This window comes from Kribbella sp. VKM Ac-2566 (assembly GCF_004366005.1).
Taxonomy (GTDB): Bacteria; Actinomycetota; Actinomycetes; order Propionibacteriales; family Kribbellaceae; genus Kribbella; species Kribbella pratensis.
This window is the reverse complement of the sequence record NZ_SODT01000016.1, coordinates 1-57,671: the sequence shown is the minus strand read 5'-3', so window position 1 is coordinate 57,671 and position 57,671 is coordinate 1. Positions and strand designations below refer to the sequence as shown.

49 protein-coding genes and 1 rRNA gene (1 of these 50 running past the window's edge) are annotated in these 57,671 nt (G+C 68.3%); 22 read left to right on the top strand and 28 right to left on the bottom strand.

What is annotated here, in order from left to right; translation table 11 throughout:
* Both EV647_RS40045 and EV647_RS42380 read left to right on the top strand, forming a co-directional pair.
* On the top strand, positions 1-920 hold the 3' portion of the coding sequence (locus EV647_RS40045; RefSeq protein ID WP_134012659.1) for an aldo/keto reductase. 76 nt of this gene lie to the left of the window's left edge; 920 of the gene's 996 nt are visible here — the last part of the coding sequence; its start codon lies beyond the left edge, outside the window; the stop codon is at positions 918-920.
* Positions 921-1,003: 83 nt separating this feature from the next.
* Complete coding sequence (locus EV647_RS42380) at positions 1,004-1,324, top strand: nuclear transport factor 2 family protein (RefSeq protein WP_166680549.1); 321 nt, start codon at positions 1,004-1,006, stop codon at positions 1,322-1,324.
* On the opposite strand, the gene EV647_RS40035 is transcribed toward EV647_RS42380, so the two are convergent.
* Positions 1,321-2,208: a LysR family transcriptional regulator gene (locus EV647_RS40035; RefSeq protein WP_134012655.1), complete on the bottom strand. Its 888-nt coding sequence runs from the start codon at positions 2,206-2,208 to the stop codon at positions 1,321-1,323. The two genes, EV647_RS42380 and EV647_RS40035, sit on opposite strands and share 4 nt — an antisense overlap.
* Before the next feature lie 471 nt (positions 2,209-2,679).
* On the opposite strand from EV647_RS40035, the gene EV647_RS40030 reads away from it, so the two are divergent.
* The 5 genes from EV647_RS40030 to EV647_RS40010 all read left to right on the top strand — a co-directional run bounded on the left by EV647_RS40030 (position 2,680) and on the right by EV647_RS40010 (position 6,460).
* Complete coding sequence (locus EV647_RS40030) at positions 2,680-3,096, top strand: hypothetical protein (RefSeq protein WP_134012653.1); 417 nt, start codon at positions 2,680-2,682, stop codon at positions 3,094-3,096.
* 505 nt (positions 3,097-3,601) lie between these two features.
* The gene (locus EV647_RS40025) at positions 3,602-4,174 is read left to right on the top strand and encodes a GNAT family N-acetyltransferase (protein WP_134012651.1); all 573 of its coding nucleotides are present in this window, start codon (positions 3,602-3,604) and stop codon (positions 4,172-4,174) included.
* A gap of 71 nt (positions 4,175-4,245) precedes the next feature.
* A complete protein-coding gene (locus EV647_RS40020) occupies positions 4,246-5,022 on the top strand; it encodes a L,D-transpeptidase (protein ID WP_238175793.1) in 777 nt (258 codons plus the stop codon).
* Positions 5,023-5,101: 79 nt separating this feature from the next.
* Entirely contained in the window at positions 5,102-5,968 is an 867-nt protein-coding gene (locus tag EV647_RS40015) for an NmrA/HSCARG family protein (RefSeq protein ID WP_134012649.1), read from the top strand.
* A gap of 90 nt (positions 5,969-6,058) precedes the next feature.
* Positions 6,059-6,460, top strand: a complete 402-nt coding sequence (locus EV647_RS40010; RefSeq protein WP_134012647.1) for a VOC family protein — start codon at positions 6,059-6,061, stop codon at positions 6,458-6,460.
* 237 nt (positions 6,461-6,697) lie between these two features.
* On the opposite strand, the gene EV647_RS40005 is transcribed toward EV647_RS40010, so the two are convergent.
* From EV647_RS40005 to EV647_RS39990, 4 genes are read right to left on the bottom strand one after another with little or no spacing between them, the layout of a single operon-like run.
* Positions 6,698-7,618 (bottom strand): carbohydrate ABC transporter permease, encoded by a 921-nt coding sequence (locus tag EV647_RS40005; protein ID WP_134012645.1) that lies wholly within the window; start codon positions 7,616-7,618, stop codon positions 6,698-6,700.
* Complete coding sequence (locus EV647_RS40000) at positions 7,615-8,544, bottom strand: carbohydrate ABC transporter permease (RefSeq protein WP_134012643.1); 930 nt, start codon at positions 8,542-8,544, stop codon at positions 7,615-7,617. Before EV647_RS40000 ends, EV647_RS40005 begins: the two co-directional genes overlap by 4 nt.
* Positions 8,541-9,878, bottom strand: a complete 1,338-nt coding sequence (locus tag EV647_RS39995; protein ID WP_134012641.1) for an ABC transporter substrate-binding protein — start codon at positions 9,876-9,878, stop codon at positions 8,541-8,543. Before EV647_RS39995 ends, EV647_RS40000 begins: the two co-directional genes overlap by 4 nt.
* 18 nt (positions 9,879-9,896) lie before the next feature.
* On the bottom strand, positions 9,897-11,396 hold the full coding sequence (locus tag EV647_RS39990; protein WP_134013253.1) for an alpha-N-arabinofuranosidase: 1,500 nt from the start codon (positions 11,394-11,396) through the stop codon (positions 9,897-9,899).
* A 133-nt stretch (positions 11,397-11,529) separates the two neighbouring features.
* Here EV647_RS39990 and EV647_RS39985 point away from each other — a divergent pair, with 133 nt between their 5' ends.
* On the top strand, positions 11,530-12,528 hold the full coding sequence (locus EV647_RS39985; RefSeq protein ID WP_134012639.1) for a LacI family DNA-binding transcriptional regulator: 999 nt from the start codon (positions 11,530-11,532) through the stop codon (positions 12,526-12,528).
* Positions 12,529-12,584: 56 nt separating this feature from the next.
* On the opposite strand, the gene EV647_RS39980 is transcribed toward EV647_RS39985, so the two are convergent.
* The 5 genes from EV647_RS39980 to EV647_RS39960 are packed head-to-tail and all read right to left on the bottom strand — an operon-like array spanning position 12,585 to position 19,422.
* A complete protein-coding gene (locus EV647_RS39980) occupies positions 12,585-15,251 on the bottom strand; it encodes a family 78 glycoside hydrolase catalytic domain (RefSeq protein ID WP_134012637.1) in 2,667 nt (888 codons plus the stop codon).
* Positions 15,248-16,312 (bottom strand): LacI family DNA-binding transcriptional regulator, encoded by a 1,065-nt coding sequence (locus EV647_RS39975; protein ID WP_134012635.1) that lies wholly within the window; start codon positions 16,310-16,312, stop codon positions 15,248-15,250. Before EV647_RS39975 ends, EV647_RS39980 begins: the two co-directional genes overlap by 4 nt.
* A gap of 31 nt (positions 16,313-16,343) precedes the next feature.
* Positions 16,344-17,165, bottom strand: a complete 822-nt coding sequence (locus EV647_RS39970) for a carbohydrate ABC transporter permease (RefSeq protein WP_134012633.1) — start codon at positions 17,163-17,165, stop codon at positions 16,344-16,346.
* A complete protein-coding gene (locus EV647_RS39965; protein ID WP_134012631.1) occupies positions 17,162-18,097 on the bottom strand; it encodes a carbohydrate ABC transporter permease in 936 nt (311 codons plus the stop codon). The genes EV647_RS39970 and EV647_RS39965 overlap by 4 nt, the downstream gene beginning before the upstream one ends.
* Positions 18,094-19,422 (bottom strand): extracellular solute-binding protein, encoded by a 1,329-nt coding sequence (locus tag EV647_RS39960; RefSeq protein ID WP_134012629.1) that lies wholly within the window; start codon positions 19,420-19,422, stop codon positions 18,094-18,096. The genes EV647_RS39965 and EV647_RS39960 overlap by 4 nt, the downstream gene beginning before the upstream one ends.
* Before the next feature lie 503 nt (positions 19,423-19,925).
* On the opposite strand from EV647_RS39960, the gene EV647_RS39955 reads away from it, so the two are divergent.
* Complete coding sequence (locus EV647_RS39955; protein WP_166680548.1) at positions 19,926-20,273, top strand: hypothetical protein; 348 nt, start codon at positions 19,926-19,928, stop codon at positions 20,271-20,273.
* Here EV647_RS39955 and EV647_RS39950 read toward each other — a convergent pair.
* From EV647_RS39950 to EV647_RS39910, 9 genes are all read right to left on the bottom strand, one after another.
* Complete coding sequence (locus EV647_RS39950) at positions 20,270-21,136, bottom strand: nuclear transport factor 2 family protein (protein WP_134012625.1); 867 nt, start codon at positions 21,134-21,136, stop codon at positions 20,270-20,272. The two genes, EV647_RS39955 and EV647_RS39950, sit on opposite strands and share 4 nt — an antisense overlap.
* Before the next feature lie 12 nt (positions 21,137-21,148).
* The gene (locus EV647_RS39945; RefSeq protein ID WP_134012623.1) at positions 21,149-22,519 is read right to left on the bottom strand and encodes an amidase; all 1,371 of its coding nucleotides are present in this window, start codon (positions 22,517-22,519) and stop codon (positions 21,149-21,151) included.
* A gap of 21 nt (positions 22,520-22,540) precedes the next feature.
* The gene (locus EV647_RS39940; protein ID WP_134012621.1) at positions 22,541-23,302 is read right to left on the bottom strand and encodes an SDR family NAD(P)-dependent oxidoreductase; all 762 of its coding nucleotides are present in this window, start codon (positions 23,300-23,302) and stop codon (positions 22,541-22,543) included.
* 118 nt (positions 23,303-23,420) lie between these two features.
* The gene (locus tag EV647_RS39935; RefSeq protein WP_238177630.1) at positions 23,421-24,884 is read right to left on the bottom strand and encodes an aldehyde dehydrogenase family protein; all 1,464 of its coding nucleotides are present in this window, start codon (positions 24,882-24,884) and stop codon (positions 23,421-23,423) included.
* Entirely contained in the window at positions 24,881-25,738 is an 858-nt protein-coding gene (locus tag EV647_RS39930) for an ATP-binding cassette domain-containing protein (protein ID WP_134012619.1), read from the bottom strand. The genes EV647_RS39935 and EV647_RS39930 overlap by 4 nt, the downstream gene beginning before the upstream one ends.
* Complete coding sequence (locus tag EV647_RS39925) at positions 25,731-26,684, bottom strand: ABC transporter ATP-binding protein (protein WP_134012617.1); 954 nt, start codon at positions 26,682-26,684, stop codon at positions 25,731-25,733. Before EV647_RS39925 ends, EV647_RS39930 begins: the two co-directional genes overlap by 8 nt.
* On the bottom strand, positions 26,681-27,499 hold the full coding sequence (locus EV647_RS39920; protein WP_134012615.1) for an ABC transporter permease: 819 nt from the start codon (positions 27,497-27,499) through the stop codon (positions 26,681-26,683). Before EV647_RS39920 ends, EV647_RS39925 begins: the two co-directional genes overlap by 4 nt.
* Positions 27,496-28,443 (bottom strand): ABC transporter permease, encoded by a 948-nt coding sequence (locus EV647_RS39915; protein ID WP_134012613.1) that lies wholly within the window; start codon positions 28,441-28,443, stop codon positions 27,496-27,498. Before EV647_RS39915 ends, EV647_RS39920 begins: the two co-directional genes overlap by 4 nt.
* Entirely contained in the window at positions 28,440-29,951 is a 1,512-nt protein-coding gene (locus EV647_RS39910) for an ABC transporter substrate-binding protein (protein WP_134012612.1), read from the bottom strand. Before EV647_RS39910 ends, EV647_RS39915 begins: the two co-directional genes overlap by 4 nt.
* A 108-nt stretch (positions 29,952-30,059) precedes the next feature.
* Between EV647_RS39910 and EV647_RS39905 the strand changes: the two genes are divergently transcribed.
* From EV647_RS39905 to EV647_RS39895, 3 genes are read left to right on the top strand one after another with little or no spacing between them, the layout of a single operon-like run.
* On the top strand, positions 30,060-30,818 hold the full coding sequence (locus EV647_RS39905; RefSeq protein ID WP_134012610.1) for a FadR/GntR family transcriptional regulator: 759 nt from the start codon (positions 30,060-30,062) through the stop codon (positions 30,816-30,818).
* Positions 30,819-30,870: 52 nt separating this feature from the next.
* A complete protein-coding gene (locus tag EV647_RS39900; RefSeq protein ID WP_134012608.1) occupies positions 30,871-32,520 on the top strand; it encodes an FAD-dependent oxidoreductase in 1,650 nt (549 codons plus the stop codon).
* On the top strand, positions 32,520-33,905 hold the full coding sequence (locus EV647_RS39895) for a sensor histidine kinase (RefSeq protein ID WP_134012606.1): 1,386 nt from the start codon (positions 32,520-32,522) through the stop codon (positions 33,903-33,905). Before EV647_RS39900 ends, EV647_RS39895 begins: the two co-directional genes overlap by 1 nt.
* Here the strand turns inward: EV647_RS39895 and EV647_RS39890 are convergent, their stop codons facing one another.
* Positions 33,906-34,514, bottom strand: coding sequence for a hypothetical protein (locus tag EV647_RS39890; protein ID WP_134012604.1), 609 nt, complete (start codon positions 34,512-34,514; stop codon positions 33,906-33,908).
* A gap of 126 nt (positions 34,515-34,640) precedes the next feature.
* Entirely contained in the window at positions 34,641-37,223 is a 2,583-nt protein-coding gene (locus EV647_RS39885) for an MXAN_6230/SCO0854 family RING domain-containing protein (protein ID WP_134012602.1), read from the bottom strand.
* 826 nt (positions 37,224-38,049) lie between these two features.
* Between EV647_RS39885 and EV647_RS39880 the strand changes: the two genes are divergently transcribed.
* Positions 38,050-39,288: a diguanylate cyclase gene (locus tag EV647_RS39880; protein ID WP_238175795.1), complete on the top strand. Its 1,239-nt coding sequence runs from the start codon at positions 38,050-38,052 to the stop codon at positions 39,286-39,288.
* Here EV647_RS39880 and EV647_RS39875 read toward each other — a convergent pair.
* Positions 39,278-40,252 carry a zinc-binding dehydrogenase gene (locus EV647_RS39875; protein ID WP_134012598.1) on the bottom strand — a complete coding sequence of 325 codons (975 nt, stop codon included), beginning with the start codon at positions 40,250-40,252 and terminating at the stop codon, positions 39,278-39,280. The two genes, EV647_RS39880 and EV647_RS39875, sit on opposite strands and share 11 nt — an antisense overlap.
* A 103-nt stretch (positions 40,253-40,355) precedes the next feature.
* On the opposite strand from EV647_RS39875, the gene EV647_RS39870 reads away from it, so the two are divergent.
* Both EV647_RS39870 and EV647_RS39865 read left to right on the top strand, forming a co-directional pair.
* Complete coding sequence (locus EV647_RS39870; RefSeq protein ID WP_134012596.1) at positions 40,356-43,163, top strand: DEAD/DEAH box helicase; 2,808 nt, start codon at positions 40,356-40,358, stop codon at positions 43,161-43,163.
* Positions 43,156-44,436, top strand: coding sequence for an SWIM zinc finger family protein (locus EV647_RS39865; RefSeq protein ID WP_134012594.1), 1,281 nt, complete (start codon positions 43,156-43,158; stop codon positions 44,434-44,436). The genes EV647_RS39870 and EV647_RS39865 overlap by 8 nt, the downstream gene beginning before the upstream one ends.
* Positions 44,437-44,439: 3 nt before the next feature.
* Here EV647_RS39865 and EV647_RS39860 read toward each other — a convergent pair whose 3' ends face one another.
* From EV647_RS39860 to EV647_RS39850, 3 genes are all read right to left on the bottom strand, one after another.
* Positions 44,440-44,784 carry an iron chaperone gene (locus tag EV647_RS39860; protein ID WP_134012592.1) on the bottom strand — a complete coding sequence of 115 codons (345 nt, stop codon included), beginning with the start codon at positions 44,782-44,784 and terminating at the stop codon, positions 44,440-44,442.
* Positions 44,785-45,273: 489 nt separating this feature from the next.
* Entirely contained in the window at positions 45,274-46,254 is a 981-nt protein-coding gene (locus tag EV647_RS39855; RefSeq protein ID WP_238177629.1) for a GDSL-type esterase/lipase family protein, read from the bottom strand.
* Between the two features lie 54 nt (positions 46,255-46,308).
* Positions 46,309-47,103 (bottom strand): RNA methyltransferase, encoded by a 795-nt coding sequence (locus EV647_RS39850; protein WP_134012590.1) that lies wholly within the window; start codon positions 47,101-47,103, stop codon positions 46,309-46,311.
* A 286-nt stretch (positions 47,104-47,389) separates the two neighbouring features.
* Between EV647_RS39850 and EV647_RS39845 the strand changes: the two genes are divergently transcribed.
* From EV647_RS39845 to EV647_RS39815, 6 genes are all read left to right on the top strand, one after another.
* Positions 47,390-48,580, top strand: a complete 1,191-nt coding sequence (locus tag EV647_RS39845; RefSeq protein ID WP_134012588.1) for a hypothetical protein — start codon at positions 47,390-47,392, stop codon at positions 48,578-48,580.
* Positions 48,577-49,281 carry a hypothetical protein gene (locus tag EV647_RS42375; RefSeq protein ID WP_166680547.1) on the top strand — a complete coding sequence of 235 codons (705 nt, stop codon included), beginning with the start codon at positions 48,577-48,579 and terminating at the stop codon, positions 49,279-49,281. The genes EV647_RS39845 and EV647_RS42375 overlap by 4 nt, the downstream gene beginning before the upstream one ends.
* A complete protein-coding gene (locus EV647_RS39835) occupies positions 49,274-49,942 on the top strand; it encodes a hypothetical protein (protein ID WP_134013248.1) in 669 nt (222 codons plus the stop codon). Before EV647_RS42375 ends, EV647_RS39835 begins: the two co-directional genes overlap by 8 nt.
* Positions 49,939-53,064 (top strand): chromosome segregation ATPase, encoded by a 3,126-nt coding sequence (locus EV647_RS39830; protein ID WP_134012584.1) that lies wholly within the window; start codon positions 49,939-49,941, stop codon positions 53,062-53,064. The genes EV647_RS39835 and EV647_RS39830 overlap by 4 nt, the downstream gene beginning before the upstream one ends.
* A 550-nt stretch (positions 53,065-53,614) precedes the next feature.
* Complete coding sequence (locus EV647_RS42370) at positions 53,615-54,463, top strand: glycoside hydrolase family 76 protein (RefSeq protein WP_238177628.1); 849 nt, start codon at positions 53,615-53,617, stop codon at positions 54,461-54,463.
* Between the two features lie 242 nt (positions 54,464-54,705).
* Positions 54,706-55,356 (top strand): hypothetical protein, encoded by a 651-nt coding sequence (locus EV647_RS39815; RefSeq protein WP_134012578.1) that lies wholly within the window; start codon positions 54,706-54,708, stop codon positions 55,354-55,356.
* Between the two features lie 3 nt (positions 55,357-55,359).
* Here the strand turns inward: EV647_RS39815 and EV647_RS39810 are convergent, their stop codons facing one another.
* Complete coding sequence (locus EV647_RS39810) at positions 55,360-55,839, bottom strand: ATP-binding protein (RefSeq protein WP_134012575.1); 480 nt, start codon at positions 55,837-55,839, stop codon at positions 55,360-55,362.
* Between the two features lie 9 nt (positions 55,840-55,848).
* A complete protein-coding gene (gene bioB, locus EV647_RS39805) occupies positions 55,849-56,904 on the bottom strand; it encodes a biotin synthase BioB (RefSeq protein WP_134012573.1) in 1,056 nt (351 codons plus the stop codon).
* 152 nt (positions 56,905-57,056) lie between these two features.
* On the opposite strand from bioB, the gene EV647_RS39800 reads away from it, so the two are divergent.
* The gene (locus EV647_RS39800) at positions 57,057-57,311 is read left to right on the top strand and encodes a helix-hairpin-helix domain-containing protein (RefSeq protein ID WP_134012571.1); all 255 of its coding nucleotides are present in this window, start codon (positions 57,057-57,059) and stop codon (positions 57,309-57,311) included.
* Positions 57,312-57,389: 78 nt separating this feature from the next.
* Here the strand turns inward: EV647_RS39800 and rrf are convergent.
* Positions 57,390-57,507 (bottom strand): 5S ribosomal RNA (gene rrf / locus EV647_RS39795).
* Between the last annotated feature and the right edge of the window lie 164 nt (positions 57,508-57,671).

Here is a 57,671-nt window from a genome sequence, read left to right as displayed (position 1 = left end):
TGTACGGCGACATCGACGACGACCGTGCGGTCGCGGCACTCGACGCGGCGATCGGGGCCGGTGGGACGTTCATCGACACCAGTGACGCGTACGGCGACGACGGGCACAACGAGAAGGTGGTCGGACGGGCGATCCGCGGGCGGCGCGACGAGGTGACCGTGGCGACCAAGTTCGGTCTCAGGGTGCCCGACGGCGCGCAGCCGCATCCGTTGGCGGTGGGTTTCGCGTTCGAACAGTTGCTGGTGAACGCGGAGCCGAAGTACATCCGCGGGTACGCCGACAGCAGTCTGACCAACCTCGGCATCGATGTGATCGACCTGTACTACCTGCATTTCCCGGATCCGCAGGTGCCGATCGAGGATTCGGTCGGCGCGATGGGCGAGCTGGTTGCCGACGGCAAGGTGCGGTATCTGGGAGTGTCCAATGTGACGCCGGACGAGCTCCGCCGGGCGTACGCCGTACATCCGATCGCCGCCGTACAGACCGAGTGGTCGATGTGGCGGCCGATCGATCCGGAGTTGCTCGACGTGGCGCGGGAGCTCGGTGTTGGCGTCGTACCGTGGAGTCCGCTCGGCGCCGGGTTCCTGACGGGCACGGTGGAGAAGTTGGACGATGGTGACTTCCGGAACAATGCGCCACGGTTCGATGCGGAGAGCCTGAAGGCCAACAACGCGTCGTACGCCGCGCTCCAGGCGCTGGCCGCGGACCTCGGGATCAGCCGGAGCCAGCTCGCGCTCGCGTGGTTGCTGCACCAGGATCCAGCCGTGGTGCCGATCCCGGGCAGTCGTACGCCGGCGCACATCGTCGAGAATCTGGCGGCGGCCGACATCACCCTGCACCCGGACACGCTCGAGCGGATCGACGCCGTCCTCACCCGATTGATGCCGGTCGGCGGCACCTTGCTCCAGGACGAGCGGTGAAGGTACTCGCCGTCGCTGCAGTCACGGTGGCACTCGTCGGCTGCGGGGGCTCCAATCCAGGTGCGTCAACTACGCCAGCGCCGGTGGACGTTCTTCCCGCGGCGCAGGCGTACGTGGACGCGGTCAACCGGCGCGACCTGGACGGGCTCGCGAACGCGTTCCACACGGACGGACGGATCGTCGATGTGTCGCGGACGATCACCGGCCAGGACGCGATCCGCACCTGGGCGCGCAACGAGGTGATCGGCGGATCGCTGCAAGTCCTGGAAGTAGTCGAACGACGGCCGACCGGGCAGAAGTTGCTGGTGCGCTGGGCGCCGGCCGGGTCGGACGGATGGCTGGCGCACTACGACTTCACCAGTGACGGCGGCCGCATCCGGGTCGCCAACCTGCAGTACGCCTAGGCGTGGACGGCGGTCGTGGGGAGCATGCCGATGAGTGCGTCGGCGGCCAGGGAGGCGGCGGGGCCGGTGGGGACGGCGACCGAAACCTGCCAGTCGGAGGCGGTGCCGGGGGCCAGGGAGACGGTGACGTGATCTCCGCGTTTGGCGGCGATGCGTTCAGGGACGAGCGCTACGCCTAGGTCGTGGGCGACGAGGGCCAGGAGGGTGTGTACGTCGTTGACCTCGATGGTCACCGGGTGCGCGACACCGGCCGTGGCGAAGGCGCGGTCGGAGATGGCGCGGGCGCCCCAGGTCGGGTCGAAATCGACGAACGACTCCCCCGCGAGGTCGTCGAGAGTCACGCCGGACGCCTTCGCGAGCCGGTGGTCGGGAGCGCAGACGAGGACCATCGACTCGCGCGACAGCGGCCGCAGGTCGAGCCCGTCGACCGGGTCGCCGGCGGTCGCGACGAACGCGACGTCGAGCCGGCCGGACGCAAGTTCGTCGAGCATCGGCGTGGAGCCGCCTTGGCGGACCTCGATCTCCACGCCCGGGTACGCGGACCGGAACTTCGCGAGCAGCGCCGGTACGTCGACCACCCCGAGGCACTGCTCGAGCCCGACCGTGAGGTGACCGCGCAGCAACCCCTGGACCGCGGCGACGGCGTCCTTCGCGGCCTCGGCGGCGGCGAGGGTACGTCGTCCCTCGCACAGGAGCGCCCGGCCCGCCTCGGTGAGCTCCACGCTGCGGGTGTTGCGGACGAACAGACTCGCGCGGAGCTCACGCTCGAGCGCGCGGATCGAGGCGGACAACCCCGACTGCGAGATCGACATCGCCTCGGCAGCCCGCGTGAAGTGCTTCTGCTCGGCCACCGCCACGAAGTGTTCCAAGTGCCTCAGCTCCATGACTAAGAACTGTAGTCGATCGAACCACGACAATTCTGCGGCGCCGCATGTTGGCGGGGGCACCCGTCTCGCCGTAGCGGATCGCCAGGCCATCACAAATGCGCCCATCCGGCTCCCTTCAGGCGGCGAACCGCGCCTGGAGCGCGATTGTGATGGCCTGGCGGTCCGCAACCAACCGACAGAGCGGACGTGAGCCACTCACCAAGCCGGCCAGGGCCGCGAGCCGCGCGCGGCTGTCACGCTCAGGAGGCCGGGGTTGCACCGCGACGATGGGGGTTGGTGAGTGCGGCAGGTCCGCTCGCAGCGGGTGGGAAACGGGCGCGCGCGACGTGGAGGGGCCTGCGAGGTCTGCGCGGCGTGGAAGGACCCGCGGGTCTGCGCGCCGAGGCGGAGCTGGCGGCTCTGCGCGCGAGGGCGGAGCTGGCGGGTCTGCGCGTCGGGGCGGAGCTGGCCCTCGGTAGGGTGTGATTCATGGCGGATGAGGAGTTTCGGGTTGAGGTTGTGCTTGGGAGTGACGAGCACGGGTTGACGGTCTGGGAGCGGTTGCGGGCGTTGGATCTGGATGACGACGCGCGGAAGCGGCTCGGGAGTCAGGTGACGGTGACCCGGGACGGGAACCGGATGCTGATGTACACGCACACGCTCGACGACGCGCAGGAAGCGGAGCGGACCGCCAAGGATCTGGTGGCCGACGAGCACCTCGATGCGACGTACACCGTCACGCGCTGGAATCCGGCCGAGCAGGACTGGACGGACCCGAGCTTGCCGGTCGGCCCGCACGACGCCGCCGGCGACGCCGCGAAGAACGCGGACATGGAGGTCCCGGACCCGCGGTACGTCGTGATGCAAGCCTACAAGCCCGAGTTCCTCCGCGACCTCGGCCTGTAAGACCCGGTCGCCCCACCCCGCAACACCGGTCGCCCACCCGCTCCAGCCCGCAAGGCCGGTCGCTGCTCAGCGGGGGTGTAGCACGTCTGGTTCCGACTCCGCGAGGGCCTGGGGGTCGGCTGGGTGTAAGCGAGGTCGACCTCGCCGTCAAGGAAGTTGCACTGGGCAAGGTCGGCGTGGAGTTCGGCGAGGATGGTGCCGTAGCCCGATTTGGTGGCGAACGCCTGGCTTCCTCGAAGTACGTGCACGCGGTGGCCACATCACCGGCGAACAGGTGGGACTCGGCGAGTGCCTGCAGCGCGATCCGCCGCCGCCGGCCCCAGTTCGCCAAGTTCCTTGTAAGCCCCAGCGCGGTTGACCAAAGCAACCAGTTGGCCGTTCGACCTGGTGTACTGCAGCGACTCGGTAATGCACGCGACGGCCTCGCGGAACTCCCCGAGATGGATGTGGTTCATCGCCTGCACGTTCAGCCCGCGTGGCATCCATGCCCTTTAGTCTGGCAGGCATGGATGTCTTGCTGCGGCCTGTTCAGGAAGAGGATGTGCCGTTGTTCCAGCGGTTCGCGGTCGAGCCGGGGCTGATCGGGCTGGACTGGAACGGGTTCCGGGACGCACAGGCGCCGGTACGGCGGTATGCCGAGGACGGGTTCCTCGGCAAGGACGACGGGCGGTTGATGGTCCGCACCGGCTCCGAGACGGCGGGGCTCGTGAGTTGGCGGACGGGGTCGTTCGACGGGCGTACGCCGTACTGGGAGATCGGGATCGCGCTGCTGCCGGAGTACCGCGGGCGTGGGATCGGGTGGCGGGCGCAGGCGCTGCTGACGGCGTACCTGTTCGAGCACACCGCCGTACACCGGATCCAGGCCGCGACGCATCCGGAGAACGTGGCCGAGCAGAAGTCCTTGGAAAAGGCGGGTTTCCGGCTCGAAGGGGTGATCCGCGGGTGCGAGTTCCGGGCCGGGCGGATGCGGGACGGGTACCTGTACAGCCGCTTGCGGGACGATCCGGCACCGGACCTCGGCAACGGTTCGGTGACGGGATCCGGCACGGCACCTGTTGAGGAACCTCTCGGAGATTAGTCTCGGCGGGTCGCTGCACGCTTACGTGGCGTGGTTCTGCGACGCTGAAAATCTGAGGGAGAGGGGAATTCGTGTCTCGTCGACGTGGTCTCGTTGCCGGTGCGGTCGTTCTGTCGTTCGTACTCGCCGGCTGTTCCGATGTGGCCGCGAGCGAGTCGACGCCTTCTCCCACTCAGACTTCGAGCAGTACGCCGAGTGCGACACCGAGCACCACGCCGACGGCCAAGCCCACCGTGAAGCCGACGGTCAAGCCGAAGCCCAAGGTGAAGCAGAAGCCGGAGTACTACGCGCTGCGCGTGGAACGGCAACTGGACAAGCTCGGATACCCGGTCGGTGACATCGACGGCGACATCACGGCCCGCGCCAAGCAAGCGCTGTGCGCGTGGCGCGAGACCCACGGCCTGCCGGTCAGCCGCAAGGGACTCAGCCTGAACGACGCGTACTCGGTGCTCAACGCAACCAGTCGCCCGGCGCCGACCCGCTCCCCCGGCATCTACGTCAACAAGACCTGCCAGATCCTGTACCAAATCGTCGGAAAGACGTACAAGCGGATCGTCTGGATCTCCACCGGCGGCCCCGGCTACGAGACCCCGAACCGCACCGGCGCGGTCTGGCGCAAGTGGGCCGGCGCGCACGAGAGCAGCCTGTACGACGACGCGTACATGTACGACTCCCTCTACTTCCTCAAGGACCGCCCCGGCATCGCCCTGCACGGCTCCCGGGTCAACTCCCTCGTCAAGCCCTACCCGGACAGCCACCGCTGCGTTCGCGTAGTACGCCCCGAAATCCACCAGATCTTCACCGACACCCCCATCGGCACCAAGGTCCAAATCTACGGCGAGTACTAGAGCCCCTACCGCCTTCGCCGGCGCCAGATGCTAGGCGTGCAACTCTCGCGGGCCTAGCCTGACAAGAGGGGGTGGTGGCATGGAGCACGAGCAGGTCATCGCGGTATTGGGTGCCACGGGACGCCAGGGTGGTGCGGTCGCGCGGCATCTGCTGGCTGACGGCCGACGGGTGCTCGCCCTCACGCGAACCCCGGAGTCACAGGCGAGCGGAGCCTTGCGATCCGCAGGTGCGGAGGTCGTTCGGTGCGATATGGACGACGTGAACTCGCTGCTCCGGGCATTCACCGGAGCGTACGGCGTGTACAGCGTGCAGAACCCGATGATCGCCGGGCACGACGGCGAGATCCGGCAAGGCAGGAACGTCGCGGACGCGGCCAAGGCGGCCGGCGTGAAGCACGTGGTGTACGGCTCGGCCGGACCGGGTCTGCGCGGGACCGGTGTCGATTCCTGGGACTCGAAGCTGATCATCACCGAGCACCTGCGCGCGTCCGGCATACCACTGACCGTGCTCCGGCCGACGGCGTTCATGGAGCTCATGACCGACAAGGATTTCTATCCCCCCGTCTCGGTCTGGCATGTCATGCCCAAGCTGGCCGGCGATCAGACACCCATTCCCTGGCTTGCGGTCGACGACCTCGGGGCGATCGCGGCCCGGGCATTCGCCGAACCACGTCAGTTCGTCGGTGCGGAACTGCCACTGGCAGCCGAGTTCCGTTCGATCGCCGAGTGCCGCAAAGCGGCCGCGCTGACGGGCCGGTCTACCCGAGGCTTCCCGATGCCTGTCCGGCTCTTCGAACGCTTTGTCGGCAAGGACCTGACGACCATGTGGCGCTGGCTCGCGGACAACCCAGTACCCGCGGACCCAGCCGCCACGGCGAGGCTCCTCGACCACGTCACCACAGTCGAAGAATTCCTCGCGAAACCCTCACGCGCCACCAGCACCTGAAGCCTTCGAAGCAGTCGGCAACAGTACAGTGGCGCTGTAGTGCCATCCTCGACACTCGACCGGCGCAGCCATTCAGGTGAGGAGCTGTCCATGGGCACTGTCTCAGTGCGTTACATCGTCGATGACGTCGACGCCGCGATCGACTTCTACACCAGGCATTTCGGCTTCGGTGTGGACATGCATCCGGCGCCGACCTTTGCCGCTGTCTCCCGTGGGGATCTGCGGCTCCTGCTCTCCGTGCCCACCGGGCCGGGCGGAGGCGCGGCGCCCGCCCTTGACGGCCGCAGGCCCGAACCAGGCGGTTGGAACCGCATCCAGATCGAGGTCGACGATCTGTCCGCCACCGTGGACGCTCTTCGCGCTGAGGGTCTCACCTTCCGCACCGACATCGTGATCGGCCGCGGCGGCAACCAGATCGTCCTCGACGACCCCGCCGGCAATGCACTCGAACTCTTCGAACCGGCGCCGGCAGACGGAAGAACTCAAGGCTGAGCTCGCCTCCACATCAGTCGAACGCCTGGCCCTCATGATGGCCACGCGCTGTCCCGTGGCGACGCCTCGCCGACGTGCTCCGGGGTGGGCAGGGTGTGCTCCGAGGAGACCTTTCAGTACGACAGGAATGGCTGCTCGACGCCACGGAGGACTGATGCGGCGCCGCCCTGCCCCGACCTGCAGGACGTTGCCGCGGTCCCAAGTTTCCTTCGGCAACTTGGGACCGCGCCGGGCCGGCTAGCCCTTGAGGCCGCTGTTTGCGACGCCTTCGATGACGTACCGCTGCACCACGACGTACAGGATCAGCACTGGGATCGTGGCGAGGGTCGCACCGGCCATGACGACGGGGTAGTCGGTCGTGTAGGCGCCGTACAGCGTGGCCAGGCCGGGTGCCAGCGTCATCCTGTCGGGGCTGAAGAGGACGAACACCGGCCAGACGAAATCGTTCCACGCGCCGAGGAAGCTCAGTACCGCGAGCGTCACCAGCGCCGGCTTCGACAGCGGGAGCATGATGCGGGTGAAGATCGTCCAGGAGTTCGCCCCGTCGATCAGCGCGCTCTCCTCCAGTTCGCGCGGGATCGCGAGGAAGAACTGGCGGAGGAAGAACACGCCGAACGCGCCCGCCGCGCCCGGCACCACCAGCGCCCAGTAGCTGTCCAGCCAGCCGAGCTTGCTCATCGTGAGGTAGTTCGGCATGAAGAAGATGAAGCCCGGCATGAACAGCGTCGCGATCAGCGTGCCGAACAGCAGGTTCCGGCCCCTGAAGGTCATCCGCGACAGCGCGTACGCCGCCATCGCCGCCACCACCACGTTGAGCACCATGTGCAGGACCGACACCACGAGTGAGTTGATCAGCCACGTGTAGACGGGGTTGGCGGCGTCGTCGAAGATCAGCCGGTACGCGCGCAGCGTCCATTCGCTGGGCATCACCCGGATCGGGATCGAGCGCGCGTCGGACTCGGTCTTGAACGTGGTCAGCAGCATCCACAGCAACGGCAGGATGAAGATCAGCGAGATGACCGTCATCGCGACGTACGTCAGCGGCCCCACTCTGGTCCGGGAGTAGGCCCGCCGGCGCCGCGCCGGTCCGCCGGGTTCGGTGGAGGCGGGGTCGGAGGCGCCGGGACCGGCGCCGGTGATCGGACTGGTCGTCGTCATGATGGTTTGCGCTCCCTCATGATCAGGAAGTTCGCGACGGAGATGATCGCCAGGGCCAGCGCGAGCACGTAGCTCATCGCCGCCGCGCTGCCCATCCGGAAGCCGCGCAGGCCTTCGTTGGTCATCGCCATGATCGCCGTCGTCGTACTGTCACCGGGCCCGCCCTTGGTGAGGATGTACGGCTGTCCGAAGAGGTTCGCGCTGGCGAGGATGGTGGTCGTCACCACGAACAGGAAGACGTTGCGAAGGCCCGGCACCGTGACGTGCCGGAACTGGGACCACCGGCCGGCACCGTCGAGTTCCGCCGCCTCGTACAGCTGTTCGGGCAGACCCTGCAGGCCGGCGAGGAAGATCACCGCATTGAACCCGATGGTCCACCAGATCGTCATGACCGTGATCGTGATCCACGCCTGCGGCTGGGTGGACAGCCAGGAGACCTTGGGCAACCCCACCCCGTCGAGGATCCCGTTGACCAGTCCGACCTCCGGGTCGAAGAGGTAGCCGAAGACCAGGCCGACCACCGCGACCCCGAGCACGAACGGCGTGAACACCACGGCGCGGAAGAAGGTCCGCCCGCGGAACTTCCGGTTCAGCAGCAGCGCCAGCCCGAGCGGGATGGCCACCAGGAACGGCACGCTCATCAGGACGAACAGGAAGGTGTTCTTCATGCCGTTCCAGAACGGATGGAAGAGCACCGAGCTGGAGTCGAACAGGTCGCGGTAGTTCTGCAGTCCGACCCAGGGCTTGCCCGGCAGCATGAAGTCCCAGTTGTGCAGGCTCATCCAGACACCGAAGACGGCGGGCCCCACGAGGAACGTCAGCAGGAGTACGACGTACGGCGCGACGAACAGGTACGGCGTGACCGGATGGTGGTGCCGCAACGGGCTGCGGACCGGCCCGGCCAGGCCGGTGATCCGCCCGCTCATCCGCCGTACTTCTTCTGGTTCGCGGCCAGGATCTGATCACCCTTCTGTGCCGCGTCCTTCAGCGCCTGGTCGATCGGCTTCTTCCCGGTCACGGCGAGGCTGATCGCCTTCGTCCACTCGGGGTCGGTGTCGCCGGCGCCCGGCACGTTCGGCGGGAAGTGCGCCCAGTCGATCATCTTCTCGAACTGCTTGACCTCGGTGTACTGCGCGAACTCCGCGGACTCGCGGACCGACTTGCGCGCCGGAACCATGCCGGCCTCGGCCCAGCCGACCGAGTTCTGGCTCATCCAGTTGACGAAGACACGGGCCGCCGTCGCCTTGTTCTTGTCCTGGTTGGTCTGCCGCGGCAGCGTGAAGCAGTGCGAACCCGCCCATGTCTGTTCCTTGGATCCGAGCACCGGAATCGGCGCGCAGCCCCAGTCCAGGCCCTTGGCCTGCTTGCACGGGGTGACCATCCACGGGCCGTTGATCATGAAGGCGGCCTTGCTGTTGCTGAAGGAGACCCAGTCGCCGTCACCGGCCGCGTTCTTCGGTGAGTAGTCCTTGTCGATCAGGCTCTTGAAGAAGGTGATCGAGTCGATCGCGGGCTGATCGCCGAAGCCGGTCTTGGCGCCGTCGTCGCTGATCATGTAGCCGCCGTTCTGGAAGATCATCGACTGCGCGACCAGACCTCCGACGCTCAGCGCGCTGACCCAGTAGCCCTTGACGCCCTTGGACTTGCACTTGTCCAGGACGGCCAGGAACTCGTCCTTGGTCGTCGGCGGCTTCGTCGGGTCCGCGCCCACCTGGGTCAGGACCTTCTTGTTGTAGTAGAGCCCGGCCGGGTGGATGTCGAGCGGGATGGCGTACTGCTTGTCCTGGTAGAAGGTGGCCTTCCACACCAGCTCGGCGTAGTCGTCGGCGCTGAGCTTGGCGCCCGCGACCACGTCGTCGATCGGCTGCACGACCCGGCGCGCGGCGTTCGTGGCGATGTCGGCCGTGTGCATCAGGCAGACGTCCGGCGCGCGCCCGCTCTGCACCGCGGCGGGCAGCTTCTGGAACAGGTCCGCCCAGGCGATCGACGTGGTGGTGACCTTGATCTTCGGGTGGGCGTCCATGAACTTCTGCGCCAGCTTCTTCATGACCGGGCCGTCGCCGCCGGTCAGACCGTTCCAGTACTGCAGTTCGACGTTGGGCCCGTCGTACCCCTCGGCGCCCCCCTTGCCGGTCGCGGGCCCCGCCTGGGGCGGGCCGCTGGTGCCGCCACACGCGGTGAGGGCGAGTCCGGCGCCCGCACCGGCGACGGCGCCGAGGAGGGTACGGCGGCCGAGACGCACCAGATCAGGAGTAGTCATTGTTCGTCCTTTCGAAGATCACCGGCTGGCGAGCCGGATGCAGTGCCACGAGGCCGGCGGCAGCGTGACGGTCAAGCGGTCGCCGGAGAGGGCGGAAACCCCTGGCTGGGGAACGACTCGGTCCGGGGCGTCCTGGGAGTTGACTGCGTTGCGGTCCTCATCACCGACCGCGAGGTGCTCGAGCAGGCGGAGCTCACCGAGTGCGCCGAGCCGGACTGTCCAGGAGGCGGGTTCGGTCAGCGACCGGTTGGCGGCGAAGAGCGCCAGGTCACCGGACTCTTCGTCGTACGTCGCGACGGCCCACACCTGCTCCACGGATCCGTACGCCGGCGTGTCGACCTCACCGTGCTCGCCTGCAAGCATCAGTACCGTGCCGCGGGCGTACTTCGCGGTCAGCGCGAACGGGTGGAAGATCGTCTGCCGCCAGGCTGCACCGCCTTCGACGGTCAGGATCGGCGCGATCGCGTTCACCAACTGGGCCTGGCAGGCCACGCCGACCCGATCGGTGTTGCGCAGCAGGGTGATCAGCAGCGATCCGACCACCACCGCGTCCAGGGCGGTGTAGACGTCCTGGATCAGCGCGGGCGCCTCGGACGCCTCGGCACGCTGCTCCTCGTGCTGCGCATGCCGGGCGGCGAACCACACGTTCCACTCGTCGAACGAGATGTTGATCCGCTTCGTCGAGTGGCGTCTCGCGGCCACATGGTCCGCGGTCGCCACGACGTCCCGGATGTAGCGGTCCATGTGCGCCGAGGACGCGAGGAACGACACCTCGTCGCCGTCGACCGGCTCGTAATAGACGTGCGCGGAGATCAGGTCGACGTTGTCGTAGCAGTGCTCGAGGACGATGCGTTCCCACTCGCCGAAGGTCGGCATCGACGTGTTCGACGAGCCACACGCGACCAGGAGGAGGTTCGGGTCGAAGGTCTTGTACGCGTGGGCGACCTCCTGCGCGATGCGGGCGTACTCGAGCGGCGTCTTGTGGCCGATCTGCCACGGGCCGTCCATCTCGTTGCCCAGGCACCACAGCCGGACGCCCCAGGGTTTCGGGTTCCCGTTGCTCACCCGCTGATCGGCGTACCGGGTGCCGGGGGCGCCGTTGACGTACTCGAGGTAGTCCACCGCCTCGGCCAGTCCGCGGTTGCCGAGGTTGACCGCGAGCATGGGCTCCAGGCCGACGCGCGAGCACCAGGCGAGGAAGTCGTCGGTGCCGACCTGGTTGGTCTCGATCGAATGCCAGGCCAGGTCGAGCACGCGAGGTCGCGACGCGCGCGGCCCGACGCCGTCCTCCCAGCGATAGTTGGACACGAAGTTGCCGCCGGGGTACCGCACCACGGTCGCACCGAGCTCACGGACCAGCGCGGCGACGTCTCCGCGGAAGCCGTCCTCGTCCGCCGAGGGATGCGTGGGCTCGTAGATACCGGTGTAGACACACCTGCCGAGATGCTCGACGAACGTGCCGAACAGCCAGCGATTGACCGGGCCGACGGTGAAGGCAGGGTCGATCGTGGAGGTCATGGTCACGGAGACTCCAGACTGGAATGCAACGATGTAATCTGCAGTGCCAGGGAGTTTGCACCGTTGTAATCGGCGCTGTCAACGGCTCGGCCGCAGCAAAATTCAGGGGCCGGAGCGACCTAGGATTGTGCGTATGCGAGCCACCGTGCGGGATGTCGCGAGTTGGGCAGGGGTGTCACCGAAGACGGTCTCCAACGTGCTCAACGGGACCGTGAACGTGCGTCCCGCCACCCGTGCGCGGGTCGAAGCGGCGATGGTCGCGCTCGACTACGTCCCGAACCTGTCCGCTCGCGGATTGCGGAACGGGCGCACCGGCATGATCGCGATCGCGCTGTCGGACCTGCAGGTCCCCTTCTTCGCCGAGATGATGCACCACTTCGTCAACGCGGCGGCCGCGCGCGGCCTGCAGGTCCAGGTCGAGGAGACCGGCTGGGATCCGGGGCGTGAGGCCCGGCTGCTGTCCCGGGCCAGGGAACACCAGGTGGACGGCCTGATCCTGAATCCGGTCAATCATGAGACGACAGCCGTGCAACCCGGGATCGCCCTGCCGCCGGTGGTCCTGATCGGCGAGGTCTACCTACCGATCGTCGACATGGTGTGGATGGACAACGCGGCCGCGATCGCCGACCTGACCGGCGAACTGATCACGACCGGGCATCGCCGGATCGCCCTCCTCGGCATGTCCGATCACCCGGCGGCCATCGCCCGTCTCGACGGCTACCGGCAGGCTCTGCGGTCGGCAGGCATCCCGACGGATCCGAGGCTCGAGATCGCCAGCGACGACTGGAGACCGACGTCCGCGGCACGAGCCCTGAACGCCTTCCTGGACAGCGATCCCGGGCCGGTCGACGCAGTGGTCTGCTGCACCGACGGCGCGGCGATGGGGGCTCTGCTCGCGTTGCACGCGCACGGCCTCAGAGTGCCCGAAGACGTCTCGGTCACCGGCTACGACAACATCAACGATTCGGCGATCACCGTGCCACCGCTGACCACCATCGACTTCGACAAGGCGCGTGTCGCCGACACCGCGATAGCACTACTGATGCAACGAATCGCCGACCCGGGAGGCTCGCCGCGCAAGGTGACTCTCCCCCACCGACTCGTCTGGCGATCCAGCACCACCTCCAGATGAAACTCATCCAGCGGTCGATTGTTACCGCAGAGACGGCCAAAACTGCCGCCTTCCACCTACGCACGTGCTGGCGTGAGCCCGACTGAAGGACGGGTGGTGGTGAAGTGGCCTGGTGGGAGTGTGGCCTTTTCGCCGTTGGGGAAGGTGACTTCGGCGGTGGAGCCTGGCGGTACGTCGACGGTGAGCCGGAAGGTTTCTCCCTCGATCTGCCACGCGACCTCGATGCGGCCCTGGGGACTTTCGTAGCTGCCGCGCGCCCAGGTGATCTCCGGATGATGTGCCGGGGCGACGACGAACGACTCCCAACCGACCGATCCTTCGGCCTGTCGCAGGCCCAGGACGTGGGTGTGCAGGAAGTGGACGACGGCGCCCTTGCTGTAGTGGTTGAGGGAGTCGTGCGGGTTCCCGTTGACATCGACGCCGTCCCAGTCCTCCCAGATCGTCGTTGCTCCGCGGTCGAGCATCGCCAGCCAGGACGGGGAGGTTCGCTGGAAGAGCAGGTCGTACGCAACGTCGGCGTACCCGTGGTCGGCGAGCACCGGGAGCAGCTGCGCCGTAGACAGGAATCCGGTCCCCAAATGGTTGCCCGCGGCCCGGATCAGTTCGACGAGCCGTCGTACGGCGCTCTGTCGCAGCTCGCCCGGGATCAGGCCGAACGACAACGCCCGCACGTAGCCGGCCTGGGTATCTCCTGCCGTCTGCCCCGACTCGTCGAGGAACTCCACGCGCCAGGCATCGAGCACCTGATCCGCGATCGCGGCGTAGCGGACCGCGTCCGCGGGCCGGCCGAGGATCTCGGCGATCCGCGCCAGCGTGGCGCTCGATCGGTAGAGGTACGCGGTTCCGAGTTCGCCCTTGTCCGCCTTCTGCCAGTCGCTCTGCGGCGGCTCGAGCGGCGTCCCGTCGGGTGCCTTGGGCGTGGGCTCCGCCCATTCGCCCCAGTGGTAGGTGCCGTCCCAGATGAACTGCTCATGAGGCGGCGGTTCGGCTGACCGCTCGATCCGGGAGGGGTGCCGATGCGTGCGGGCGGCCTCAAGACACCAGTCCACCCAGCGAACCATCGCGTCCCAGTTCTCGGCCAGCACCTCCCGGTCGCCGTACGCCTCGTAAAGCTCCATCGGAACCGCGACGATCGCGTCGCCCCAGCCGGCCGATCCGGTGGTCCTGGCCAGGCGGTCTTCGAGATTCAGCTTGGTACGCCGGCCGTCCGGGGAGAAGTTCGCGATCCGTCCATCGGGCAGCTGGTCGTCGCGAACCGAGCGCAGCCACTTCCGGCTGAACCCGAGAACGTCGTACAGCCGCGCCGCGGCGGGCGCGAAGACCTGATAGTCGCCGGTCCAGCCGATTCGTTCTCGCGTCGGGCAGTCGGTGGGCACATCCACAGCGTTGCCGCGAAAGCTCCAGACCGCGATGTCCTGCAGGCGGTTGAGGTCGGCACTGCTGCAGATGAACGTTGCGGTCCGGGCGAGATCCGAGTGCACCACGTGCATGGTCACACTCGCCGGGTCGATCGCACCACCGTCGTCGCGTCGCAGTCGTGCGTACTGGAAACCATGAACGGTGTGGCGCGGTTCGAACACCTCGCCGTCGCCGGCGGAGACGATCTCGTCGCGCTGCCGAAACCGGACCGGACCGCCCTCTGGCAGGACGGAGTCCAGATGGGAGGTGGTCAGATCACCGTCAGGTCGGGCGAATTCGCCGTAGTCGATGACCGTGCGGGCGCCCGCCGGGCCGAGGTCGGCCAGCGAGATCCAGCCCGAGGCGTTCTGACCGAAGTCCGCCACCCAGCTCCCGGTGTCGATCTGCCGCATCGCGACCGGCAACCGGGTCTCGATCTTGCGCACAGGCGGGGCGGGCGACCAATCGATGCCAGGGGCAACCACGTGGTCGACCAGAACCGGACGCCGTACGTCGGGCGGCGATCCGAGGTCCACCACCTGTCCGTCCATGAGGTCCGCGCGGGTGATCCTCGATCGTGAGCTGGTCCACTTGTCGTCGCTGCGAACGATCTTTCGGGAACCGTCGTGGTGCCAAAGGTGGAGCTCGAGCCGCACGGCCGTCGTCGTACCCCATCCGGACGGCAGGCGGAAGCCGCCGGTCTTGCCGCGGTACCAGCCGTCCGACAGCAAGACCTCGAGCTCATTGCCGCCGCGCTGAAGGGATTGCGTGACATCCATCGCCTGTGCGTAGAGCGTGTGGTCGTACGACGTCGAGCCGGGCGTCAACTCAGCCGAACCGGCACGCCGTCCGTTGACGAACGCCTCGTACACACCCAACGCGGTGGCGTAGAGCCGGGCGGACCGCACCTGTCCGGTCAGCTCGAACCGGGCCGAAAGAGAGTAGGCGGGCCGCATCCCGGAGCCCTCGTCGGCACCTTCGACCGGAGAGATCCATCGAGCTGTCCAGTCCTCGTTCAGGAGTCCGGCCTCGAAACTGGTCGGCTCGGACCAGTCCGAGTACCCCTGGTCGCCGCGCACCCGGACTCGCCACGTCACTCGCTGACAACTGCCGAGCGGCGCCCAGGGCCAGGGGACGAACAGGTGTTCCGCGGACGTCCGCAGTACGGGAGCAAGCGGGATATCGTCAACGAGAGCCTCGAGTTCGTACGCCGTGCAACCCGTGAACCTCGGCGGCAGTCGCCAGGAGAGTCTCGGCGATCGGCCGGACACGGTGAACTGGTCTCCGCCGCTGTCGATCCGCAGTCGGTCCGGACGGTGACTCATGTGTTCTTGGGCTGACGGGCGGAGGTCTGGTGTCGCGGACTGCGACCGGTGCTCGCGCGGATGATCAACTCGTGGGGCATGATCGTCGCCGGGGCGGCCGATTCGCCGTTGACCTGAAGCATCAGTTGCGCAACAGCCTGCCGACCGTACTCTGCGTCATCGACCCTGATCGTCGTGAGCGGCGGACGAAAGTAGTCCGACCCAGGAGCGTCGTCGAAGCCCGCGACACTCACATCTTCCGGAACCCGGCGTCCGGCCTCGGTGAGCGCATAGACGACACCCAGGGCCATCTCGTCGTTGGCGGTGAAAATCGCCGTGACCGAGGGATCATCGGCCAACTGCCGGCCGGCTTCGTACCCGGATTGAGCGGTCCAGTCGCCGGCCAGCGGCTCGGCGATCTCGGCACCGGCGTTCCGCAAGGCGCTCTCCCAGCCACGTCGACGAAGCCGGCTGGAGGTCCAGTCGAGCGGACCGGCGACGTGATGGACGGTCTCATGCCCGAGCGACAGCAGATGATCCACCATGTCAGCGGATGCCTTGACCGCATCAACGTGTACGGCGGGACCGTCGTAGGCGGGAACCTCGCTGGTCGAAACCAACGGCAGCGTGGTGTCCAGTGATCGCAACGTCTTCGCGGCCGACACCCACGGGGCCATGAAGATCACGCCGTCGCACCCGGCCCGGGCGAGCCGGTCGATCCCGTCCTGCACCGTGGCCCGATCGAAGGTCGCGAACGTCGCGACGCTGACTCCGAGCCCCAACTCGGTCGCCGCCTGCTCGACGCCGATCATGATCGAGATCGCCCCGAGGCCCAGCTGCCGATCGGTCAGTTGATGGGTCAGCAGTCCCACACTGAGCCCTCGCCCGGTGGACAAGGCACGCGCGATCGGATCCGGCCGATAGCCGAGCGCCTTGATCACGCGCCGTACCCGGGCCGCCGTCCGCTTGTTCACGTTCTCGCCCCCGCGGGCGACTCGCGAGGCGGTCTGGCGGGAGACCCCCGCAGCGCGGGCAACATCGGTGAGAGTAGCCCGCACCACAGGCACAGGTTTCTCGCTCAATTCTTCTCCACCTCCCTTCGGACCACGCAGCCTACTTGACCGCTCCGCTGCTGATGCCTTGCACAACCTGACGCTGGGCGAAGACGTAGAACACCACCACAGGCAGGACGGAGATCGCGGTGGCGGCCAGCAGAATGTTCTGCACCGGTGTCTCCGCGGACACGAAGTTCATCAGCCCGCGCTGCACCGGCATCAGGGTGTCGTCGTCGAACAGGACCAACGCCAGCAGGTATTCGTTCCACACCGCGAGACCTTGGATCACGGCGACAGCGATCAACCCCGGCCGCGCCAACGGGAGAATCACCCGGGCGAACGTGTTCAGCGCCGAACTGCCGTCGATCGCGGCGGCTTCCTCCAAGTCCTTCGGCAGATTCGCGAAGAACCCGCGCATGATGAGCGCGGAGATCGGAATGCCGGCCGACACCAGAATCAGCACATAGCCGAGCCGGCTGTTGGTCAGTCCCAGCATCACCATCAGTTTGTACTGCGCGATGAACGAGGCCGGCGCCGGGATGATCATCACCGCCAGCAACGCGAACGTCACCGCTGCCTTGCCCCGGAACTCGATCCGTGCCAAGGCGTAGCCCGCCGTACTGGACACGACCAGGATGCCGACGACCGCCGAAACCGTGTAGATCATGCTGTTCGGCAGGTACGTGCCGAGGTCGCCGTCGGTCCACGCCGTAACGTAGTTCGACCACTGTGGCTTCGCCGGCAGCAGATCCTTGCCGCGGTACAACTCACTGCTCGTCTGCAGCGAACCGATCAGCAACCAGACCATCGGGAACAGTGCCCCGACCGCAGCCAGCACCAGCAGCCCGTACAGACCACCACGGCCCGCGAGACCTTTCATTTCCGCCTCCGTGACAGCCAGAGATGCAGCATTGCGAGCAGGACAAGAGCGCCACCGAAGATCACCGACATCGCCGCCGCCGATCCGAAGCGCTGGTTCGTGAACGCCTCCTGATAGATGCGCAGCGTCGGCACCATCGTGTGGTCACCCGGACCACCGTTGGTGAGCACCTGCACAGTGCCGAACACCTGCAACGCTCCGAGCAGCGTCAGCAACGACACGATCGCCGTCACCGGCAGCAGGTCCGGCCACGTGACGTACCGGAACTTCGCCCAGCCGCCCGCGCCGTCCAGGTCGGCCGCCTCGTACAGCTCCACGGGCACGTCCTGAAGGCCGGCCAGGTACAGAATGAAGCCGAATCCCCAGTGATACCAAAGGAAAACCGCCGCCACCGCCGGCAGCGCCGTACCGGGATCCTCGAGCCAGTTGTGCTGGAGTCCGGACAACCCGACGCCGCCGAGCAGCCGGTTCACGATGCCTGCGTTCGGAGCGAGCAGCCAGGAGAACATCATCCCGATGACCACCACGGAGAAGACACCTGGCAGGTAGAACGCGGTCCGGAAGAACGCCTTCCCGCGACGTACCCGGTTCACCGCGATCGCCATCCCCAACGACAACGCGTTGCCGAGGACGAAACCGGCCACGCCGAAGACCAGCACGTTCCGCATCGACGACCAGAAAACGGTGTCGTGCATCACGAACTGGTAGTTGGACAGGCCAACGAAGGACGTGACCGCGCTGACCCCGTCCCATTCCTGGAAGCTCAGCACGACCGCCTGGACGAACGGTACAAGCGTGAAGACCGCCAGCAGCACAGCCGCTGGTAGGAGGAATACGTAGGCCATGAGTTCCCGGCGCCGCGCCAGCGGACTGCGGCGCCGGGAGGTCGGCTGCACCCGCGGGGCGACCCGTTCGAGCGGACGTACCGTCACTTCGCCCTCTTCTGCGCCGTCTCCATGTCGTCGAGCACCTGGTCGACGGTCTTCTCCTTCAGCACCAGGCTCTGCACCCCGCTGATCAGCGCCGTCCGGGCGTCGGGGCTGAACGGTGACGGAACAACCTCGATCGCGTTGGCGAGCGACGCGAAACCGGCGACCTGCGGCGGCAGGTCGGAGGCGGTGACCTTCGGGTTCGCCGGGATCAGCCCGACCATGTCGACGAACACCTTCGCCTGCTCCGGCTCGGTCAGCCACTGCACGAACTTCACCGCGGCATCGACGTTCTTACCCTTCGGGTTGATGCACGCCCCCTTGCCGACACCGCCGTACACCCGCGGTTTCTGCGTGCCGTCGGCCGCCTTCGGGATCCCCATCGAGGTGTACTCCGTGAAGTCCGGCGCGGTGGCCCGCGCGACCCCGATCGCGACCGACGCGTCGAAGATCGCCGGCGTGTCCTGGACGTTGAAGAAGCCCTTCTCCACCGTCGGGTTGTCGTCGTTGCCGCCCGGCAGGGTCTTGTTGACGATGACTCCGGCGTCCCTCAGCTCGGCCAGCAGCTGCAGACCTTTACGCCAGCCGTCCGACTTCCAACTCGTCTTTCCTGCGAGCGTCGCGTCGATCTCGGCGTCGGTCAGCCAGTTGGAGGCATGACTCAACAGGAAACGATCCGCCAGGGACGCAGCCATCAGGAACGCACCGTTGCCGGTCTTGCCGGAGACCTTCTTCAGCTGATCGATCCACGCGTCCGTCGTGGCCGGCGAAACCTTCGGATCGATCCCGGCCGACTCGAACGTCTTGGTGTTCAGCAGGATCCCCATGGTCTGGATCTCCCAGTGCGCGGAGTAGATACCGGCGTCCAAGCCGCTGACCGTCCCGGCCCGCACGGTGGTCAGGTCCAGCGCGATCGGCGAGAAGTTGCCCTTCCACTCACCGGTCAGCTTCGGCTCCAGGTTCATCGCCCAGCCGGCCTTGTAGTACGGGATCATCTCGGGCAGCGTGAGCGTCGAGTAGATGTCCGGCATGTCACCCGACTGCGACTTCGACTGCAACTTCGCCGGAAAGTTCGTCGGTCCGGGACTGTCGATCGTCACCCGTACGCCGGTCTGCTTCTGATAGGTCTCGACCAACTTGTCCAGCGCCTTCGCCTGGCCGCGGGACTGGTTCATGAAGGTCAGCGCCGTCGAGCCGCCGCCGCCTTTCGCCGAATCCTTACCGCAGCCGGTCAGCACCGGCCCGGAGAACGCAGCGCCGGCGGAAGCCGCGGCCAGCCCGAGCAGTCGGCGCCGCGTCAGTCGATTTCCTACGCCTGATCTGGGCATTGTCTTCCCTTCCTCGCCACGTTGTTACCGGTAACATGTTGTTACCGGTAACTATGCCTGTCAACAGCCCGGCCTGACCGGATCCGGACGCCTCCCCAGCAACTTGCCAACCCTCACACCACCGTGGTCGACTACCCGCCGTGCGCACTGATTCCCAGCCCCACAGCGAGCACTAGGTGCTACGCCGCCTCGCGCTCGTCGCCGCACTCGCCCTGACCGCCTGCACAAACCAGCCCAACACCCCGAGCCCCACCCCGACGACAAGCGCGCCGCCGAAGGTCGTCCCGCTGACAGTCGCTGGCGCAACGAACGCAGCCTTGACGTTGGCCGACTTACCGAAGGGCTGAGACGGCGGCGTAGCGGTCGACCCCAGCCCGACGCCCGGCCCACGGGCTCGGTACGACCCGCCCGAGTGCATGGTCTTCCGGCACCCGATGGATCTCCTGGGCAGACCCGCCACCGCAGTCCGAGCTCAGTACTTCACCAGGCGAACGAACCAGTCCGTGACCGAGTGGGTGTGGTCTTGGCCGACGCGATTGGACACGGTTGTTCCGGACATCACCAGTCAATTCGCGAAGTGCTCGAGTTACACGATGGTGGCCACCGACGGCGGGAAGTATCGGTGGGTCGCAAAGCGACTGTCGGTTCCCGGACTGACCGGCGGCATCGCGATTCGCCATGACACCTCGATGGCCGACTACGCCGTCGTCGAGGCGGTCGTCTACGTCGCATTCGTCGTACGACAGGGAACCGTCGTCGGCCTGGAGGCGCAAGGCGAGACGATCACGGACGCAGTCTTCACGCAACTCGTCGGCAAGGCAGCTGCTCGGCTGGATGCTGCCATGGGTTAGTGCTTCGGTAGGCGTTCTACGTGGGGTTTGGGGGTGCCGTCGTAGGGGTTGGGTGGGAGGCCTGTCAGGAGGTCCGGCAGGCCGAAGGTTTGGAAGAGGGACAGGTCGAAGAACGCCACCGCGTGGACCACGGCGGTGGCGGTAAGGGTGAGGACCTGGATCTGGAAGGCTCGGTGGAGGTCGTCTTTCGGGTCTCGCATGTAGACGGCGAAGGCGGGGTGGCCGTTGGCCGTCAGCGGGACGAGGTACTGGTCGCCGGGGCGTTCGGCCGGGCAGTGGGTGCTGATCAGGCGGCCGATGTCGCGGGCGCCGCGGAACCAGGATGTGAACGGCGGCATCTCCCAGATCGCGTCGTCGGTGAAGAGCGTGACGATCGCGGATACGTCGTACTGCTCGAACGCCGCGCGGTACCGGGCCAGGAGGATTTCGTCGGGAGCGACGAGCGAGCCAATGCTGATCGGTGCGGGAGAGGTGTCGCTCAGCAGGTCGGCGAAGCTCGGCCGGCCCTCGAGGTGCAGGACGGTCACGGCGCGCTCGACGGGTGAAAGGCGTTGCAGCGCGGCGATCAGGCCGAGATCGATCGGGTGGTCGTCCATCAGGTCCGCTGGGATCGGTTCCAGCCAGAGAATCTCCGAACGCTCGGAGAGCGCTCCCTGAGGATCATCGCTCGGTGCAGCGAGGTCCGACGGGAGAGGACGGCTGCCGACCTGCTGCAGGCAGGCACGGGTGGCGTCCTCGTATCCCTTGCTGACAGCAGCGATTTCGACGGCGTCGGTGACGGATCCGAGCATCCGGTAGCAGTGCGAGACCAGACCGCGCTGCAGCTCGTCAGCGCGGTACGCCGTACCTCCGGAGCCGTTCATCGGACCAAGTCGTCACCTCATCGGCCAGTCTCGCTGCTCCGAACGCCGGCTGTCGAGGTAGTCGGCCAAGGCGAGTGCGCGCAGGTCCTGGTGGTGCGGTACGGCGAGTTGCACCCCGATCGGCAACCCGGACGTCGACCAGCCGGCGTTGACCGTGGTCGCGGGGTGCTGGGACATGTTGTACGGGACCGTGAACGCGATGTGCTCGAACGGCTTCCCGGGATCGTCCGTCGGGTACGCGAGCTCCGCCGGGAACGCCGTGATCGGCGCGACCGGCGACAGGATCACGTCGTACGTCGTGAACACCCGGCCGACCGCGGCGGCCATGGCGCCCATCTGGCTGTACCCGTCGAAGACGTCCGAAGCGGTGAGATCGGAGGCCGTCGAGACCCACTGGCGGATCTGCGGAAGTACCTTCGCGCGACGCTCCTCGGGCAGCGCGGCGATGTCCGTGGCGGAGCGGATCCGCCAGAAGCGGTCGAGGCCGTCGAGCATGTCGCGGGTGATGATCGGCGTGATCGGTTCGACAATCGCTCCGGCCTTCTCGAGTACGGCGGCCGCGGCCGAGACCGCCGCGGTGACCTCGGGATCGACCGGCAGCCCGACGCCCGCGTCGAGCAGCAACGCAACGCGCAAACCCTCGACCTCGACCTCGAAGACGTCGGATGCCACCGGGAACGACGTGTGGTCGCGCGGGTCGTACCCGGACATCACCTGCAGCGCGAGCGCCGCGTCCGGCGCCGTACGGGTCAGGGGTCCGATCGCGCGCCCGGCGTACGGGTTGCCGACCGCGATCCGACCGTGCGTCGGCTTCAGCCCGACCAGTCCGCACCACCCGGCCGGCAACCGGATCGACCCGCCGATGTCGGTGCCGATGTGGATCGGCCCGTATCCGGCGGCCGCCGCAGCCGCCGCGCCTGCGCTCGAACCACCGGCCGTCTTCGTCAGGTCCCAGGGATTGCGGGTCAATCGGTGAAAGGTCGAGACGCCGGACGACAACATCCCGTACTCGGGCATCGTCGTTTTGCTGAAGATCACCGCCCCGGCCGCCCGCAGCCGCGCCGCGGCCGGCGCATCCTCCGCGGCCGGGACGAGCGCGGTTGCCGCTGTTCCTTGCGGTACGGGCGTTCCCCGCGTCGCGATGTTCTCCTTGACCGTCACCGGTACGCCGTCCAGCGCGCCCGCCGTACCGTCCCGCCAGCGGCGCTCCGACTCGTGCGCCGCATCCCGCGCACCCGCCGGGTCCGGTGCGTAGAGCGCGCAGAGCTGGGGTTCGAGCTCGTCGACGCGGGTCAGCACGTCCTCGATGACCTCGACCGGGGAGACCGAGCCGTCGCGGTACTTCGCCAGGAGTTCGGTTGCCGTCAAGTCAGCGAGATTCATGCAGGCTCCCTCGTTAGCGGATCAGTTCGGTGGGTCGAAGCGGCCGTCGACCGCGGTCCAGCCGCCGTCGACGGCGAGAACGCTCCCCGTGACGAAACTCGAGGCATCGGAGGCGAGGTACACGACCGCCCCGGCGAGCTCGCTCGGTTGGGCCCAGCGGCCGAGCGCGCCTTTCTGCGCGTAGGCGTCGTACCAGCGCTGGTCGGCCTTGATCTGCGCGGTGAGCGGGGTCTCGACGACTCCCGGGGCGATCGCGTTCGCGCGGACGCCGGACGGGCCGAGCTCGGCGGCCGCGGTGCGCAGCAGTTGGACGAGGCCGGCTTTCGTTGCCGCGTACACCGATTGCCCCGGCTCGACTGTGGTCCCTCGGATCGAGCTGAACCCGATGATGCTGCCGCTCCCCCGCTCCGCCATGCCGCGTCCGAACGCACGCAGCAGCTGGAACGACGCGCGCAGGTTGAGCGACACGACGCGATCGAACTCCTCGCCCGTGTAGTCGAGGATCCGCTTCCGCACGTTGGTAGCCGCGGTGAACACGAGCACATCCACAGGATCCAGCTCAACCACAGCCCGCTCAATCGCCACGTCGTCGAGCACGTCCAGCTCGTACGCCGCCAGCTCGCCGGCGGCTGTCTCGCGCGCAGCGGCGAGGTCCCGATCGGCACACGTGACCCGCGCGCCGTGTGCCGCCAACGCCAGCGCACTCTCGCGGCCGATCCCACTCCCCGCGCCGATCACCAGCGCATGCTTGCCGTCGAGCCGGAACAACTTCGTGTAGTCCATCACCATCACCTCCCGTGCCTTGCGAACTTTGAGAAGCCACCAACCGTTTTCGGCGGCCAGGAATGGACGGTGGCTTCACAAAGTTGGCCTCGGGTGGGCGGTGTGGGGCGGTGGGTGGTCATGGGCGAGGGCGGATGATGGCCATCCGGGTTGTGGTGAGTTCCTCGATCGCGAAGCGTGGGCCTTCACGTCCGGTGCCGGAGTCCTTCACGCCGCCGTACGGCATCACGTCGGACCGGAACCCAGGCACCTCGTTGATCACCACGCCCCCGACGTCGAGCCGATCGATCGCCGCGAACGCCGTGTCGAGCGAGGCCGTGAAGACGCTCGCATGCAGCCCGTACCGCGTCTCGTTGACCGCGCGGAGGGCGCTCTCGATGTCCGGAACGGACCGCACCGCGATCACCGGCCCGAAGATCTCCTCGTCCCACGCCGGCAGCCCGTCCGGTACGTCGGTGAGCACGATCGGCCCGAGTACGTCGCCAGGGGCCTCGTACGCGATCGATGCGCCGGCATCGACCGCATCGCCCACCCATTGCCGAACGCGATCGGTCGACGCCGGGTTGATCAGGGCGGACACCCGGGTCGCCGGATCACGCGGATCGCCGACGACCACGCCAGGCATGCGCGCGCCGAGCTTCTCCAGCAACGCTTCCCGCACCGACTCGACGGCGATCACGCGCTGCACGGAGATACAGGCCTGCCCGGACGCGTAGTACCCGCCGCGCACGATCGCGTCGGCGGCCGCGTCCAGGTCGGCATCCGCGGCGACGACCAGCGCGGAGTTGGACCCCAGTTCGAGAAGCACCTTCGTCGGCGCCGCGTCCCGCGCAATGCGATGCCCGACAGCCGCGGATCCGGTGAAGGAGACGGCGCCGATCCGATCGTCGGTGGTGAGCGTGGCGCCCACGTCCGGTCCGCCCGTGATCAGCTGGAGAGTGCTCTCTGGCGCTCCCGCGTCGGCGAGTGCAGACCGCATCAAGTGCGTGAGCCAGAGCGTTGCGAGCGGCGTCTGCGGCGCGGGCTTCACGATGATCGGGCACCCAGCCGCGAACGCCGGCGCGATCTTGTGCGCCGCGAGCAGCAGCGGGTAGTTGAACCCGGTGATCCCGATGACCACGCCGATCGGCTTGCGCACCCAGAACCCCTGCAGCCCTTCGCCGCTCGGCAACAGGTCGAGCGGCACTGTCTCGCCGTGCAGCCGGGCAACCTCCTCGGCCGACGTCTCCAGGGTGAGCAGGGTCCGATCGATCTCGACCCGGCAGTCGACCAGCGGCTTGCCGGTCTCGAGCACGAGCAGCTCGACGAACGCGTCCCGCTCGGCGAGTACGGCGGAATGCACGCTCTGCAAGACGTTTCGGCGCACGTACGACGGCAGCCGGCCAACCGTTTCTCGCACGGAGAGCGCGTTCTCGAGCGCCGCCCGGGCGAGCTCGACGTCCCCGACCGGTGCATCCGCCACGGTCGAGCCGTCGTACGGGAAGATCACCGGCGCCGTGGCCGGTGACTCGACCCAGGTCTCACCGATCGGCAGGCCGGCCGGCATCGTGATCGTCCCGCCGCCGTCGAGCTGGATCTTCACGCTGATTCCCCCTTCGCGAGTAGGTCGGCAGTGGTCGCACCGGAAAGCGCCCTCTGAAGCGTCGGGATGGCCGAGACCAGGCGCTGCGTGTACGGATGCTGCGGGGCGGCGTACACGTCACCGGTGTAGCCCGTCTCGACGATCTGGCCGGCGTTCATCACGGCCACCCGGTCGCAGACGTGCTTGACCACGGACAGGTCGTGCGAGACGAACACGAGCGTGAGGTTGAGTTCGTCGACCAGGTCGGAGATCAGGTTGAGTACCTGGGCGCGGACGGAGACGTCGAGAGCGCTCACCGGCTCGTCCGCGATCAGGATCCGCGGGCGCGGGGCGAGAGCACGGGCGATGGAGATGCGCTGTCGCTGACCGCCGGAGAACTGGTGCGGGTACCGGTCGCCGGCATCCGCGGAGAGGCCGACGGCTTCCAGCAACTCGCGAACGCGCTGTCCCGACGCCGGATGTCCTTGCACGACGAGCGGTTCGGCGATGATGTCGCGGACCCGCATCCGTGGGTCGAGCGAGCTCATCGGGTCCTGGAACACGAGCTGGAGGTTCTCGCGGAGCGAGCGCAGCCGGCGTTCCGGGAGACGGGTGATGTCGGTGTCCTCGACGATCACGTGCCCGGACGTTGCCCGGTCGAGCGCGGCGATCAGGCGCAGCAGTGTCGATTTGCCGCAGCCAGATTCGCCGACGATGCCGAAACGCTCGCCCTGCTTGACTTCCAGGCTCACACCGCGAAGAGCGCGCACGACGGGCGACGGCTGCAGCAACGACGTTCGCGGGCGCGGATAGTCGCGCACGAGATCGACAACCCGGATGGCGGTCGGAGCTTCAGGATCGTGGATATCAGGCATCAGCCACCCCCGCCGGGTGGTGGCATGCGAACCCTTCGGTCTCGGACCCGGTCCACGCCGGTGTCTCTTCGCAGAGAGCGGTTGCGTGCGCGCACCGTGTCCGGAAGACGCAGCCGGACGGGAAACGCCCGGCGGGCGGCACGTTGCCGGGGATCGTGGTCAGTCGACGCGAAGTGGACTCGAGATCGGACGCTGCGAGCAGTCCCTCGGTGTAGCGGTGCCGGGGGCGCGTGAACACCTCGTTGACCGGACCTGCCTCCACCACGCGTCCGCCGTACATGACGAGGACCCGTTCGCAGACGGTGGCGACGACGGCGAGGTCGTGGGTGATGAAGAGCAGCGCGGAGGAGCGGTCCACGACGCCGCGGACGATCAGGTCGAGTACGAGGGCCTGGACCGTGACGTCGAGTGCGGTGGTCGGCTCGTCGCAGATCAGCAGCGCCGGATCGTTGGCCAGGGCAAGCGCCAGGACGACTCGTTGCCGTTGGCCACCGGAGAGTTGATGCGGGTATGCGCGGAGCGTCCCGGTCGGCAGTTGGACAAGCTCGAGCAGATCGGCGGCGGCCGTGCGGGCCGCGGCTTTGGTCCTGGAACGGTGAATGAGCATCGACTCGGTGATCTGGTCACCGATCCGCATAGTCGGGTTCAGCGCGGTCATCGGTTCCTGGAAGACCATCGCGATATCACGGCCGCGAACGCGGGACATCCGCCGTTCGTCCGCGCCGACCAGTTCGTGGTCGACACCATCGAGCCGCACCGATCCGCCGGCCCGGACGTCCTCGGGCAACAACCCGAGAATGCTCAGTGCGGTCAGTGACTTGCCTGATCCCGATTCGCCGATCAGTCCGACCCGCTCTCCCGCCCCGACCGTCAGATCGACGTCGGACACGAGAGCCGTATCCCGCACGGTCACGGACAACCCGCGCACGGTGAGAACGTCGTTCATCGGCGATCCTCCAGTTTCGGATCGAAGCGGTCCCGGAGGCCGTCGCCGAGCAGGTTGAATCCGAGGACGGCGATCGCGATCGCGATCCCGGGGAAGATCGCCAGCCGCGGCGCGCTGAACAGGAACTCCTGGCTCTCCTGGAGCATCCGGCCCCAGGACGGTGTCGGCGGCGGCGTTCCGTACCCGAGGAACGACAACGCCGCCTCGGCCAGCACTGCGATCGCGAAGGACACCGAGGCCTGAACCGTGATCAGGCTGGTCACGTTCGGCAGCACGTGCCGCAGGGCGATCGGAAACGGTTGCCGGCCGGCCGCGCGCGCCGCGAGCACGTACTCCGTCCGCATCACCTGCAAGGCCCCACTCCGGATCACCCGTGCGAAACTCGGCACCGAAGCGATGCCGATGGCAACCATCGCGGTCAGCGTGCTGGCGCCGAACACGGCGCCGAACATGATCGCCAGCAGCAATGCCGGGAACGCGAGCAACAGGTCGTTGGCCCGCATGATCACCTCGCTCGGCCACCGCCGTACCATCGCCGCCAGAATTCCCAGCGGTACGCCGATGACCGCGGCGACACCGACCGCGACGACACCCACGAACAGCGTCGTCCGCGAGCCGACCATGATCTGGCTGAGTATGTCCCGGCCGAACTTGTCGGTCCCGAACCAGTGCGACCACGACGGTTCCAGCAACCGCGAGGCGGGAGTCACCAGCGTCGCGTCGTACGGCGTCCAGACGAACGACACCAGCGCCATCAGTACGATCACCGCGACGATCACGCCGCCGGCGATCAGACTCGGGTTCAGCCGCTTCATGACGCCGTCCTGAGTCGAGGATCGAGCGCGACGTACAGCAGGTCGACGACGAAGTTGACCAGCAGTACGGCGATGACCAGGACCATCACCACGTCCTGGACGAGGAGCAGGTCGCGGTTCGACACACCATCGAGCAGCAGGCTCCCGAGGCCCGGGATCACGAACACCCGCTCGACGACCACTGCGCCGATCAACAGCGTGGCCAATTGCAGGCCGAGCACAGTCACGACCGGTACGGCGGCATTGCGTAAACCGTGTCGCCACAGCGCTTGGAACGGTCGCAAGCCCTTCGCCCGCGCGGTTCGGAGATAGTCCTCGCGCAGCACCTCCAGCACCGCGCTGCGGACGTAGCGGGTGAGCACGGCGCCCTGGACCAGCCCGAGCGACAGGGCCGGCAGGATCAGTTGCTTCAGGAACATCGCCGGATCCTGCGCCGGTGGCGTCCAGCCGTTGGCCGGCAACCAGCCGAGCCGCACCGCGAACACCACGATCAGCAGAATCCCGGCCAGGAACGCCGGGACCGCGACGCCCCCCTGAGAGAACGCGGAGAGCGCCAACCCGGAGATCTTGCGGTGCCGCGCCGCCATCACGGTCCCGGCCGGGGCGGCGACCACCAGGGCGATGATCATGCCCGCGACGACCAGCCACAGAGTGACCTGCAGCCGGTCGAACACCTGCGGACCGATCGCCGCCTTCGACACGTAAGACGTACCGAGGTCACCGCGCAGCAGTCCGCCCAGCCAGTCGAAGTACTGCGTCGGCAGCGAGCGGTCGAGGCCGAACTGCCGACGCAGTTCGGCCACTGCCTCGTCGGAAGCGTTCACCCCGAGCGCGACCCGGGCGGGATCGCCCGGCAGCACCGCCATGAACGCGAAGACCAGGACCGAGCTCACCACAAGACTGACCAAGAACACGCCGGTGCGCTCGATCAGGCGGAGAATCATCGGGCGAGCTTGGAGAGATCGAAGTTCTCGGTGATCGCGTTCGTCGGCAGCCCCTTGACGCTCTTGTCGGCGACCATCAGGTTCGGCAGCAGGAACAGCCAGTCCCCCGCAGCCTGCTCGGACAGCCGGCGCGCCGCCTTCTTCAGGTTGTCGACCTGCGCGGCCTCGTCACCGGAGTCCGCCGCGGCCAGGTAGCCCTGCAGCGTCGGGTCGTCGTAGCGGGTGTAGTACTTCGGGTTGAAGACCGCACCCAGGTCGCGCGGCTCGACGTGCGCGATGATCGACATGTCGTAGTCGGCGTTCTTGAACACCGTCGTCAGCCACGCCGCCGGGAACTCGAGCTGGTCGATCGCCACCTTCAGGCCGGCCTGCTCCAACTGGCTCTTCACCACCTGGCCACAGGACGTTGCGTACGGCAACGTCGGGAGCCGGAGCCGCAGCGTCTTTCCCGCCGCGCCGGAGGCCTGCAGCAACGACTTCGCCTTCGCCAGGTCGTACGGCGCGACTCCGGTGAGGTCCTCGTACCACGGGTCGGTCGGCGGGACCATGCTGCCGATCAGCTTGCCGCGGCCGGCCCAGCAGGTGTCCAGCAACGCCTTGTGGTCGATCGCCATCCGGATCCCCTGCCGGGTCCGGACATCCTTGAACAGCGGCAGCGAGTTGTTGAAGGACAGCAGCACCTCGCCGTTCGTCGTACCCTCGATCACCTGGTACTTGTCGTTGCTGGTGAACTGGCTGAGGGCCTCGGGCGCCTGCACCGTGCCGACCACGTTGATGGTGCCGGTGAGCAGCGCGTTGTTCAGCGCGGTCGCGTCCTTGAAGTACTTCAGCGTGATCTGCTGGAAGAACGGCTTGCTGCCCCAGTAGTTGTCGTTGCGGACCATGACGATCGAGTCGCCGCGGTTCCACTTCGAGAACTTGAACGGGCCGGAGCCGACCGGTGCGGTCGCGAGCGCGCTGACACCGCTCTCCGAGAACATCGCGCCGATCCGGGTGGTCATCCGGAACAGCCAGTCGTTGCTCGGCTTCGTCAGCGTCACCTGCAACTGGGTCGGCGACAGCGCCTTGGCCTGGGAGACCACGTCCATCGCGGCCTTCAGCGACGTCGTCCACGCGGTCTTCACCCGGTTGATGCTGAACACCGCGTCGTTCGCGGTGAACTGCTTGTCGTTGGTGAACTTCGCGTTGTCGACCAGGTCGAACGTGTACGTCTTGCGGTCCGGCGACACCGTCCACGACTTCGCCAGCGACGGCACGATCTTGCCGGAGTCGTCCTGCTTGACCAGCGTCTCGTAGACGTTGCCGAGCAACGCCTGCGGGATCGCGGCGCCGTCGGTGGTGGTGAAGTCCAGGCTGGCCGGCTCCGCGACCAGACCGATCGACAGCTTCTGGTCAGCCCCCGGTGAGCTGCCGGACGACGTACCGGATCCGGCCGAGCAGGCCGTCACGGCCAGCAGCGCGGCGGACGCGAGGAATGCGACCGCTCGAGTGGAAAACGACGGCTTCACGTCTACTCCTCCGGTGCGCCGACTGGTCTGACCAGTGGACTAGGTCTCAATGGGCCACTAGGTTTGTCCCCTGCTCAGGTGCCTGTCAAGCGAATGGGGGTGTGCCGGATGACAAAGCGTCCGCAGTTCGAGCCGGTACAACCCGTGCGCGCCTACCAGCGGATCGTCGAGCAGGTCGAGGACGCACTCGCCCGCGGTGACCTGGCACCGGGCCAGCGGCTGCCGAGCGAACGTGAACTGGTCGCACAGTTCGCGGTCAGCCGGTCGACGGTCCGCGAGGCGCTGCGGGTGCTGGAGAGCAACGGCGTGGTCCGCTCCCGGCCCGGCGACCCGAACGGCCCGGAGATCCTGCCGTACTCCTCGTCCGCGCTGCGCAAGCAGGTGACGAGGCTGGCGCGTGTCGACGAGCTGACCCTGAGCGAGCTGATCGGGTTCCGGATGATCATGGACGGCGCCGCGATCCAGGTCGCGTCCCGGCTGCGGACCCCGGAGGAGCTGGACGACCTGGAGGCGACCCTGGTCGCGATGCGGGACGCGATCGACGTCGACTTCGCCGCGTTCAGCGAGGCCGATCTCGCGTTCCACGAGCTGATCGCGCGGATCAGCCGGAACTCGCTGATCCAGACCTGCAACGAGGTCGTCCGCGGCGTCGTACTCGGACTGATCGCCGACAAGATCGCCCACGCCCCGAACAGCCGCGCCCTGATGCTCGAGTCGCTGCACCACCACGCCGAGGTCGTCGACGCGATCCGCGCCGGCAACGGCCACGCCGCCGCCCGGATCGCCCGCCAGAACATGTTCGACTACTACGCCGGGTATGTGCCCGACTCCGAGCAGGAAACCTTGCGTGCGCTCATAGATGACTGACTGATCCCGTGGCATTCTGACGGGATCAGTTCACTGCTGTGGGGGGCACCGCGTGAGCAAACCTGCGATTCTCACGGTCGACGACGACCCGATGGTCTCGGCGGCCATCTCCCGCGACCTGCGCCGCCGGTACGGCGACGACTACCTGGTCGTCCGCGCGACCTCGGGCGACCAGGCGCTCGCCGCGCTGACCAAGCTCGCCTTGCGCAGCCAGCCGATCGCCTTGATCGCGACCGACCAGCGGATGCCCGGCATGACCGGCATCGAACTGCTCGAACGCGCCCGCGAGCACGCCCCGAGCGCGAAGTACCTGCTGCTCACCGCGTACGCCGACACGGACGTGGCGATCCGTGCGATCAACGAGATCGGCCTCGACTACTACCTCCTGAAACCCTGGGACCCGCCCGAGGACCAGCTGTTCCCGGTCGTCGACGACCTGCTCGGCGACTGGCGGCAGGCCAACCCCGAGCACACCTCCGATGTCCGTGTCGTCGGCAACCGCTGGTCGGACCGCGCACACGACATCAAGACGTTCCTGGCCCGCAATCACGTCCCGTACCACTGGTACGACGTCGAGCGCGACACCGAGGGTCAGCGCCTCAGGGACCTCGCCGACGCCGCCGACCACGAACTGCCGCTGGTCCTGATCCCGGAAGGCGACACGCTCCGCTCCCCCACCGCCCGCGACCTCGCCACGGCTCTCGGTCTGCGGACCCGCGCCGAGCAACCGTTGTACGACGTCTGCATCGTCGGCGGCGGACCGGCCGGACTCGCCGCCGGCGTGTACGCCGCGTCCGAAGGCCTCAGCACGGTGATCGTCGAACGCGAGGCACCCGGCGGCCAGGCCGGGCTCAGCGCCGCGATCGAGAACTACCTCGGGTTCCCGCGCGGCCTGACCGGCTCCGACCTCGCCCAGCGGGCGGTCGCGCAGGCGTCCCGCTTCGGCGCGGAAATGGTGCTCGCGCGCTCGGTCGTCGGCCTCGAGTCCCGCGGTCCCGTGCACGCCGTACTGCTCGAAGAATCCGGTGAGATCGAGGCCCGCGCGCTGATCGTCGCGACCGGCGTCTCGTACCGCAGCCTCGACGTCGACGGCCTCGACGCCCTCACCGGCCGCGGCGTGTACTACGGCGCGACGGCGAGCGAAGCCAGGCAGGTCCAGGACGACGAGGTGTACATCGTCGGCGCGGCGAACTCGGCCGGACAGGCCGCGCTCAACCTGGCCCGCTATGCCAAACGCGTCGTGCTCCTGGTCCGCGGCGGCACGCTCGAAAGCTCGATGTCGCGGTACCTCATCGACAAGATCACCCAGGCCTCGAACATCGAGGTACGGTGCCGGACCGAGGTGGTCGGTTGCCGCGGCGAGGGTCATCTCGAGGCGCTGACGTTCGCGGATCGCACCTCCGGCCGGGTCGAGGAGGTGCTCGCCAGCTGGCTGTTCATCTTCGTCGGCGCGATCCCGCGGACCGATTGGCTCGGCGACTCCGTCGTCCGCGACGCCAAGGGGTTCGTGGTGACGGGGCCGGACCTGATCGCGCAGAACCGGTGGTCGCTGAGCAGGCCGCCGTACGCGCTGGAGACCAGCGTGCCGGGGGTGTTCGCGGCCGGCGACGTACGGCTCGACTCGATGAAACGCGTGGCGTCCGCGGTCGGCGAAGGCGCCATGTCGATCTATCTCGTCCACCGCTACCTTGCGACCGTCTGATGTACGCCGCTGAACTGCACGCCATCCCGCTCTTCGCCGGGTTGACCGATGCGCAACTGGACGAGCTGATCGACGGCAGCACCGAGGTGTCGATCGAGCGCGGCGTCGACCTGTTCCACGAAGGCGAACCCGCCGAATTCTGGTGGGTGCTCGTCGACGGCGCGATCTCGCTGCACCGCAAGATCGGCCGCGAGGACACCGTGATGGGCAAGATGGACGTCCCAGGCCGCTGGGCCGGCGGCTTCCGCGCCTGGGACGAGCACGGCCTGTATCTCGCCAGCGGCCGCGGCCTGGCCGAAGGACGGGTACTTCGGGTGCCGGCCGAGGTACTGCGGGAGCGGATCGACGACTGGTTCCCGCTCGCCGGGCATCTCATCAAGGGCGTCTACGGGACCGCACGGGCGATCGAGTCGACCGCTCGGCAGCGCGAGTCGCTGATCACGCTCGGCACGCTGGCGGCCGGGCTGGCGCACGAGATCAACAACCCCGCCGCGGCGGCCGCACGCTCGGTCAGCGCACTCGACACCGCGTGCGTCACGCTGCTGTCGGCGCTGCGCGGGCTCGCGGAAGGCGACGCGACGGCCGCACAGTTCAGTGCGCTCGACGAGCTGCGGCTCGAGCTCGGATCGGGTACGGCGGCGCCGGATCCGGTGGACCTCGCCGATCACGAGAACACGATCGCGGACTGGCTCGACGACCACGGCGTCGAGCGGTCGTGGTTCATCGCTCCCCCGCTCGCCGCGGCCGGCACCAGCGTGGACTGGTGCGAGCGCGCGGCCGACGTACTCGGTGACGCGCTGGAGCCCGGCCTCGAATGGGTCGCCAGCACGTTGTCGGTCGCGACGCTGCTCAGCGAGGTGAAGGAGTCGACGCGGCGGATCACCGAGCTGGTGGCCGCCGTCCGCTCGTACTCGCAGATGGACCGCGGCTCAATCCAGACGATCGACGTCACCGAGGGCATCGAGAGCACGCTCGTGATGCTCGGGCACAAGCTGCGCGACGGCGTCGAGGTGGTTCGCGCGTACGGCGCCGGCGTGCCGCGGATCGATGCATACGCCGGCGAACTGAACCAGGTGTGGACGAACCTGATCGACAACGCGGTCGACGCGATGGACGGTGTCGGCACACTGCGGATCACGACCCGAACCGACGGCGACCGGATCGTGGTCGAGTTCACCGACACCGGTCCCGGGATGCCGCCGGAGGTCGCGGCCCGCGCGTTCGAGCCGTTCTACACGACCAAGGACGTCGGCAAGGGCACCGGTCTGGGCCTCGACATCGCGCAACGGATCGTCGCCGAACACCACGGCGGCACGATCGGTATCACGTCACGCCCGGGCCAGACCACCGTAGGCGTCCGCCTCCCGCACCAGCCACCGAGCTGATCAGGTGTCGTGTTCGAGGATGCGGACGCGGGGCACCTTGAGGATCCTGCGTGCCTTCGTGGTCCAGTCGGAGCACACGAAGGCTGCTGCGGTCTCCGGCCAGGCGACCACCACGACCTCCTGGCAGGCGGTGGTCTTCACCATCTGCATCAGTGCCAGCAGCACCTCGCCGTGCGTGATGGAGACGTGCACCGGGTAGCCGCTGGCCGCCCGGAGCCGCCGGGAGCTGTGCTCGATCACCGAGGCGAGGTCGACGGCCGGATCGGCGAGGGTCGCCGTCGGCGTTCCGCTCTGGGGCTCGCGCAGTGTTCCACGCTGGGTTCCACGCTGGGTTCGGCTTTGTGCTCGGTCAACTGTTGCCGGCGGGCTCACGCGCGCCGACGCCACCGTCGCCGAGCCGACCACGGACGCCGAGCCGGTCAGGCCGGCCACGTCCGCGAACGTCGAGCCCAGCAACGCCATCGGACCGCCGAACCCGCTCTCCGGATGACTGGAGACCAGCAGGTGGTAGTCCACGGTGTCCTCGCGCCTTGCATGCAGGGCGGCAACGCGGCGCGCGTCGCCCTCGCTCATCTCCCGCTCGATGAGCACCACCACGTCATACGTCATTCGTGGCTCCCTTCGCGTCAATTCCGTTGTACTCCTGCCGAGGACCGGTCCAAAGCACCAGCCTCGCCTCCGTCACGGAATTGTCAATTTCTTCTCAGGCTCCTGCCAGACTCGCCCGAGCGCAGGTCATGGAGTGGGTGAGGTTGCTCCGAGGCTCGCGCGAGCGCGGGTGTCGGGGGCCAGACCCGACAGCAGGTACGGCGCGTCGATCAGCGACAGGCTCGCGCCGTCGAGGAGACGCGGATGCAGCGCGTACACTTCCGCGCCCGCGCGCGGCGTGATGTCACCGGTCAGCACCGCGACGAAATCGGCGCGTTTCGCCGCGTCCTCGTCCCAGCTCCGGTCCGGCTCCAGCCGCGCGACGACCCGCCGCGCGAACGTCGCCAGCTCCTCGGCCGGGTCACGGACGTAGCCGACGACCGACCCGTCGGCGCACCGGACCGCGATCTCGTCGGCGCGGGCCGCCGCGTGCCAGCAGCAGATCTCCCACAGACTCACCCGGTCGCCCGACCCGTGAACCTCTTCCAGCGTCGCCGCCATCAGCCCGAGATGACCGCCGTACCTCGCGATGTTGTGGCCGTATCCGGCCGCGCCGAGGTTCACGTCGTACCAGCGCAGTTCCTTGGTCCGCAGGTCGACGCCGAACGGCATCAGGATCTTCGCCGGCCCGGCCAGGTCGAAGCGGTCCTCGACCGCCGCCGGATCGAACAGCCTGCCAGGTTGCCGCAGTACGCCGACGAAACCGCGTTCCAGCTCCTCGAACGGTACGTCGTTGTAGCTGAACACCACAGGCAGCAGATAGCGACCACCCACCCGACGCACCGCGCGCAGATCGATGTCCACGAACTCCGTGGATCCGTCGGGGCCCGGCGCGGACGTCAGATCGCCGGAATGCACCAGCGCGTCCTGGTCGAACCGCAGCCGGGTGTAGTCGCACAACCCGACGAAAGCCCACTCCTCGTCGAACACCGCCACTGACAGGTCGAGATCGATCCGCCTCCCGCGAGGCTCGACCCAGTGCAGGAACAGCCGCAGCAACTCGTCCTGCGGGATCGGCACCGCACTCCCCCGCGTCATCCGCAGCAGGCTCGACGACGCGTTCCGCTCCGAACCGGGCGCCGCCATCCGGGACAGCTCCTCGTCCAGGAACACCCTCCGCCAGCGCGGCAATCCCGTTGCCCGGCGCAACATTTCCCCGGTGAGTACGCCGGACAGCTCGACGGCGAGCGCAGTCGGCAAGGGCTCCCGGTCGTCGACCGACGTCCAGATCCGGGCGGTCCCGCCACGCGGGAAGAACAGCCGCAGATCGCCCGGCGGTGTCCGGACCTGTCCCAGGGCGGCCGTGATGACCGCCGGCGAAACGTCCGACACGGCCGTCGTCACGGCGTCGACGAGCTCCGCGTGCTGCTCCGGCGGAAGGGCACGCGCCAGCTGTACAAGACGGCGTACCAACTCGCCTGGACGTTGCCGCAGCAGGTCGAGCGCCTGCTCCGGCCGCCCTTGCGTGAAAGCGCCCTCGACACGCGAGCTGAACGTGCTCATCACGAGCCGCCCGCTCTCCACTCGCACCAGCGGATGCCGCGAAGCCTCGCCCGCCACCGCCCGTCCGGCCGCCGTTCCGAGGTCCAGAGCGGTACGTCGGAGGACCGCGAACGCCAGCGCGGCGACCGGGAACCGGGTCGCGAACTCGAACGGATGCAGGTTCTCCCCGATCCGTTTCCAGGCACGCTCGTGGCGCAGCATGTCCTCCACCAGCGTCTCGACCGGCAGCCGGTCGAGACGCTCCAGGACGAGCCGTCGAGTTGCCCGCGGCAACGACCTGCGCCGGACCGGCGGCGTCCGCAGCCCGGGGTCGGCGTCCATCAACGCGTAGACCAGCCGCAGTACGTCGGTGGCGGTGTCGGTGCGATCGATCAGCGCGGGCTCCTCGGCCAGGAAGTGCGCGATCACGAGCGCACGGGTCTCCCGGACCGGGATGTCATCAGGAATCCAGGCCGAACTGGCGCCGTTGAGCAGCACCTGCAGGTCGGCGCGGTCCGCAGCGGACAGAGGCGCGCGCCGGGCCAGCAGGGCAGTGACGGTCTGACGGACCGAGTCTGCCGTGGCCAGCGAGAGCAGCCGCAGGCGATCCGAGCGGACATGCGCCTGAGGCTCCTCGACCGGCGACGGCTTGAGGAACGGATCTTTCGGGTCGATGCGCCGCAGACACAGCGGACAGGCACTGAGGTCGGCGCCGTCCCAGCACGTCCGGCAGACCAGGTGGGCGCACGGGGAGACCGCGTGCACGGAGGTCGTGTCGCCGCAGAGCACACACGGTTGCTCCGGCTCCTGCAGCAGGCGGGCGAAGACCCGGTTCACATAGAAGGTCTCCGTGTTGCCCGGCACGCTCTCCGGGAAGCCCCGGAACAACGGCGTGTGCTTGGCGGCGAACCCGGATTCGGCGTCGAGCAGGTCGAGGAGCGCACTGCCGAAACCGGCCAGCGCAGGCGCCGACAGCGAGGCACAGTGCCGGTACAGGCCGACCGAGAGCAGGAGACCGCGCTGGATCAGGTCCGCCTGGAGCGCGAACAGGCCGGCCTGGATCGTGAGCGGTCGGCGCAGCCACTGCCAGGCGGAGCGCCGTACCGGAGGGGTGAGGGCGGTGGCGTCGACGAGCCGCCGGCGGCGCAGCAGGACAGCAGCTCGCGGATCCGCTGGTTGGTCCGGCATGCCGTCTCCCCACTGACGTCCTGCACCTACTGTGCTTCATGGAACGAGGGCGCCAGGGGCGGAGAGCGGACGCGCTACTTGGCCTGGTGGAGGAGAAGGAAGCACGTCCAGGAGCCGCCCCTGGCACTGAGAACGCTACCGGGAGGCACCGACAGTTTCCGGGCCCGCCATGGAGGGGCTGAAGCAGAGGGGCTGAAAAGAAGAGCTCCGGTAGCAAGGTCGGGGCCGCCCCGCCCAGACCTCGCTACCGGAGATCTCCAGAGTAGAACGTTCATCCAAATCGCGCGCCACCGGGTCCCCGATTCGTTGCGGAACTGGCACTGATGCGCCGCGCCGCCACCGACGCGATCACCCTCGGCAGGCAGGATGCCACGGATAGTAATTGGCACGGTTCGCGACAATCACAGTGCGGTAAATTGCCCGGCTCCCACGTTTATGCGGTGAACGATTTCTGGGGAATGTAAGAAAGAGGTAAAGAAATACCGCTCGTCACCAGTCGTTGCCGCCACCGGAGAACCAGTCATTGCCACCGGTGAACCAGTCGTTGCCGCCGGGGCCGTCGGCGCCGGTACGGACGGGGAACGCTGAGATCTGCATGATTTTCGACCCTTCTTGGTGCTGACCAACTGGTGGAATGACCCGGGCATCCGGGTGACCTGATGTGAACAGGTCGTTACTATGAACGCATAACCGCTCAGATCGACCGCATGTGAGGCTGACGATGATTCTGATCGGTCGGAGCAGCTGGGTGCCACCTCGGCAATGGAAGCTCTGGTCGTTGCCGAGGACCGCGTTGGCTTATGTGCTCGCGATTGATTTGATTGCGGTGACGATTACCACACTCGCGGTCCGGAGCACGCTGAGCGGCCCTGATTCGGGAGTCCGGCATTCCGAGTGGGTGGCGTTCGCCGTGCTCGCCGTGGCCTCGACCATGCACCTGGAGTTCGCCCGCGGAATCGAGCGCCGGCGCGAACTGGCGGCCAACACGTCGCCGCACACCAACCTGAAGTGCCTGTGGATCTTCGCGGCGCTGTTGCTGCTCCCGCTGTCGCTGGTCGTCCCGCTGGTCGTTCTGGCCTACACCTATTCCTGGTTCCGCGTGTACGGCCGGACCGTCGCGCACCGCAAGGTGTTCTCAACCTCGACGTACGTCCTGGCCAGCGCCGCAGCAGCCGCCGTACTGCGTGCCGGCGGTCTGCTGGACGCTCCCCGCGTACCTACCGGTTTCTGGACGCTGCTGGTCGTTCTGGCCGCGGCCGCGACCTGGTGGCTGGTGAACTACGCACTGGTCATCGGAGCGATCCTGCTGTCCACGCCGGACGCCACGGCGCGTGAGGCGCTTGGCGAGCTGTCGGATCAGATGGTTGTGTGCGCCGGACTGGGTCTGGGTGTAGCGATCGCTGCGGTGCAGACGTCGTACCCCTGGGTCGTTCCGGTCCTCATGGTGACAGTGCTGGCGCTGCACAGGGACCTGCTGCTCCCGCAGTACCAGCGGGCCGCCGGCATCGACTCCACGACCGGTTTGGCCACTTCGTCGTACTGGGCGAGCGCCGTGCCCGCAGAGCTCGCTCGTGCGGACACACTGCGCAGCACGGTCGGGCTGCTGATGCTGGACCTGGACAAGTTCAAGGAGATCAACGACACCTACGGTCACCCGGCTGGTGACGAGGCGCTGCGTGCTGCTGGTGAGGCGATCCGTGCGGAGGTACGCAACGGCGATCTGGTCGCGCGGGTCGGTGGAGACGAGCTGGCGGTGCTGTTGCCGGGTGCGTTCGAGTCCGAGGTACTGGAGATCGCGGAGCGGATCAGGGCGCGGCTCGTGACCGTCACAGTCTCGGTCAGTACGACGGACGGGGGTACGGCGACGCTCGAGGGCGTACCGGCGTCATTCGGCGCGGCCGTCTACCCGGCTGTCGCGAACACGATGGACCAGCTGATCCTGGCCGCCGACGACGCTTTGCTGCGGGCCAAGCGGTCCGGGCGGAACCAGATCGTGGTCGCCCGCCCGAACCACTCGGAAGAGCTGCAGCCCGACGAGACTGCTGAACAAACGGTCAGCGACTGACCTCGATCAGCGCCTTGCCGCGCAGCGTGCGGTTCTCGAGCGCCCGGTGCGCGTCGGCCACGTGGTCGAGGTCGTAGACCTGGCCGATGACCGGCCTGAGATCCCCGGCTGCCGCGCGAGCGATCACGGCGGCGCCGGTGACCGACGTGGTCGTCGAGTCGGCGCGCAGATCCATGATGCCCTTCACAGTAAGCCCGCGCCGCTCGACCTCGGCGGCGTCGTACGGCGCGAAGCTGCCACTCGGCGCTCCGTGAGCAGAGATCCAGCCGCCGTCCTTCACCACGCTGAACGCAGCTGCGCCCAGCTCGCCGCCCGCGCCTTCGAACACGATGCCTGGGCCTTGACCGTTCGTGGCCTCAAGCACCAACTTCTCCCAGCCCGGCTTGCTGTAGTCGATCAGTACATCGGCGCCCTGGGCCCGGCTGAGTTCGAGCTTCTCGTCGCCGCGGGCGGCCGCGATGACGTGGTCCTCGGCCTTGTGCGCCAGCTGGATCAGCAGCAGGCCCATGCCGCCCGCGGATGCGGTGATCAGGACGTCCTGCCCGGCCATCGGCGGCGCGAGTTCCTCGAGCATGAGGGCTGTGAAGCCGTCGCCGTACACCGCGACCGCGGTCCGCAGGTCGAGTTCGGGCGGTACCTCGACCAGGTCGGTCGTGGTCAGGGCCAGCTCCGCATGAGCGCCGAAGGCCACGCCGCGCCCCACGACGGTCTTGCCGATCCAGTCCGCCGGTACGTCGGGACCCACCGCGCGGACCCGGCCGCCGAGGTTGCTGCCGGTGACGTACGGCACCCGCACGTCGAAGAACTCGCCGTGCTGACCCCGGCGGATCGCGGTTTCGACGAAGATCACATCCGCGACGCCGACCTCGACAAGCACCTGCCCGGCGGAAGGCTCCGGGGCCGGGACGTCGCGGGTCTCGATCACGTCCGGACCGCCGAACGCGGTTACTACTGCTGCACGCATATTCACACTCTCCGGTTGTCTGCTGGAACTACCGAGCGTGCAACCTCAACGCAGGTTCAGGTCAAGTCCGGGATTGTCGGTGGCGCGGCGTACTGTGCGGGGCATGTTCGACGCCGTCTTCGTGCCTGCTGACCCGCCGCGCGCGGGTCGGCTGGCGCTGTACGGCGACCTGGCCGGCTCGGGTGAAACCGCCAACGGGACGGTCGACCTGGTCCTCCCCCGCGGCACCACGGTCCGCCGTACCACGGTCCCCGCGCGCCTTCTGGACATGGAAGAAGTGCTGACCCGCCTCGCCGAGCAGGACTCCGATCGACTGGACGGCTCCGGCAGCTGGGCGGCGTGGCGGGCGGCTGGACTTGCGGGGTTGGTGCTCATCGGGCGCGGGCGGCTGGTGCCGGATCGGAGCCCGGAGGGGTACGGCGCTTGGCGGGTCGCGCCGCTCGATCCGCTCGACCAGGCCTGGCTGCGGAACCTCAGCGCCGCAATGCCGGCGTACGGTCATGCACTGCCGCTCGACGGCACCCGTCCCGTCCGACTGATCGAGCCGGAGCAACTGGTCCGCGCGTTCTGGGACGCGCTCGCGGACACCCTGGTCCGCACCCCCGCCGCAGCCGTCGCGGTCCGCCCTGGTGCCGCGCCGTTCGCGGCCGCCGAACCCACAGCCCTCCCCGGCCCGACCGCCTGGCTCGACGAGACCGCCCTGGCCGAACAAGCCGGCACCCGCCTGGTCCTTCGCATCGAACCACCCGATTCCACGGACGACTTTCGGGCCGTTCTGCAGTTGCGGAGCGGGGTGGACCCGAGCCTCCTGGTCGACGTCGCCGACATGTGGAACGCACCGGCCGCCGTACTCACGGCCCTCGGCGAACGCGCCGAGACCGACCTCCTCCTCGCCCTCCGTCGCGGCGCCCGGGTCTGGCCGCCACTCGGTTCGGCCCTCCGCGACGCCGCACCGGAAGACGTGCCGATCGACGACGCCGCGTTGGAAGAGCTCGCCGAGGGCAGTACGGCGCTGGAGGGCGCCGGTATCGAAGTGCTCTGGCCGACGGAACTGTTCGCCGGCGAGCTGGCCGTCCGCGCCACCGTCGCGACGCCGACGCCCGGCGCCGTCACCGGTCCCGATTTCAGCCTGACCGAGCTCGTCGCGTTCCGCTGGCGTCCCACGCTCGACGGCCAGGACCTGACCGAGGCTGAGGTCGCCGCGCTCGCCGAGGCGAAGCGTCCGATGATCCGCATGCGCGGTCGCTGGATCCGGGTCGACCACGACCTCGTCCGCCGGCTCCGCAACGGTTCCACCCGCCGGCTCACCGGCGCCGAAGCACTCGGCGCAGCGCTCACCGGGACCATCGAGGTCGACGGCGAGCTGGTGCCGTTCGACGCCGACGGTTCGCTCGCCGCGATGCTCGCCCGGCTGCGTACGGCCGAGGAGCCGGCGCCGTTCACCGAGCCCGTCGGTCTCAGGGCCACCCTGCGCGACTACCAACGCCGCGGTGTTGCGTGGATGGCGCAGCTCGCCAACCTCGGTCTCGGCGGTTGCCTGGCCGACGACATGGGTCTCGGCAAGACCATCCAGGTCATCGCGCTGCATCTGCAACTCAAGGGCCGCGGCCCGACGGTCGTCGTCTGCCCGTCGACACTGCTCGGCACGTGGGAGCGAGAGTTCGAGCGGTTCGCCCCCGACGTACCGACCCGCCGCTACCACGGCGCCGGACGGACGCTCAGCGATCTCGCGCCCGACGAGGTCGTGCTCACGACGTACGGCGTGGTGCGCCAGGACCACCGCGTCCTCGGTGAGATCGCGTGGGGCCTGGCCGTCGCGGACGAGGCGCAGCACGCGAAGAATCCGTTGTCCCGCACGGCCCGCGCGCTGCGAACGTTGCCATCAGCAACCAGGATCGCGCTCACCGGCACGCCGGTGGAGAACCGGCTCTCCGAGCTGTGGTCGATCCTCGACTGGGCGGCACCGGGGCTGCTCGGCACACTCGACAGGTTCCGCCACGACGTCGCCGTACCGGTCGAGCGGTTCCACGACGAGGAGGCGACCGCTCGGCTCGGTCGGGTGACGCGGCCGTTCCTGCTGCGTCGGCGGAAGAGCGATCCGGGGATCGCGCCCGAATTGCCGCAGAAGTCCGAGCACGATGTCGTCGTACCGCTGACCACCGAGCAGGCCACGCTCTATCAGGCCGTCGCTAAGGAAACCCTCGCGAAGATCGAGGACGCCGAGGGCATCGCGCGACGCGGGCTGGTGCTGAGTCTGCTCACGCAGTTGAAGCAGGTCTGCAACCATCCGGCGCAGTTCCTGCACGAGCCCGGTCCGCTCGAGCGGCGGTCCGGCAAGCTCGCGGCGCTGGACGAGCTGCTCGACGTGATCCTGTCCGAGGGCGAGTCGGTGCTGATCTTCAGTCAGTACGTCGAGATGTGCCGGCTGATCGAGGCCCATCTGGCGGCGCGGCAGGTGAAGACGCTGTTCCTGCACGGTGGCATCGGGGTGCGGAAGCGCGAGCAGATGGTGGAGCAGTTCCAGTCGGGCGAGGCGCCGGTGTTCCTGCTGTCGCTGAAGGCGGGCGGCGTCGGACTGACGCTGACGCAGGCCACGCATGTCGTGCACTACGACCGGTGGTGGAATCCTGCGGTCGAGGATCAGGCGACGGACCGCGCGTACCGGATCGGTCAGGACCGGCCGGTGCAGGTCCACCGGCTCGTCACCGAGAACACGCTCGAGGACCGGATCGCCACGGTGATCAACGCGAAACGCGACCTCGCGGACGCTGTCGTCGGGTCGGGTGAGGCGTGGTTGAGCGAGCTGTCGGACACGGAGCTGACCGAGCTCGTCGAGCTGTCGACAGGACCGGTGCGATCCGGGTCGGCGAGTGCCTACAACCCTTCTGCGGTGGGGAAGTCCGATGGCTGACGAGGATCGGACGCCGTGGCAGGGGTGGCGGCGGAAGGGCGAGGACGCCGGGTTGCCGGCGGCCAAGGGCGCCGGGAGCCGGCGGTCGTTCGGGGCGACGTGGTGGGGGCGGGCCTGGTTGGAGGCGCTCGAGCAGCGGGCACGGCTCGATCCCGGTCGGCTGTCGCGCGGACGGTCGTACGCGCGGCGCGGCAGTGTGCTCGAGCTGACGGTCAGCCCGGGCGAGGTCGAGGCGGTAGTGCAGGGGAGCCGCGTCACGCCGTACCAGGTGACGGTTCGGATCCGTGCGTTCACCGCGGACGAGTGGGACGCCGTACTCGATGTCGTGTCGGCGCAGATCGGGCGGGTTGCGGCGTTGCTCGACGGGGAGTTACCGCCGGAGGTTGTGGAGGACGTACAGGCGGCCGGGCTGGACCTGTTGCCGGGCGCGGGCGAGGTGCTGACGAACTGCAGCTGCCCGGACTTCGCCGTGCCGTGCAAGCATTCCGCGGCCGTTTGTTACTTGGTGGCGGATGCGCTGGACGACGATCCGTTCGCGTTGCTGTTGCTTCGCGGGCGGCGTAAGGACGAACTCCTGACCGCGCTGCGTTCCCGCCGCACCGGCAACACCACCGCACCAGCCGCGCCTCGCACGCCCGCACCGGCAGGCATCCCGGCAATCGCAGCCTTCGCCCGCCATCTAGCCAACCCGCCCAACGCCGGTGACGGCGGTGACGGTGACCGGCGGGTTGTGGGTGTGGTTCCTGTGCCGGCGCCGCCTCGGCCGCTCGGGGCGCCCGGCGTTCCGGCGGCGGTGAAGGTGCTGGACCCACCGCGATCGTCCGGGGTCGACGTACGCGATCTCGTCGCTCTGGCCACCGATGCCGCCCGCCGAGCCTGGGAACTGGCCTCCGGCGACGTCAACCAGGCGCTTACCTTCGAGCAGGACCTCGCACGCCGAGCAGCAGCCTCCCTCGGTACGCCGGAGCTCGCCGACCTCGCGCACCACGCCGGCATCTCCGCCCGCCAACTCACCACCTGGGCCACCGCCTGGCGTCAAGCCGGCCCCGGCGGCCTCGCCGTCACCGTCGACGACCCCCACGACGTAGACCCCGAAGCTCTCGCCGAGGCCCTAGAAGCCCTCCCCCACGCCACCACCGAAGCCAACCGAGTAACGGCCGGCAAAATCCAACTCCGCCTGGGCCGAGACAACCTCTGGTACCGCTTCGACAAAAGCTTCAACGACTGGAGCCTCACCCATCCACCCGCCCCCTCCCCCCAAGACCTCCTCTGACCTTCAGCCCCGCGCGGCGACGAAAGCCTCGGCGAGGCGGGTGATGAGGTCGTACGGGATTGGCTTGTCGAGGGGGAATTTGAGGGTGCCTTTGCCGGAGCGGTAGGGGGTCAGGGCTTTGGTCAGGGCGGGGTCGGTGGGTGGGATCGGGTAGATCGCGAGGTGAGTCTTCCAGCCGCTGAAGTGCAGTAGGGAGGTGCCGCCGAGGGTGATCGTCGGCATCTGGTAGCTGATCTTCTCGCCCGCGTCGGGCACGGCCGCGTGGATCGTACGGCGTACCTCGTCCAGCACCTCGCGGACCTCCGCGGGAAACGACGCGACGTACTCGTCCACGCTCTGAAACGTCATCTGCCAAGAGCGGAGCCCCGCCCGTGGCCATCGAGTCGTGGATTTCGGCGACCAAATGCAGCCCCGATCCACGACTCGACGTTCAGGGGGCCAACCACACGCCACGACTCGGCGCGACCCACTCGTCACGTCGCAGGCCTCCGGCACACCCGGGTCCGAGGAGCGCCGTCAGAGCCGGGGGTATCCCCTCGTGTGCAGGGTTCTCCCCTCACGTACCAGTAGAGAACCCCAACACGCGGGGATAACCCGTCGTCTCCTGCTCGACGCGCGAATGGCGGGGCGGGGGCGGCGGGAAGTGGGGACTGGGGACAGGCGCTGGTGACTGGGGACAGGTAATAGCAGGTGCCGACCCACCATTGCCTGTTGCACGACCCCGGATCGGCTGATCACCACCCCCCACACATCCGACAGGCGAGTCGGATATCCGTCCGTGGGTGGCCAGACGCGGGGAGGGTGTGCTGCGGGGCGGGATCGGTGCGTTCGGAGGGGTTAGGCGGGGCGGCGGAGAGAGGTTTGCTCTTCGAGGGCCTCGATCAGGTGGGTGGCGATTTTGGTGTGGCCGGCGACTGTGGGGTGGACCTGGTCGGTGCAGTCGTCTTCGGTGATCCAGCCGGTGGAGTCGATGCAGATCAGGTTCGGGTCGTCGAGGGACTTCACCGCTGCCTGGATCGTGTCCGCGTGCTTGCCGTTGAACGGGGTCAGCGACACGATCGTCGCGGACCGGTACGCCGCCCGCACCCGGCGTACGTAATCGGCGTACTCCTCGATCTCCAGCGTCGGGTCGTTCACGCCCAGGTTGATCACCACCACGTCCGACGGCTCCACCCGCTCGGCCGGTGAGCCGGCGAAGTTCCAACCGAACGAGTCGATCCCGGCCGGCACCTCGCCGTTCCCCGGCTTGCTGATCCCCTGGCTCCCGAACCCGACCTGGTACGACGTGGCGCCGAACGCGCGCGCGGTCAGATAGGCGTACGACGTCGTACCGTCGGCCCCCTCCGACTCCGGGTGCTCGCTCAGCGACCGCACGCCCTGTGTGATCGAATCGCCGTAGAACTCCAGCCGCGGACCACTCGGCCGCCCGCTGAGCCGCAACACCGACCGCACGTCGAGCACGAGACCGGCGAACACGACCGCGCACTCGAACGGCGGGTTCCACCGGTTGACGTGCTCGTTGACGTCCTTCACCACCACCGACACCTGGTGCCTGCCGTCGGGCGCCGACAGCTCGATGACCGGACCGTCGAGCACATGCAGCGAAGGCTCGCCGTCGTCGACCGTGATCCACAGGTGCGGAGCGACGGTCAGCCCGTCGGTGTCGAACAGCAACTGCAGCCGCTCACCGGCGTACGAGAACGAGATCCGCGACCCGGAGTTGACGGTGATCGCCACGCCGGGCTGCTGCCCCCACTGTCCTTCCAGGACGATGCGCGGATCGGACGGGGCGACGACCTCGCCTGGCTCGAACGGCACGACAAGCTCCTTCTGCTCGGTTGCCGTGCCATTCTGCCTGGCCATTCCATCGGGTCACCAACCCTCCTTCCGAGCTCGTGCCTCGAACAGCAGGATCCCGGCCGACAGCGCGACGTTCAGCGAGTCCGCCTGCCCGAGCATCGGGATCGACACGGCGTCGAACCCTTCGTCGTGCCACGCCCGCGACAACCCTGAGCCCTCCGAACCGACCACGAACGCGGTCGGGCCGTCGTACTGCGGGACTCGGTAGGTGCCCGTCGCGGCCGGGTCCGCGAGGTGGACGCGGAACCTGTGGCTCCGCAGCCACGCGGCCGCTGACGGGATGTCGTCGAACTCCACGATCGGAGTCGAGAGGACTGTGCCGCGGCTCGCGGAGTACACAGCAGGATGGGTCGGGCGGGCGCGGCGGCTGGTCAGGACGAGGCAGTCGGCGTTGGCGGCGTCCGCCGTACGGATCAGGGTGCCGAGGTTGCCGGCGTACTCGACCCCGTCGGCCACCAGGACCAGAGAGCGGCTGGTGAAGCGGAACGCGTGTGGTCGCCACTCCGGGACCCGGGCGATCGAGATCAGGCCGTCGGACCGGGTCTTGCGGGACACGCGGGCGAGCAGCTTCTCGGAGATCCGGCAGACCTCGGTGGCGCGTTCGGCGATCTGAGCGACGTCAGTGACACCGGCTTCTGGACACCAGAAGAAGGTCTCGATGCTGGCGGTCGTGGTCAGCAGGCGGTCGTGTTCCCAGGTGCCTTCGACCATGATCCGGCCGGGTGAACCGTCCCTACGCAGCGCGAGCAGGTCACGGACACGGGGGTGTTGAGCGCCGATAGAGCGGACAAAGGGGTGCACAGTCATGTGCAAGCTCCGTACGGAGAGAATCAGCAAGCGCGCCGGGGACCCTGCGACAGGGCCCGCACCGGCGGGGCGACACCCTCAGACATCGTCTGGGTGCCGTGGTACTGACGCGGCCTTCCCGACCGCGTCAGCCAAGGATTCTCATCACACCTCGGATGGTAGGCAGCCGCGCATCCGCCGTCATCCGGTTTTCCACAGGCCGGTGGCGGGTGAGTTTTGGTCTGTCGGTGCGGGTGGTTAGAGTCCTTTTCCTATTGCTGTTGCCAGCACCGGGGAGGGAGGGCGGATGGACGCGACACTGCTCGACGCCGAGGCCGACGCGGCCGTGCTGCGTGTCTACCGTCAGGTGTTCGCCGTGCTCGCCCGCGAGGCCGGTGCGATGATCGTCGATCCGGACCTGCTGGACGCCGACCAGGCGATCCTGGACGCGTTCGCCGAGGCCGGCAGCGACGGTCTGACCGTGGAGCAGGCCACCCTCGCCTGCCGGGCGTATCCGCACGACGTGATCGTCCGCCGCTTCGACGTCCTCCGGCAGTACGGCGCGATCACCAAACTCGTCGACCGTCCGAACGAGTTGCGCCACCGCGCCGCCTTCGCGCCGTACGTGATGCTGATGTTCCTTCGGCGGATGTCCGTGCAGGGCGGACAGGGCGAGCTGCACCAGCTGCTCACTCTCGAGGCGCACAGCGTCAGCGACCCGCAGGCGACGGCCGACGACGGCAAGGCCTCGATCGGCCGCCTGACCAAGGTCTTCCGCCTGCTAGGCAACGAGCTCGCGATCCTCGTCTCGACCAGCACCACCGCCCAGCTCCGGGAGAACGCCCAGCTCGCCTGGGGCAACGAGCGCCTGATCGAGCAGGCCAAGAAGGTGCACCGGCTCGTCCTGGACCGCTGGCCCGAGCTCCACCGCGAATGCACCTCGCTCCGGATGGCGCTGGCGGCGTACGCCGATGCTGTCCAGCTCGCCGCCGGTCGCCTGGTCGAACGCGCCGGCACGACGCGGGCGCTCGGCCTGCTGCCCATCGAGACCTGGCTGACGTTCTCCCGGAGCAGCGAGCCCGACACGCTGGCCGCCGTACTAGATGGTCTGTTGTTCGACGCCGCCGCACCGGACTTCTCCGCGCAGACGCTGGTCGAGGCAGTAGAGACAGGACGTCGCAGCGGGACCGCACGGATGGCGCCGCCACGTCCGACCGCGGACGCGGATGCTCCGGAGTCGGCCGCCGCGACGGACCGTGAGGACCTGCGCGCCGAGGCCGAGCGAGTGCTGGCCGGGCGCCCGTCCGTCGACATCGTCGAGGTCATCGACGAGGCAGGCGACTGGATCACCGCGCGCCGCGTGCTCGCCGAGCTGACCGCGGCGCATCTGCACGACGAGCTCGACTACGAGCTGGTGTGGTCCGACGGCATGCGGATCGATCCCACCGCGGGTACGCCGTGGGCCACCGAGGGCGTGTTCCGCCGGGTGACCCGATGAGCACTGAGGCGGTCGAGCGGCGGCTGCACAACGCGTTGTGGTGGGCGAAGGTGCAGTCCGCCGGCCCACTCGAGGTCGACCCGGATACGCCCGCCGTCGCCGGTCTCACCCGCGCGGTGGCACCGGACGGGTCATCGGTCTGGCTGGTGCCGACGCTTCCGTCGGGCGCGGGTCATGGCGTGCTCGACGAGCTCAATGCTCCCCCGGTCGCGGTCGAGCAGCCGAACGAAACGGCCCGCATTCTCGCGATCTGCGTCGCCTGCTGCTGGACCGACCGCAGCGCCCCAGCCTGGCCCGGGTCGACTGGCACGCTCGCGCAGATCAGGTCCGTGTACGCCGGGATGCGCGGCCGCCCCGAGCAGTCGAGCGACCTCACCCTGATCATTGGCAGCCTGCGCCGCCTGCACGCCACGCACTGGCTCCTGTGGAACGACAAGGCCGGCGAGGTTCGCCTCGGCCCGCGCGTCATCACCTGGACCGCAGCCGACCTGTCCACCCTCCGCGACCTCTGCCGCCACCTCCCCGATCCACCCCCGCCGGTCCTGTCCACGCAGCCTCCCGCCGAGCCGGTCTCCGACACCGCACTCCCCACCGCGACCGCCCCGCCCGACACCGCACTCCCCAGCGCGACAGCCCCGTCCGACACCGCACTCCCCAGCGCGACTGCTCCGTCGGGCGACGAAGGGGAAGCGGATGAGTGAGCAGCACGCCTTGTTCGACCCTCTGCTCCAGGATCTCAGCGACCGCTCCCGCGACGAGGTCCTCGCCGCGTTCAGCGCGGTGCAGTACGCGGCGCACCCGGTCGCCGAAGTGCAGCTGGCCGGCCTCCGCGACGTCACCCTGCGCCGCCAGGTGCAGCGCATGCTCAAGCTCATCGGCCGGACCCTCGTCCACGTCGACGGCACCCATTGGACCGCGGGGTACGACGACGACATCGCCGCCAGCCTCGCGGCCCAAGGCTGGCAGCCGCTGTCCGTCATCGACCGCGCCGTGCTGGTCCTCGTACTCATCCACTCCGTCGCGATCCCCCGCAGCGAAGGCATCCTGACCGGCGACAGCTGGAAGTCCGCGCGACCCACCACGGTCGATGAGCTGCGGACGACCAGGATCAGCGGCGAGGAGCGGCGCCTCGCCCTGCAGCGGTTGCGCGCCGCTGGGTTGATCCAGCTGTCCGGCGATCACTCCGGCGGCCCGTCGTACATCCCAGGTCCGCAATTGCAGCGTCTGACCCCGGCAGCCCGTCGTCGCCTGCAGGATCAGCTGATCCTCGCCGCCGCACCGGCCAGCCCGATCGCCGAAGCCATCCGCGCCCGCAACGGCGTCCCAGCAGAAGTCAGCACGACAACGGGAGAAGGCATATGAGCACTGAGGACGGGCCGTTCGACATCCTGGGGTCGAAGGTGCTGCTCGGTGTGCAGGTCGTCGACCTGTCCCGCCTGTCGACGCATCCGATCCCGATGATCGGCCGCGGCCTGATCACGGTCGCCGGCCAGGGCCCGACCGACTCGAACGGTGCCGGCAAGTCGTCCTGGATCGCCGCGCTCAGCCTCCTGCATGCCGACGACCAGTGGCGCCTGACCAGCGGCGCGCCCGGCGCCGCCGAGCTGCTGTTCACCGCCGAGGCGGCCGGCCAGGAAGGCAACTGGTCGAACGTCGACCGCGGCTACATCGTCGGTGTCTTCTCCGACCCGGACCTGACCGACCTCGAAGAGATCGAGGCCGCCGCGATCACCGTCTGGATCCGCATCAACCGCAAGGCGTCGTACATCGACCTGCGCTGGAAGCAGGGCCTGCACATCCCGTACGGCGCGACCGAGGCCGAGCGGGCTGCCGGCGCCGACGCGTTGTGGGCCTCCCTCCCGCACTCGAACGGCCGCACCGATTTTCACGCCAACAAACTCTCCCAGGTGCTGTACGGCGGGCAGGTCCGATGCGTCTCGTTCTTGTCGACGTCGGTGCGTTCCAGCCCTACGGCGAACCTGCTCGCCGAGCCGCTCAACGAGCTCGGCCCGGCCCGTATCTTCAACGCGATCGCGACGCTCACCGGTCTCGACCACGAGCTCGAGCAGGAGCAGGCGCACCGCTCCGCCGAGCACACGCAGCGCGAGGCGACCAAGCAGGCGACCGCTGACCTGCAGCGCTGGGAGCAGGAGATGGCGACCGTCGAGGCCGGCATCCTGCAGCGCGCCGCGGCACGGGAAGCCCTCGCCGCGGCCAAGGAGTCCTGGCAGGCGCGCTCGGCCCGGCACCTGATCGACGGATCCGCGCGGAACGACGAAATCCTTCAGGAGCTGGCAGTTCTCGACGAGCGGGTCGCCGAGCAGGAGGCCCGGAAGGAGGCGATCGAGGCCGACATCGATGCCTTTGGCAACGAGGAGGGCCTGCTCCGGGACGTGCAGCTGACCCGCCAGGAGCGGGACAAGCTCGACGCTCGCGACCGGGAGCTCGACCTGGCGCAACGGTCGGTGCGGGAGCAACTGGAGCGTCTCGGGCAAGAGCATCGGCGGCTGCTGGAGGCGGGCCGTTCGGCCGACGGCCGCGATCTGTCCGCGGCTGCTGAGGAGCAGGACGAGGCTCGTGCGGTGCTCGAGGAGCACATCGGCCGCGACCACGCCGCACGTTCCGCGGTCCACCAAGCGACGGCCGAGCTCCGCGAAGCCGAGAGCGGTCAGACGGTCTCCGCGCCGCAGCAGCAGGTTCTGGAGAACGCCGGCATCGAGTGCGGCGCGCTCACCGACATCACCGAGCTGGCTGAAGCCGACCGAGCCGAGTGGGAGCCACGACTCGCGCCGTACCGCGAGGCGGTCGTCATCGACGCCGGCGACGCGACCGTCGCGTCGACTGCGCTGGCCGACGCCGGGTACGCCGGATTCGTGCTCGTGCTGGCAAACCGGCCCGGCGCCGAAAGCTCGACGAAGGGCTCCACGAAGCGCGGACCCAGGTCGGCGGACAAGCGGTTCGTGCTGGACGCGTTCTTCGCCGCGATCGGCGAGCGTGCGACCAAGGACAACATCGACGATGTCGCCGGCGTGGTGGCTGTCGGCCAGTTCGACGAGCCGATCACCGGCCGGACCGCGCGGATCGAGGCCGCCCGTCGCCGCGTGGAGGCCGCGGTCGAGGCCCGCACTCTCGCATCAGCAGCCTTGGACCAGGCCCGGTCGCGGGTAGAGCAGGCAGAGCGTCGTACGGCGGCTGCTCGCGCGCTCGCCGATGCGGAGTCGGTGCAGGAGCAGATCCTCGCGCTCCGTGAGACCGTCGACCGGCACGAGAGCGACCGCGACGCGCTCGCACCGCAACTGCAGGCCGCGAAGGAGTCCGCCGAGGCCGCCGCGGGCCAGCAACTGGTCCGCGACGAACGCCTGAAGAACCTCGAAGCGACCCGTCGCGATCACGACCGGATCCTCGACGAGCTGACCGGCCGCCGCCTCGCGCTGCGCGAGGAGCAGGCCACCCTCGACCTCACGACCCGGACCACGGCCTGGGGCGGGACGCCCGCCGAAGCCGAGGAGTTCATCCTCGGGCTGCCCGACGACGCGCAACGCCGTACGACGGCCGACTGGAACCACCAGACCTGTACGCAGCTCGACGACGTCATCCGCCGCTGCTTCCCGAACGCCCGGTCGCGGGAAGAGATTCCGACCGAGCTGTGGGAGATCCTGAACGGCCCGGACGGCTGGACCAACGGCACCCTCGGCGACCGCGTCGGCCTGGTGCCGGCGCTGCAACGCACGCTGAGCACGCACCTCGCCCAGCACGAGACCTTCGACAGCTTGCAGCAACAGCAGATCGCCAGCCAGCGCGCCGAGCGGAACGCCGCGCTCGAACGCGCCCGCGAAGGCCTCGGCGAAGCGGAGAGCACGGCCCGCGCCCATCGCGCGTCGCTCGCCGACGGCATCAAAGCACGGCTCCGCCTGGTGTCCCAGGAGTTCGACCGCCTCGACCAGCAGTACGGCGGGTACGGCGCGAAGGTCGAGTTCCCCGAGCCCGATCCGCCCGCCGAGCCGGACAAGCCGTGGCGCTGGACGGTCACACCGAAGTGGCGGCGGTCCGAGGGCGGCCCGTTCTCCGCGTTCAACGTCAAGGGCAACACCGCCCAGATGGACGAGAAGGCGGTGAAGCTGGTGTGCGCGGCCGCGCTCGCCGGCGGCTCCGACCGTCCGCTGCTGCTGATCCTCGACGAGCTCGGACGCAACCTCGGCTCGCAGCACCGTCGCGAGGCGGTGGCGCTGTTCGAGCAAATCGGTCGCGACCGGAACATCACCGTGATCGGCGCGCTCCAGGACGACATGGAGCGGTACGCGCTCGCCTCGTCCCGGCTGTACGTCAAGCTCCGGCGCAGCTCGGACACCATGCCGTACAACCAGGCGCCGGTGGTGAAGGGCAACGAGGACAACGCGGCCCGGGTCGAGCTGCTCCGCGAGTGGATGACGTCGTACCGCGGTTCGACGCCGACGCTGGAACTGGCCTCGCCGACGCTCACGTAGTCCGACAATTTCCGACAGAAACAATCACGCGAGGTCTTGACCTGGCTCTGTAGGCCCGCATACTCACGGTGAGAGCGCTCTCTTCCTACCGCCCCAGGGAGATGCCCCATGCTGTCGCGACCGCTTCTGCTGCTGACCACAGTCCTCGGCCTCTTCGCCGTACTCCTGACACCGCTCGAAGCGAGCGCGTTCACCCCGAAGCCACCGCCGTTGGCCACGCCGTGGACCAGCCAGGTGTCGGTGACCGATCCGCTCCCGGAGTACCCGCGGCCGCAGCTGACGCGCACCGAGTGGCAGAGTCTGAACGGGGTCTGGCAGTTCGCGCCGACGAGCGACCTCAACAACCCGCCGACCGGGACGCTGCCCGAGGAGGTCCTGGTCCCGTACCCGATCGAGTCCGCGCTGTCCGGCATCCAGCGCCACGAGAACCGGATGTACTACAAGCGCACGTTCACCGTCCCGGCCGGCTGGTCGGGACGCCACGTGCAACTCAACTTCGGCGCGGTGATGTGGCAGTCGAAGGTCTGGGTGTACCGATCTGCGTTGGATCGTGAACGAGGTGTTCGAGAAGAACAAGGGAGTGTTCCCGGCCGGCGAGAAGAGCGGGGACGCGCTGGAGGGGAACTTCATCAGTCGCGCGATCGACGACACGGAGTGGTGGGCCATCGCGTGGATCGAGGCGTACGACCTGACGGGCGACCGTCGGTACCTGGACATGGCGGTCACCATCGCCAACTACGTCCAGGGGTACTGGGACACGAGCACGTGTGGCGGCGGGGTGTGGTGGGACCGCGAGCGCACGTACAAGAACGCGGTGACGAACGGGCTCTACATCCGGATGACCGCGGCGCTCCACAACCGGCTGGTCGGCGACACCGTCTGGCTGCAGCGGGCAACCGCGGGATGGAACTGGTTCATCGGCAGCGGGATGATCAACTCCTCGAACCTGGTGAACGACGGGGTGACCGGTGCGTGCGCCAACAACGGCCAAACCGTGTGGACGTACAACCAAGGCCTGGCGATCGGCGGCGCGCTGGAACTGTGGCGGGCCACCGGAGACAGCTCCCTCCTCGCGAGGGCTCGGCAGCTGGGTGACGCGGCGATGTCCTCGCTCAGCCCGGGCGGCGTCCTCACCGAGAGCTGTGATCCCGCTGGCACCTGTGACGACAACCAGAAGCAGTTCAAGGGCATCTTCATGCGGTACTTCATGGACCTGGCGGACTCCACCGGCGATGCGTCGTACCGGACCTATGCCCAGCGGCAGGCCGACTCGATCTGGCAGAACGATCGCGACTCGCTGAACCGGCTCGGGGAGCGCTGGGCGGGCGGCGGCACGCGCGACTGGCGCACGCAGGCGAGCGCTCTGGGAGCCCTGGTGGCGGCGACTCCGGCGGGCTGAGCTTGACACTTGTCCAGATTTCGATGTGTTGTTACCAAAATCGGACCCCGGTGCTGACCATTGACCAGGCGGTACAGCAGACTGGTCCGGTGACTTTTCCGGAGAGGCGCCGTACCTGCTCACACCGAGTAGGCGGAGCTCTGGTCAAGCGGTCGTATGACGGCGTACCGTCGCCTGCATCCGGCACCGTGTCACGGCCTGGCGCAGCATTGCCGCCGCCTCATCATGATCGGAGGGCGTGAATGGCATCCTGGCTGCTCCGCGCCCAATGGCCGCATCGTGACGAGTCCGTCGAGCACCGCGCGCTCCGGGTCGGCCGGACACTGACCGCGGTGGCGGTCGCGTTCCCCGACGTCCACATCTGGACGCAGGACGAGCGCTGGGGGTACCACGTCCTCGAGGCCGACGGCTCCACGCCGCTGCAGGAGATGGTCGAGGCGACGACGAAGGTGCTCGCGAACGGCACGAGTACGACACGTCTGCACCTGCAGAGCACGGGCGAACTGCCATGGCTGTTCGACCTGTCCATGGGCGGCACGATGACGACTGTCTCGGACCAGCTCACGCTGCACTGGAGTGACGAGGACGCGCTGCGGCAGTCCGAACGCTTCGCTCAGGTGCTGCGCGCGGTCGTCACGATCTGGGAACCGCAGTGGGCGAGCATCGCCGACACCGAACTCGCGGCGGCGGCCGGCGTCTTCCGGCGCGGGATCCCGATGATGGGCTGGCTCACGTACGTGCGGGGCATGGTGGCCGGCGCTCCCGGCATCGACATCACGCTCACGCCGTACGAACGCGGCACCCTTCTGCAGGCGCCCGTCTCCCCCATCGACCTCACACCGGTCCACATCTGCGCAGCGGCCGCACTCGTCGGCATCGCGCCCGAGGAATGATCGCTACTCCTTCACGATGAGCTGCCGATCCCAACGCTGCAGCTCCTCCGCAGTGGGCACTTCGAACCTGCCACTCCACTCCGCGAGCTCCTCCCGGGTGACGCCGAACGTCGCCTGCGGCAGGCTCGCATTGCGTCGCTCGATCCGCGCCCACAGCACCTCGAACGGCAGATCGAGTACGACGATCTCCGCACTCGCGCCGAGCGCCTGGGCGCGGGTCCGGAACAGATCTCGTTCCTCCTCCGACCAGCAGCCGTAGTCGAGGATCACGTCCACCTCGAGCGTCAACGCCCTGGCCGCGACGCCCCAGAGCAGCTCGGACTCCAGCACCCAGCGCCGTCCGTCGACCTCGCTCGTGTTGAACAAGGCGTCCATCCACTCGTCCGGCGTCAACCGCAGCGCCTTCCGCTCCTGCTCGAGCCGCCGAGCCCAAGAAGTCTTGCCGGCGCCCGGCAGCCCGACGACCAACACCATTCCAGCCATCCGGCGAGCCTAGTCGGCGGGAGCGGCACTGCCCGCACCGCGATGTCTCAGTGTCACCAGATCGTGGCGGGCGACCGGCATCGTCGCCTGCTCCAGCCCTTCGATCGTGAAGCCGGCGTCGGCGATCAGCTGCAGATCGTCCCCACCCGGCTGGCCCTCGCTCGTCAGGTAGTCGCCCAAGAAGATCGAGTTCGCCACATGCAACGCCAGCACCTGCATCCCGCGCAGGTGAATCTCCCGCCCACCGGCCAGCCGTACCTCGACATCGGGGAAGCAGAACCGGAACAGCGCCAGGATGCGCAGGCACCGCTCGGGTGTCAGCTCCCAACGCCCCTCCAACGGTGTCCCGTCGAACGGGATCAGGAAGTTCACCGGCACCGAGTCCGGATCCAGGTTTCGCAAGGCGAACGCCAGATCCACGATCTCGTCGTCCGACTCACCCATGCCGAAGATCGCCCCCGAACACGGCGACAGTCCACCCCGCGTCGCCCGCCGTACCGTGTCCACCCGATCCGCGAACGTGTGCGTCGTACAGATCTCGCCGTACCGCTCCTCGCTCGTGTTCAGATTGTGGCTGTAGGCATAGGCGCCCGCGTCGCGTAGCCGCTCAGCCTGACCGTCCTGCAGGAGCCCGAGGCACACACAGACCTCGACCTGCGGGTGCTCGGCCTTGATCGCGCCGATCGTGCCCTCCACCCGCCGTATGTCCCGGTCTCCCGGGCCACGTCCGCTCGCCACCAGACAGACGCGTTTCACCCCAGCATCGACAGCCTTGCCGGCAAGTTCTGCGGCCTCGGCGGGATCGATCCACGAGTACTTCATGATCTGCGCAGTCGATCCGAGCCGCTGCGAGCAGTATGTGCAGTCCTCCGGGCAGAGGCCGCTCTTCAAATTGACGATCGTATTGAGCTTCACCCGCCGGCCGAAGAACTCGCGCCGCACACGGAAGGCCGCCGCCACCACATCGAGCAGCTCGTCGTCCCCGGCGAGCACCCGCAGCGCCTCCGCGCGCGATGGCAATTCCCGATCCAACGACTTCGTCACCAGAGTCTCGAGTACAGTCACCGCTCGATCCTCACCCGAGGGCAGAGCTCCAACAATTGTCAGAAACCTCCAAGGACCTGCAACGGATCTTGCGCGGGTCAAGCTTGCCTACCGAGGCGAGATCGTCCGATCCGTTCAAGACCTGCATCGGCCGGACGCGGGATGGTCGAACCATGTCGAAGACCGAACTCACGAGCCTCATGAACGTTGGCCCGGCCGTGGCCGACTATCTGAGCCGCGCGGAGATCACGCGGATCGACCAACTGGCCGGCCGGGATCCTGTCGAGATCTACGAGACGATCTGCGAACGGGACCAGCACCGCCACGATCCGTGTCTCCTGGACACGATCATGTCCGCCGTCGACCAGGCGAACGGCAACCCGCCGCGGCCCTGGTGGACGTACACGCCCCAGCGCAAGGCCGGCTGATCGCCATGACGTACAGAAAATTCGGGCCCACAAATGTTAAGGGCCACCCCTCGCGGGGTGGCCCTTAACAGTGTGAATGTCCGGCGGCGTCCTACTCTCCCACGACCTCCCGGTCGCAGTACCATCGGCGCTGGCGGGCTTAACTTCCAGGTTCGGAATGGAGACTGGGTGTTTCCCCGACGCTATGGCCACCGAAACTCTATAGAAATATCAATCAAACCACTCTCGAGCCACAAACCACTTGCGTGGTTTGGTTGCTGGGGTCTGACCGTATTCCGGGAACCGTACAGTGAACGCGAACATCGTTACGTAGCGCAGGCTAATTATTGTCTGTCCATCTAAAAAGATGGGTGTGTGACA

Coding starts and splice junctions, on each gene's coding strand:
- EV647_RS40035 (WP_134012655.1), bottom strand. CDS start 2,208: ATGGAGCTGAGGCACTTGGAACACTTCGTGGCGGTGGCCGAGCAGAAG.
- EV647_RS40030 (WP_134012653.1), top strand. CDS start 2,680: ATGGCGGATGAGGAGTTTCGGGTTGAGGTTGTGCTTGGGAGTGACGAG.
- EV647_RS40025 (WP_134012651.1), top strand. CDS start 3,602: ATGGATGTCTTGCTGCGGCCTGTTCAGGAAGAGGATGTGCCGTTGTTC.
- EV647_RS40015 (WP_134012649.1), top strand. CDS start 5,102: ATGGAGCACGAGCAGGTCATCGCGGTATTGGGTGCCACGGGACGCCAG.
- EV647_RS40010 (WP_134012647.1), top strand. CDS start 6,059: ATGGGCACTGTCTCAGTGCGTTACATCGTCGATGACGTCGACGCCGCG.
- EV647_RS40005 (WP_134012645.1), bottom strand. CDS start 7,618: ATGACGACGACCAGTCCGATCACCGGCGCCGGTCCCGGCGCCTCCGAC.
- EV647_RS40000 (WP_134012643.1), bottom strand. CDS start 8,544: ATGAGCGGGCGGATCACCGGCCTGGCCGGGCCGGTCCGCAGCCCGTTG.
- EV647_RS39995 (WP_134012641.1), bottom strand. CDS start 9,878: ATGACTACTCCTGATCTGGTGCGTCTCGGCCGCCGTACCCTCCTCGGC.
- EV647_RS39990 (WP_134013253.1), bottom strand. CDS start 11,396: ATGACCTCCACGATCGACCCTGCCTTCACCGTCGGCCCGGTCAATCGC.
- EV647_RS39985 (WP_134012639.1), top strand. CDS start 11,530: ATGCGAGCCACCGTGCGGGATGTCGCGAGTTGGGCAGGGGTGTCACCG.
- EV647_RS39980 (WP_134012637.1), bottom strand. CDS start 15,251: ATGAGTCACCGTCCGGACCGACTGCGGATCGACAGCGGCGGAGACCAG.
- EV647_RS39970 (WP_134012633.1), bottom strand. CDS start 17,165: ATGAAAGGTCTCGCGGGCCGTGGTGGTCTGTACGGGCTGCTGGTGCTG.
- EV647_RS39960 (WP_134012629.1), bottom strand. CDS start 19,422: ATGCCCAGATCAGGCGTAGGAAATCGACTGACGCGGCGCCGACTGCTC.
- EV647_RS39950 (WP_134012625.1), bottom strand. CDS start 21,136: ATGAACGGCTCCGGAGGTACGGCGTACCGCGCTGACGAGCTGCAGCGC.
- EV647_RS39945 (WP_134012623.1), bottom strand. CDS start 22,519: ATGAATCTCGCTGACTTGACGGCAACCGAACTCCTGGCGAAGTACCGC.
- EV647_RS39940 (WP_134012621.1), bottom strand. CDS start 23,302: ATGGACTACACGAAGTTGTTCCGGCTCGACGGCAAGCATGCGCTGGTG.
- EV647_RS39930 (WP_134012619.1), bottom strand. CDS start 25,738: ATGCCTGATATCCACGATCCTGAAGCTCCGACCGCCATCCGGGTTGTC.
- EV647_RS39925 (WP_134012617.1), bottom strand. CDS start 26,684: ATGAACGACGTTCTCACCGTGCGCGGGTTGTCCGTGACCGTGCGGGAT.
- EV647_RS39920 (WP_134012615.1), bottom strand. CDS start 27,499: ATGAAGCGGCTGAACCCGAGTCTGATCGCCGGCGGCGTGATCGTCGCG.
- EV647_RS39915 (WP_134012613.1), bottom strand. CDS start 28,443: ATGATTCTCCGCCTGATCGAGCGCACCGGCGTGTTCTTGGTCAGTCTT.
- EV647_RS39905 (WP_134012610.1), top strand. CDS start 30,060: ATGACAAAGCGTCCGCAGTTCGAGCCGGTACAACCCGTGCGCGCCTAC.
- EV647_RS39895 (WP_134012606.1), top strand. CDS start 32,520: ATGTACGCCGCTGAACTGCACGCCATCCCGCTCTTCGCCGGGTTGACC.
- EV647_RS39890 (WP_134012604.1), bottom strand. CDS start 34,514: ATGACGTATGACGTGGTGGTGCTCATCGAGCGGGAGATGAGCGAGGGC.
- EV647_RS39885 (WP_134012602.1), bottom strand. CDS start 37,223: ATGCCGGACCAACCAGCGGATCCGCGAGCTGCTGTCCTGCTGCGCCGC.
- EV647_RS39875 (WP_134012598.1), bottom strand. CDS start 40,252: ATGCGTGCAGCAGTAGTAACCGCGTTCGGCGGTCCGGACGTGATCGAG.
- EV647_RS39870 (WP_134012596.1), top strand. CDS start 40,356: ATGTTCGACGCCGTCTTCGTGCCTGCTGACCCGCCGCGCGCGGGTCGG.
- EV647_RS39865 (WP_134012594.1), top strand. CDS start 43,156: ATGGCTGACGAGGATCGGACGCCGTGGCAGGGGTGGCGGCGGAAGGGC.
- EV647_RS39860 (WP_134012592.1), bottom strand. CDS start 44,784: ATGACGTTTCAGAGCGTGGACGAGTACGTCGCGTCGTTTCCCGCGGAG.
- EV647_RS39850 (WP_134012590.1), bottom strand. CDS start 47,103: ATGACTGTGCACCCCTTTGTCCGCTCTATCGGCGCTCAACACCCCCGT.
- EV647_RS39845 (WP_134012588.1), top strand. CDS start 47,390: ATGGACGCGACACTGCTCGACGCCGAGGCCGACGCGGCCGTGCTGCGT.
- EV647_RS42375 (WP_166680547.1), top strand. CDS start 48,577: ATGAGCACTGAGGCGGTCGAGCGGCGGCTGCACAACGCGTTGTGGTGG.
- EV647_RS39835 (WP_134013248.1), top strand. CDS start 49,274: ATGAGTGAGCAGCACGCCTTGTTCGACCCTCTGCTCCAGGATCTCAGC.
- EV647_RS39830 (WP_134012584.1), top strand. CDS start 49,939: ATGAGCACTGAGGACGGGCCGTTCGACATCCTGGGGTCGAAGGTGCTG.
- EV647_RS39815 (WP_134012578.1), top strand. CDS start 54,706: ATGGCATCCTGGCTGCTCCGCGCCCAATGGCCGCATCGTGACGAGTCC.
- EV647_RS39810 (WP_134012575.1), bottom strand. CDS start 55,839: ATGGCTGGAATGGTGTTGGTCGTCGGGCTGCCGGGCGCCGGCAAGACT.
- EV647_RS39800 (WP_134012571.1), top strand. CDS start 57,057: ATGTCGAAGACCGAACTCACGAGCCTCATGAACGTTGGCCCGGCCGTG.